The organism is Streptomyces sp. NPDC004435, from assembly GCF_042873895.1.
Taxonomy (GTDB): Bacteria; Actinomycetota; Actinomycetes; order Streptomycetales; family Streptomycetaceae; genus Streptomyces.
In genome coordinates this window covers 1-55,248 of the sequence record NZ_JBIAMB010000027.1, presented here as the reverse complement: position 1 = coordinate 55,248, position 55,248 = coordinate 1, and the positions used below count along the sequence as shown (strand labels likewise).

At 73.2% G+C, this 55,248-nt stretch carries 55 protein-coding genes (1 of these 55 only partly in view); 36 read left to right on the top strand and 19 right to left on the bottom strand.

The annotated features are described in order from the left end of the window. The 5 genes from ACFYT9_RS35085 to ACFYT9_RS35065 all read left to right on the top strand — a co-directional run. Nucleotides 1–830, top strand: the 3' portion of a protein-coding gene (locus ACFYT9_RS35085) for a helix-turn-helix domain-containing protein (protein WP_389170196.1). Its footprint begins 13 nt before the window's first position; the window shows 830 of its 843 coding nt (coding positions 14–843); the start codon falls outside the window, past its left edge; it ends in the stop codon at nucleotides 828–830. A 69-nt stretch (nucleotides 831–899) separates the two neighbouring features. Next, entirely contained in the window at nucleotides 900–1,370 is a 471-nt protein-coding gene (locus ACFYT9_RS35080; protein ID WP_389170193.1) for a cupin domain-containing protein, read from the top strand. Then, nucleotides 1,367–2,086 (top strand): SGNH/GDSL hydrolase family protein, encoded by a 720-nt coding sequence (locus ACFYT9_RS35075; protein WP_389170190.1) that lies wholly within the window; start codon nucleotides 1,367–1,369, stop codon nucleotides 2,084–2,086. Before ACFYT9_RS35080 ends, ACFYT9_RS35075 begins: the two co-directional genes overlap by 4 nt. A 219-nt stretch (nucleotides 2,087–2,305) precedes the next feature. Continuing rightward, nucleotides 2,306–3,172 (top strand): glycerophosphodiester phosphodiesterase, encoded by an 867-nt coding sequence (locus ACFYT9_RS35070; protein ID WP_389170187.1) that lies wholly within the window; start codon nucleotides 2,306–2,308, stop codon nucleotides 3,170–3,172. A 68-nt stretch (nucleotides 3,173–3,240) separates the two neighbouring features. Continuing rightward, a complete protein-coding gene (locus tag ACFYT9_RS35065) occupies nucleotides 3,241–3,642 on the top strand; it encodes a hypothetical protein (RefSeq protein WP_389170184.1) in 402 nt (133 codons plus the stop codon). Here the strand turns inward: ACFYT9_RS35065 and ACFYT9_RS35060 are convergent. Further along, on the bottom strand, nucleotides 3,639–4,652 hold the full coding sequence (locus tag ACFYT9_RS35060) for an ArsR family transcriptional regulator (RefSeq protein WP_389170182.1): 1,014 nt from the start codon (nucleotides 4,650–4,652) through the stop codon (nucleotides 3,639–3,641). The genes ACFYT9_RS35065 and ACFYT9_RS35060 overlap by 4 nt on opposite strands. Before the next feature lie 182 nt (nucleotides 4,653–4,834). Between ACFYT9_RS35060 and ACFYT9_RS35055 the strand changes: the two genes are divergently transcribed. Continuing rightward, a complete protein-coding gene (locus ACFYT9_RS35055) occupies nucleotides 4,835–6,070 on the top strand; it encodes an MFS transporter (RefSeq protein WP_389170180.1) in 1,236 nt (411 codons plus the stop codon). Here the strand turns inward: ACFYT9_RS35055 and ACFYT9_RS35050 are convergent. The 4 genes from ACFYT9_RS35050 to ACFYT9_RS35035 all read right to left on the bottom strand — a co-directional run bounded on the left by ACFYT9_RS35050 (nucleotide 6,006) and on the right by ACFYT9_RS35035 (nucleotide 10,563). Continuing rightward, complete coding sequence (locus tag ACFYT9_RS35050; RefSeq protein WP_389170177.1) at nucleotides 6,006–6,671, bottom strand: HNH endonuclease; 666 nt, start codon at nucleotides 6,669–6,671, stop codon at nucleotides 6,006–6,008. The two genes, ACFYT9_RS35055 and ACFYT9_RS35050, sit on opposite strands and share 65 nt — an antisense overlap. 470 nt (nucleotides 6,672–7,141) lie before the next feature. Continuing rightward, on the bottom strand, nucleotides 7,142–8,599 hold the full coding sequence (locus ACFYT9_RS35045) for a catalase (protein ID WP_389170175.1): 1,458 nt from the start codon (nucleotides 8,597–8,599) through the stop codon (nucleotides 7,142–7,144). Between the two features lie 192 nt (nucleotides 8,600–8,791). Further along, entirely contained in the window at nucleotides 8,792–9,685 is an 894-nt protein-coding gene (locus ACFYT9_RS35040) for a 2-hydroxy-3-oxopropionate reductase (RefSeq protein WP_355728217.1), read from the bottom strand. A 44-nt stretch (nucleotides 9,686–9,729) separates the two neighbouring features. Next, nucleotides 9,730–10,563: a TIM barrel protein gene (locus tag ACFYT9_RS35035; protein ID WP_389170172.1), complete on the bottom strand. Its 834-nt coding sequence runs from the start codon at nucleotides 10,561–10,563 to the stop codon at nucleotides 9,730–9,732. 140 nt (nucleotides 10,564–10,703) lie between these two features. Here ACFYT9_RS35035 and ACFYT9_RS35030 point away from each other — a divergent pair, with 140 nt between their 5' ends. From ACFYT9_RS35030 to ACFYT9_RS34995, 8 genes are all read left to right on the top strand, one after another. Continuing rightward, nucleotides 10,704–10,964, top strand: a complete 261-nt coding sequence (locus ACFYT9_RS35030) for a hypothetical protein (protein ID WP_037881565.1) — start codon at nucleotides 10,704–10,706, stop codon at nucleotides 10,962–10,964. A 44-nt stretch (nucleotides 10,965–11,008) separates the two neighbouring features. Continuing rightward, entirely contained in the window at nucleotides 11,009–11,347 is a 339-nt protein-coding gene (locus ACFYT9_RS35025; RefSeq protein ID WP_389170284.1) for a helix-turn-helix domain-containing protein, read from the top strand. A gap of 155 nt (nucleotides 11,348–11,502) precedes the next feature. Further along, the gene (uraD, locus tag ACFYT9_RS35020) at nucleotides 11,503–12,018 is read left to right on the top strand and encodes a 2-oxo-4-hydroxy-4-carboxy-5-ureidoimidazoline decarboxylase (protein ID WP_376602253.1); all 516 of its coding nucleotides are present in this window, start codon (nucleotides 11,503–11,505) and stop codon (nucleotides 12,016–12,018) included. Continuing rightward, the gene (uraH, locus tag ACFYT9_RS35015) at nucleotides 12,015–12,422 is read left to right on the top strand and encodes a hydroxyisourate hydrolase (RefSeq protein WP_376602252.1); all 408 of its coding nucleotides are present in this window, start codon (nucleotides 12,015–12,017) and stop codon (nucleotides 12,420–12,422) included. Before uraD ends, uraH begins: the two co-directional genes overlap by 4 nt. Nucleotides 12,423–12,427: 5 nt before the next feature. Beyond that, nucleotides 12,428–13,351 carry a factor-independent urate hydroxylase gene (pucL, locus tag ACFYT9_RS35010; RefSeq protein WP_387279953.1) on the top strand — a complete coding sequence of 308 codons (924 nt, stop codon included), beginning with the start codon at nucleotides 12,428–12,430 and terminating at the stop codon, nucleotides 13,349–13,351. A 92-nt stretch (nucleotides 13,352–13,443) separates the two neighbouring features. Next, a complete protein-coding gene (locus ACFYT9_RS35005) occupies nucleotides 13,444–14,862 on the top strand; it encodes a nucleobase:cation symporter-2 family protein (protein WP_389170168.1) in 1,419 nt (472 codons plus the stop codon). Between the two features lie 75 nt (nucleotides 14,863–14,937). Further along, entirely contained in the window at nucleotides 14,938–16,329 is a 1,392-nt protein-coding gene (locus ACFYT9_RS35000) for an 8-oxoguanine deaminase (protein WP_389170165.1), read from the top strand. A gap of 393 nt (nucleotides 16,330–16,722) precedes the next feature. Beyond that, the gene (locus ACFYT9_RS34995) at nucleotides 16,723–18,063 is read left to right on the top strand and encodes a nucleobase:cation symporter-2 family protein (RefSeq protein ID WP_387279550.1); all 1,341 of its coding nucleotides are present in this window, start codon (nucleotides 16,723–16,725) and stop codon (nucleotides 18,061–18,063) included. 119 nt (nucleotides 18,064–18,182) lie between these two features. Here ACFYT9_RS34995 and ACFYT9_RS34990 read toward each other — a convergent pair whose 3' ends face one another. Next, nucleotides 18,183–18,794, bottom strand: a complete 612-nt coding sequence (locus tag ACFYT9_RS34990) for a hypothetical protein (RefSeq protein ID WP_389170162.1) — start codon at nucleotides 18,792–18,794, stop codon at nucleotides 18,183–18,185. Nucleotides 18,795–18,976: 182 nt separating this feature from the next. Between ACFYT9_RS34990 and ACFYT9_RS34985 the strand changes: the two genes are divergently transcribed. Both ACFYT9_RS34985 and ACFYT9_RS34980 read left to right on the top strand, forming a co-directional pair. Next, nucleotides 18,977–19,891 (top strand): fibronectin type III domain-containing protein, encoded by a 915-nt coding sequence (locus ACFYT9_RS34985; RefSeq protein ID WP_389170159.1) that lies wholly within the window; start codon nucleotides 18,977–18,979, stop codon nucleotides 19,889–19,891. 59 nt (nucleotides 19,892–19,950) lie between these two features. Continuing rightward, complete coding sequence (locus tag ACFYT9_RS34980) at nucleotides 19,951–21,753, top strand: hypothetical protein (RefSeq protein ID WP_389170157.1); 1,803 nt, start codon at nucleotides 19,951–19,953, stop codon at nucleotides 21,751–21,753. A 31-nt stretch (nucleotides 21,754–21,784) separates the two neighbouring features. On the opposite strand, the gene ACFYT9_RS34975 is transcribed toward ACFYT9_RS34980, so the two are convergent. The 3 genes from ACFYT9_RS34975 to ACFYT9_RS34965 all read right to left on the bottom strand — a co-directional run bounded on the left by ACFYT9_RS34975 (nucleotide 21,785) and on the right by ACFYT9_RS34965 (nucleotide 25,659). Continuing rightward, the gene (locus tag ACFYT9_RS34975; protein ID WP_389170154.1) at nucleotides 21,785–22,930 is read right to left on the bottom strand and encodes a GDSL-type esterase/lipase family protein; all 1,146 of its coding nucleotides are present in this window, start codon (nucleotides 22,928–22,930) and stop codon (nucleotides 21,785–21,787) included. Nucleotides 22,931–23,152: 222 nt separating this feature from the next. After that, on the bottom strand, nucleotides 23,153–24,775 hold the full coding sequence (gene aceB / locus ACFYT9_RS34970; RefSeq protein WP_387279536.1) for a malate synthase A: 1,623 nt from the start codon (nucleotides 24,773–24,775) through the stop codon (nucleotides 23,153–23,155). A gap of 254 nt (nucleotides 24,776–25,029) precedes the next feature. Then, complete coding sequence (locus ACFYT9_RS34965) at nucleotides 25,030–25,659, bottom strand: NTP transferase domain-containing protein (protein ID WP_387279534.1); 630 nt, start codon at nucleotides 25,657–25,659, stop codon at nucleotides 25,030–25,032. A 157-nt stretch (nucleotides 25,660–25,816) separates the two neighbouring features. Between ACFYT9_RS34965 and ACFYT9_RS34960 the strand changes: the two genes are divergently transcribed. Then, nucleotides 25,817–26,146, top strand: a complete 330-nt coding sequence (locus tag ACFYT9_RS34960; RefSeq protein WP_376603385.1) for a DUF5955 family protein — start codon at nucleotides 25,817–25,819, stop codon at nucleotides 26,144–26,146. Nucleotides 26,147–26,151: 5 nt separating this feature from the next. Here ACFYT9_RS34960 and ACFYT9_RS34955 read toward each other — a convergent pair whose 3' ends face one another. Both ACFYT9_RS34955 and ACFYT9_RS34950 read right to left on the bottom strand, forming a co-directional pair. Then, a complete protein-coding gene (locus tag ACFYT9_RS34955) occupies nucleotides 26,152–26,790 on the bottom strand; it encodes a response regulator (protein ID WP_387279532.1) in 639 nt (212 codons plus the stop codon). After that, the gene (locus tag ACFYT9_RS34950) at nucleotides 26,787–27,974 is read right to left on the bottom strand and encodes a sensor histidine kinase (RefSeq protein WP_389170149.1); all 1,188 of its coding nucleotides are present in this window, start codon (nucleotides 27,972–27,974) and stop codon (nucleotides 26,787–26,789) included. Before ACFYT9_RS34950 ends, ACFYT9_RS34955 begins: the two co-directional genes overlap by 4 nt. Before the next feature lie 112 nt (nucleotides 27,975–28,086). On the opposite strand from ACFYT9_RS34950, the gene ACFYT9_RS34945 reads away from it, so the two are divergent. Then, nucleotides 28,087–29,160 carry an ABC transporter permease gene (locus tag ACFYT9_RS34945; protein ID WP_389170146.1) on the top strand — a complete coding sequence of 358 codons (1,074 nt, stop codon included), beginning with the start codon at nucleotides 28,087–28,089 and terminating at the stop codon, nucleotides 29,158–29,160. After that, on the top strand, nucleotides 29,157–29,858 hold the full coding sequence (locus ACFYT9_RS34940) for an ABC transporter ATP-binding protein (protein ID WP_389170143.1): 702 nt from the start codon (nucleotides 29,157–29,159) through the stop codon (nucleotides 29,856–29,858). The genes ACFYT9_RS34945 and ACFYT9_RS34940 overlap by 4 nt, the downstream gene beginning before the upstream one ends. 181 nt (nucleotides 29,859–30,039) lie before the next feature. On the opposite strand, the gene ACFYT9_RS34935 is transcribed toward ACFYT9_RS34940, so the two are convergent. Further along, on the bottom strand, nucleotides 30,040–30,846 hold the full coding sequence (locus ACFYT9_RS34935) for an IclR family transcriptional regulator (RefSeq protein WP_389170140.1): 807 nt from the start codon (nucleotides 30,844–30,846) through the stop codon (nucleotides 30,040–30,042). Between the two features lie 329 nt (nucleotides 30,847–31,175). Here ACFYT9_RS34935 and allB point away from each other — a divergent pair, with 329 nt between their 5' ends. Further along, nucleotides 31,176–32,510, top strand: coding sequence for an allantoinase AllB (gene allB, locus ACFYT9_RS34930; protein WP_376602650.1), 1,335 nt, complete (start codon nucleotides 31,176–31,178; stop codon nucleotides 32,508–32,510). Between the two features lie 3 nt (nucleotides 32,511–32,513). After that, nucleotides 32,514–33,629: an allantoicase gene (alc, locus tag ACFYT9_RS34925; protein ID WP_389170137.1), complete on the top strand. Its 1,116-nt coding sequence runs from the start codon at nucleotides 32,514–32,516 to the stop codon at nucleotides 33,627–33,629. A 242-nt stretch (nucleotides 33,630–33,871) separates the two neighbouring features. Here the strand turns inward: alc and ACFYT9_RS34920 are convergent, their stop codons facing one another. Continuing rightward, nucleotides 33,872–34,612, bottom strand: a complete 741-nt coding sequence (locus tag ACFYT9_RS34920) for an SDR family NAD(P)-dependent oxidoreductase (RefSeq protein WP_389170134.1) — start codon at nucleotides 34,610–34,612, stop codon at nucleotides 33,872–33,874. Between the two features lie 176 nt (nucleotides 34,613–34,788). On the opposite strand from ACFYT9_RS34920, the gene ACFYT9_RS34915 reads away from it, so the two are divergent. After that, entirely contained in the window at nucleotides 34,789–35,400 is a 612-nt protein-coding gene (locus tag ACFYT9_RS34915) for a dihydrofolate reductase family protein (protein WP_389170131.1), read from the top strand. Nucleotides 35,401–35,502: 102 nt separating this feature from the next. Beyond that, entirely contained in the window at nucleotides 35,503–36,447 is a 945-nt protein-coding gene (locus ACFYT9_RS34910; RefSeq protein ID WP_387275909.1) for a DMT family transporter, read from the top strand. A 2-nt stretch (nucleotides 36,448–36,449) separates the two neighbouring features. Here the strand turns inward: ACFYT9_RS34910 and ACFYT9_RS34905 are convergent, their stop codons facing one another. After that, entirely contained in the window at nucleotides 36,450–36,674 is a 225-nt protein-coding gene (locus ACFYT9_RS34905) for a hypothetical protein (RefSeq protein ID WP_376602655.1), read from the bottom strand. A gap of 144 nt (nucleotides 36,675–36,818) precedes the next feature. Here ACFYT9_RS34905 and ACFYT9_RS34900 point away from each other — a divergent pair, with 144 nt between their 5' ends. Both ACFYT9_RS34900 and ACFYT9_RS34895 read left to right on the top strand, forming a co-directional pair. Beyond that, entirely contained in the window at nucleotides 36,819–38,033 is a 1,215-nt protein-coding gene (locus tag ACFYT9_RS34900) for a sensor histidine kinase (RefSeq protein WP_389170127.1), read from the top strand. Next, on the top strand, nucleotides 38,030–38,716 hold the full coding sequence (locus tag ACFYT9_RS34895; RefSeq protein ID WP_389170124.1) for a response regulator: 687 nt from the start codon (nucleotides 38,030–38,032) through the stop codon (nucleotides 38,714–38,716). Before ACFYT9_RS34900 ends, ACFYT9_RS34895 begins: the two co-directional genes overlap by 4 nt. A gap of 45 nt (nucleotides 38,717–38,761) precedes the next feature. Here ACFYT9_RS34895 and ACFYT9_RS34890 read toward each other — a convergent pair whose 3' ends face one another. Next, entirely contained in the window at nucleotides 38,762–39,766 is a 1,005-nt protein-coding gene (locus tag ACFYT9_RS34890; RefSeq protein WP_387275917.1) for a Gfo/Idh/MocA family oxidoreductase, read from the bottom strand. 161 nt (nucleotides 39,767–39,927) lie between these two features. On the opposite strand from ACFYT9_RS34890, the gene ACFYT9_RS34885 reads away from it, so the two are divergent. From ACFYT9_RS34885 to ACFYT9_RS34850, 8 genes are all read left to right on the top strand, one after another. Further along, nucleotides 39,928–40,641, top strand: a complete 714-nt coding sequence (locus ACFYT9_RS34885) for a GntR family transcriptional regulator (protein WP_387275976.1) — start codon at nucleotides 39,928–39,930, stop codon at nucleotides 40,639–40,641. 98 nt (nucleotides 40,642–40,739) lie between these two features. Then, entirely contained in the window at nucleotides 40,740–41,771 is a 1,032-nt protein-coding gene (locus tag ACFYT9_RS34880; protein ID WP_389170121.1) for a sugar ABC transporter substrate-binding protein, read from the top strand. Next, nucleotides 41,768–42,832 carry an ABC transporter permease gene (locus ACFYT9_RS34875; protein ID WP_376600836.1) on the top strand — a complete coding sequence of 355 codons (1,065 nt, stop codon included), beginning with the start codon at nucleotides 41,768–41,770 and terminating at the stop codon, nucleotides 42,830–42,832. Before ACFYT9_RS34880 ends, ACFYT9_RS34875 begins: the two co-directional genes overlap by 4 nt. Beyond that, entirely contained in the window at nucleotides 42,829–43,623 is a 795-nt protein-coding gene (locus ACFYT9_RS34870; protein ID WP_376600834.1) for an ATP-binding cassette domain-containing protein, read from the top strand. The genes ACFYT9_RS34875 and ACFYT9_RS34870 overlap by 4 nt, the downstream gene beginning before the upstream one ends. 56 nt (nucleotides 43,624–43,679) lie before the next feature. After that, the gene (locus tag ACFYT9_RS34865) at nucleotides 43,680–44,843 is read left to right on the top strand and encodes an ROK family glucokinase (protein ID WP_376600832.1); all 1,164 of its coding nucleotides are present in this window, start codon (nucleotides 43,680–43,682) and stop codon (nucleotides 44,841–44,843) included. Further along, entirely contained in the window at nucleotides 44,840–45,439 is a 600-nt protein-coding gene (locus ACFYT9_RS34860) for a hypothetical protein (protein ID WP_376600830.1), read from the top strand. Before ACFYT9_RS34865 ends, ACFYT9_RS34860 begins: the two co-directional genes overlap by 4 nt. Before the next feature lie 111 nt (nucleotides 45,440–45,550). Further along, nucleotides 45,551–46,987: a DEAD/DEAH box helicase gene (locus ACFYT9_RS34855; protein WP_389170116.1), complete on the top strand. Its 1,437-nt coding sequence runs from the start codon at nucleotides 45,551–45,553 to the stop codon at nucleotides 46,985–46,987. 176 nt (nucleotides 46,988–47,163) lie between these two features. Then, nucleotides 47,164–48,072 (top strand): zinc-binding alcohol dehydrogenase family protein, encoded by a 909-nt coding sequence (locus ACFYT9_RS34850; RefSeq protein ID WP_389170113.1) that lies wholly within the window; start codon nucleotides 47,164–47,166, stop codon nucleotides 48,070–48,072. A gap of 33 nt (nucleotides 48,073–48,105) precedes the next feature. Here ACFYT9_RS34850 and ACFYT9_RS34845 read toward each other — a convergent pair whose 3' ends face one another. Next, on the bottom strand, nucleotides 48,106–48,777 hold the full coding sequence (locus ACFYT9_RS34845) for a ScbR family autoregulator-binding transcription factor (RefSeq protein WP_387275931.1): 672 nt from the start codon (nucleotides 48,775–48,777) through the stop codon (nucleotides 48,106–48,108). 151 nt (nucleotides 48,778–48,928) lie between these two features. Between ACFYT9_RS34845 and ACFYT9_RS34840 the strand changes: the two genes are divergently transcribed. Then, nucleotides 48,929–49,906 (top strand): ScbA/BarX family gamma-butyrolactone biosynthesis protein, encoded by a 978-nt coding sequence (locus tag ACFYT9_RS34840; RefSeq protein WP_389170109.1) that lies wholly within the window; start codon nucleotides 48,929–48,931, stop codon nucleotides 49,904–49,906. Here ACFYT9_RS34840 and ACFYT9_RS34835 read toward each other — a convergent pair. The 3 genes from ACFYT9_RS34835 to ACFYT9_RS34825 form a co-directional block, all read right to left on the bottom strand. Further along, entirely contained in the window at nucleotides 49,883–51,064 is a 1,182-nt protein-coding gene (locus tag ACFYT9_RS34835) for a cytochrome P450 (RefSeq protein ID WP_389170106.1), read from the bottom strand. The genes ACFYT9_RS34840 and ACFYT9_RS34835 overlap by 24 nt on opposite strands. Before the next feature lie 524 nt (nucleotides 51,065–51,588). Further along, complete coding sequence (locus ACFYT9_RS34830; protein ID WP_389170103.1) at nucleotides 51,589–52,779, bottom strand: sensor histidine kinase; 1,191 nt, start codon at nucleotides 52,777–52,779, stop codon at nucleotides 51,589–51,591. A 473-nt stretch (nucleotides 52,780–53,252) separates the two neighbouring features. Then, nucleotides 53,253–53,954: a ScbR family autoregulator-binding transcription factor gene (locus ACFYT9_RS34825; RefSeq protein WP_387280627.1), complete on the bottom strand. Its 702-nt coding sequence runs from the start codon at nucleotides 53,952–53,954 to the stop codon at nucleotides 53,253–53,255. Nucleotides 53,955–54,250: 296 nt separating this feature from the next. Between ACFYT9_RS34825 and ACFYT9_RS34820 the strand changes: the two genes are divergently transcribed. Together ACFYT9_RS34820 and ACFYT9_RS34815 are read left to right on the top strand one after the other, a co-directional pair. Next, entirely contained in the window at nucleotides 54,251–55,027 is a 777-nt protein-coding gene (locus ACFYT9_RS34820; protein WP_376606123.1) for a response regulator transcription factor, read from the top strand. 128 nt (nucleotides 55,028–55,155) lie between these two features. Beyond that, the coding region (locus ACFYT9_RS34815) for a biotin carboxylase N-terminal domain-containing protein (RefSeq protein ID WP_280842533.1) at nucleotides 55,156–55,248 on the top strand (93 nt) is incomplete at its 3' end.

The following is a 55,248-nucleotide window of genomic DNA, read 5'->3' as shown; positions in this document are numbered from 1 at the left end:
CGTCCGTCGGGATCTGCGCGCGACCGGCGCCCGCCCTGCGGGAGTACGTCGAGTCGTACGTCGGCTTCGACCTCCGCCGGCTCCCGACGGGGGTGCACTGCGGACCGCCGAGCCGCGCGCTCACCGCGGTGATCAGCCTGGCGGATCCCCTGGAGGTGGCGCCCGGCGTCGACGACGGGTCACCGGTCACCCGATTCGACAGCGTGGCCGGCGGACTGATGTGCCGGTCCGTCGCGATCCACCACGACGGACGCCAGCACGGTGTCCAGGTGTCGCTGACACCCCTCGGGGCCCGGGCCGTCTACGGCATGCCCGCCGCCGAACTCGCCCACCGGCTGGTCCCCCTCGACGCGCTGCTCGGCCCGCTCGCCGTCGAACTGGTCGACCGGCTCCGATCGGCGCCGACATGGGCGGCGCGGTTCGCCGCGCTGGACGACTCGCTCCTCCGGGCGGTCGGCCGCGGCGCCCGCGGCGCCGATGCGCGCGGGGTACGGCCCGAGGTGGCCGAGGCATGGCGTCGTCTCGTCGCCGCGCGGGGGCGCGTCCAGGTCGCCGCGGTCGCCGCGGAACTCGGCTGGAGCCGCCGCCACCTCACCGAGCGGTTCCGCGGTGAGGTGGGCCTGTCGCCGAAGACCCTCGCACGGGTCCTGCGCTTCGAGCACGCGCACGCACTGGCGACGGCGCGGGACCCGCTTCCGTGGGGCGAGGCGGCAGCCGTCTGCGGTTACGCCGACCAGGCCCATCTCGTACGGGACTGGCGCGAGTTCACGGGCCGGACGCCGACGGCCTGGCGTCGCGGGGAACTCCTCCTCGGAGCCGGACAGCCGTAGCGGAAGCCCTCCGGCCCCTCTTCCCTTTTCTTCAAGACCGCCCGATCGCCGTCGTGGACGATCGTCGGCATGAGACTCGTTCAGCACGCACACGATGCCCTGGACCTGCGGACCACCCCCGTGCACCTCGGACGGGGATCGACGGCGAAGGCCGTCGTGGGCTTCGCCTGGGACCCGGAGGTGCTCCGGGCCTACAGCGCCGCGGTCGCGGCGGACGGCGCCGACGGCCGGATGGTGATGATCTTCGACGGCGACGGGCCCGGCGACCACTGGGAGAGCCACCCCGCGGGCGACGAACTGGTCGTCTGCCTCAGCGGGTCCGTGACGGTCACCAGGGACGTGGACGGCCGGCTCGACCGCGTCCGGCTCGGGCCGGGCGAGGCCACCGTCAACCCGGCCGGGGTGTGGCACGCGGTCGACATGGAGGGGCCGGCGTCGATCCTGTCCGTCACCGCGGCCCTCGGCACCGACCACCGTCCCCGGACCGGCACCAGCCCGACCGAACGCGCGGGCGCGCCCGGCCCGGAGGAGTCGCCGTGACGACCCGCGTCGCGTGCCTCGGCGACAGCCTCACCCGCGCCCAGTTCAGCGTCGACTACCTGGACCTCCTCGAACGCCGCCGCCCTCCCGGTGACCTGCGGCTCGCCCGCTTCGGCGTCAACGGAGACTTCGCCCACAACCTCCTCCAGCGCCTCGACGCGGTCGTCACCGACCCACCCGACGTGATCACCGTCCTGATCGGGACCAACGACGCCCGGGCGAGCCTCGCCGGCTACCCCGTCGAGCAGGCGATGAAGCGCAAACGGCTCCCGGACCGCCCGTCGCCCGGCTGGTTCCAGCAGTGCCTGGGAGCCGTCGTCGCCCGGCTGAAGGCGGAGACCGACGCGACGGTCACCCTGCTGTCGCTCCCGGTCCTCGGCCAGCAACCCGACGGACCGGCGGCGCTGGCCTCGCGGGCGTACAGCCGGCTGATCGCCGAGGTCGCCGCCACCGACGGAGTGGCCTACCTGCCGCTCCACGAGCGCCAGGTCGAGGAACTGCGCCGAGCGGCCCCGCCGCCGACCCCGTACCGGGAGGCCACGCCCGCGGCGGTCATCGGCGTCCTCGCCCAGCGAGCGGTGCTGCGCCGCGGCCTCGACACGATCTCGCGGCGGCGCGGCCTCGTGCTCACGACCGACCACATCCACCAGAACAGCCGCGGCGCCTCTCTCGTCGCCGAGGTCATCGACGCCGGCCTGCCGCCCCGGAGCGGCTAGCCGGTTCCGGCGCCCGGCGGGTCGGATAGATCACGCTCCGCGACGGGGGCACCAGGTTCTGTCGTCACATGCGGTGGCGAAGGTCGCGGTCCGCTCCTGTGCTGGTGACCAGTAGGTTCGGAGCCGTCCGACCGTTCTCCTGGAGAGGATCACCCGAACCGGACAGGAACGGATCCGCGTGCCGGGGACGGGTCCAGGTCCGTGTTAGGGTCCGCCTCCGTGACTCCTGTACGAGGCCGGCGGCGGCGTGCCGCAGCCATATCCGCCACTGCGCTGACCGCCGCGCTGACCGCTGCCTTCCTGCTGGCTGACCGGGGCTCTGAACCCACTGCCGCTTCTTCGCAGACCTTGCCGGCGGTGATCGCGCACCGGGGTGCTTCCTCAGTGGCTCCGGAGAACACCCTGATCGCGGGTGAGGTGGCCCGTCGCGTCGGAGCGGACTGGATCGAGAACGACGTACGACCGAGCAAGGACGGCGTCCCCTACGTGTTCCACGATGCGTTCGTGGACCGGACCACCGACGGCACGGGACACATAGGGAAGCTGACCTCGGCGGAGATCGACGCCCTGGACGCGGGTTCCTATCTCGCCCCGGCCTACAAGGGCACGCGGATCCCGACACTCGCCGCCCAGCTGGCGGACCTGAGAGAGCGCGGCGGCCGGCTGCTGCTCGACATCACCGGGACTCGCGGCAAGGCCGACATCGAGCGGATCATCCAGCTCGTGCGAGAGCAGCGCATGATGGACCGCGTCCTGGTGCAGAGTTTCTTCCCGGATTCGCTGAGGCACGTCCGTACGCTGGCCCCGGAGGTTCCGATGGGGCTGCTGCGCGACAAGCTCGACGCGGACCCGGTGGCAGTGACCCGCGAGCTGGGCGTGACGGCTTACAACGTCTCCGACAAGGCACTGTCGACGCGGCCGGAGCTGGTGGCGGAAATGCACGCCGCAGGAGTGTCGGTGAACGTCTGGACGGTGAACGAGCCGGACCGCTGGCGAGCACTGGCCGACCTGGGTGTCGACGGCATCATCACCGACCGCGCGACGGAGATGACAGGCTGGAAGGCTGCTCGCGCCGCAGGCCGTTAGGCAGTGCCTTCAAAAGATCTTGGCCGGCCTTACCTGGGCTGGGCGCGAGCCGAGGAGAGGAGACCGTCATGCCGGCCGTGACGCGCCTGGTCACCCACGTCGAGCTGGACGCGGTGCACACCACCGACCGGCAGCTGAGCGTGTCGGCGAGGCTGGAGGCCGAACTCTCCGACGGGCGCGCCCTGGTCCTCCTCGACGACCGGGGCTGGAGCGTGAGCGGGCCGGCGGACCTCCGCGCCTTCCTGACGCGCTCCTCCGTCGAGGACGACGCCCGGACCGTCGTCGGCCCCGACGAACCCTTCGGCGACCAGACGCCGGAGCAGGCCGCCGCCGACCACTGGGGCGCGCTCGCCGCCCGCCTCGCCCGCCAGGGCGTCCCCGCCGACACGGCCGTCCTCGCCTCCCTCCCGCACGCCGTCGTCCTCGGCGAACACCTGCGCGCCTGGGCGGGGTTCGACGACAGGCCCTAGCCGGACCCTTCGTGTCGAGTCCGGTCCGCCTGCGCCCTTACGAGCACCGCGCCGGCCTCCGTCCAGTCGTAGAGGACCGAGCGGCCGGACCTGCGGCGGCGTATCAGGCCGGCGTCGTGCAGCACCTTCAGGTGGCGTCCGACCGAGCCGAGGCCCTGCCCCGTCAGCGCCACCAACTGGCTGGTCGACAAGGGCGCTTCGAGGCGGAGCAGCACGCCCGCCCGGGCCGGTCCGAGAAGCGCGCCCAAGGCCTCCGGGACGACCGGGCCCGAGCGGTCGGCGAGCACGCCCGCGCAGGCGTAGACGATCGCGCACCGCTCGACCGTCCCCCCGGCCGCCGCCTCCCACGACACCCAGCCCGACACCGGCGTCACCGGCACCAGCAGCAGCCGGCCGCCGACGACCGAACGCGGGGGATAGTCGCGGGGGTTGACCTGGAGCCGGCCGTCCCCGAGCCAGCGCATCCGCCCCGGGTGCAGCTCGTCCAGCGCCGCCGCCCAGCCGCCCCGCGCGAGCCGCGCGGTCCTGGCCGTCACGTCGGCCTCCAGCACCCGCCGCCGCCGGGGCCACTCGGGCAGCACCGTCTCCCGCCACACCCAGTCGAGCAGCGCCGCCAGCCTTTCCGGCAGATCGCGCGCCGAGCGCAGCGGCTCCGGGAGCCGACCGCCCGCCGACACCGCCAGGTCGGCGAGCGCGGCCTCCGGGGCGGTCGCCCGTACCGCCTCGACCTCCTCCTCGAAGCACCGCTCGTGGTCGCCCCTCGGGGTGGGCGTGAGGAAGTCCGCGTGCCAGGTGGGGCTGATCGCGGCCCGGACGAGCAGCGCGTCCAGCGGTTCGGCGGCCAGCCGTGCCCGGTACGCGGGCAGCCGGTCCGCGAGCCACTGCCGCTCGCCCGGATGGCCCGCGCGGCCCGCGTGCAGGGTGTGCAGCGACGCGACGGTCTCGGCGAGCGGCGAGATCACGAACCGGCCTCCCGCGAGCGTGTCCGCGCCCAGCCGCCACCACCCCATGCCGCTCCCTCCGACTTTCCTCCGACTTTCCTCCGACGCGATGACCGGCACCGGAGAAGGGCCTCCTGCCCGGAACCGGCATCTGCGGAACGATCCTCCCCATCCCCGCCCCCCGCCCCCCCCTGTTTCGCGGTCCCGCGAAACAGTACCGACGCCGCCCCCGCCTCCCCAGAATCCCCGGTATGCCCCTCTCCGTTCCCGAGGCGCCCGCCGCCGGGCCCCGCTACCGCGATCTGTTCCGCACCCCCGAGTTCACCCCCCTCTTCCTCGCCGGCTCCGCGCAGACCGCCGCCCAGACCGTGGCGGGGCTGGGGCTCGCGACGCTCGTGTTCCGGGCCACCGGTTCGCCGCTGCTGACCGCGCTCGCCATGTTCGGTCCCTCGCTCGCGCAGCTGCTCGGTGCCACGACCCTGCTCTCCGCCGCCGACCGGCTGCCGCCCCGGACCGCGCTGACGGTCGTCGCCGTCGTCTTCGCGGTGGGCACCGGGGTGCAGGCCGTGCCCGGGATGCCGCTCGGCGCCGCCTTCGGGCTCCTCGCCGTGCTCGGGGTCGTGGGGTCGCTCGGCGGGGGAGTGCGGTACGGGCTCCTCGGCGAGATCCTGCCGCGCGAGCGCTACCTGCTGGGCCGCTCGGTGCTCAACATGGCGGTCGGTCTCTGCCAGATCGCCGGCTTCGCCACCGGCGGCGTCCTCCTCGCCGTGCTCTCCCCGCGCGGCACCCTCCTCACCGCCGCCGCCCTCTACCTCCTCGCGGGGCTCCTCCACCGGTGCGGGCTCACCGCCCGCCCGCCCCGCGCCACCGGCCGGGTCTCGGCCGCCGCGACCTGGCGGACCAACACCGTGCTGCTCTCCGACCGCCCCCGCCGACTGCTCTATCTGGCGCTGTGGGTGCCCAACGGGCTGATCGTCGGCTGCGAGGCGCTCTTCGTGTCGTACGCCCCCGACCGCGCGGGCCTGCTCTTCGCCTGCGCCGCCGCCGGCATGCTCGCCGGGGACACCGTCGTCGGACGGTTCGTCCCGGCCCGGCTGCGCGTCCGGCTCGCCGCTCCCCTCCAGGCGCTGCTGGCGGCCCCGTACCTGCTCTTCGCGGTCGGCACGGGGCTGCCCGTGCCGGTGGCGGCGGCGGCCGTCGCGGTGTCCGCGGTCGGCTACGGCGCGAGCCTGCTCTACCAGGAGCGGCTGCTCGCACGCGTCCCCGAGGAGTCGAGCGGGCACGCGCTCGGCCTGCACGGCTCCGGGATGCTCGCCTGCCAGGGCCTGGCCGCGGTCCTGGCGGGCGGTCTCGCGCAGCTCACCTCGCCGGCGACGGCGATGGCCCTCCTCGCGGCGGGCTCGCTCGCCGTCACCGCCGCCCTCACCGCGGGGCTGTCGAGCGCTGCACCACGGTCTCCTCGCACGGGCCGTCGGCGAACAGCTTGAGCGCCTCCATCTCGTCCTTGTCGACCGTGAGGCCCCAGCGGAGCTTGGTGCCGACCCACTCGCCGACGTAGCGGCAGTAGGCGGCGTTCCCGTCCGGCACCCACTCGGCCGGGTCCTGGCCCCCCTTGGCCTTCTGGCTGCGGGCGGTGACAGCGACCAGGGTGGCCGAGGCCCCCTGGTCGTTGGCGAAGAGCGCCCGCCGCGCGGGCGTCCAGCCGGAGGCGCCCGAGGCCCACGCCTCCGCGAGCGGGACGAGGTGGTCGACGCGGAGCAGCGCGGGGTCGGTGACGCTCTGGCCGTCGTAGTACGAGGTCCACCTGCCGCCGGTCAGCGCGCAGGCGGCGCCGGTGGCGGGTGCCTCGACGGCCTCCGCGAGCAGCACCTCGGCGCGGGTGTCGCAGTCGTCGGTGGTGTCGAGGCCCTTGTCCCAGTGGGCGAAGGCGGACTCCGCGTACCCCTGGGAGTCCTCGGTGGCCTCGGTCAGTTCGGCGACCGCGTCCGGGAAGAGCTGGACGCCGGCGGAGGCGGCGGGCGCGGGGGCGGCGAGCGGGGACAGGACGAGGGCGAGCGGGACGAGCCCGCGCATCAGGTTCTTGATCACGTACTGCTGGATAGCGCCGTGACCGGGGCGCGCGGGAGGCGAATCGCGGTGCGCTCCCCCGAGCGGGTGCGGATCTTCACCGCAGAAACGATGCGCTGGTCCCGGCGTACGGGACGACGAAAGAGCGCGGAACCAGGGACCGTAAACCTGGTTCCGCGCTCTCGTCTGGTGACCGCCCGACGGCACGAGGCTGGCGCGACAGGACGTTCGCACCGCCGGGCGGAGTCTGTGTGCTCCCCTGCGAGGGGAGGGCGTTGGGACCGCGGCGGCTCCGGCGGACGCTTCGGCCGTCCCTTCCTTCAGGTCTGGAAGGGGGGCCTGGCGTCCTGGCCACCGCACTGGCTCGGAGCCACCGCGGTCCTCACGCTGTCCATGAACACCGACCACCCCTCATCCGGGCCGGTGTTCCGGACGGCGTACGACATTGACCTCCCGTCAGATGTCGTACGCGGTCTGGGAATTCGAGAAGATCAGTCCTCGCGCAGGGCGTTGACGGCCTCTTCGACGCGCTTGCCGTATTCGGCGTCGGCGGCGGCGAAGTGGGCGAGGTTCTTCTCGATGACGTCCTCGCGGGACACCTGGGAGAGACCGCCGGCGATGTTGGCGATCAGACGGCTCTTCTCGTCCTCCGACATCAGGCGGTAGAGCTCGCCGGCCTGGAAGAAGTCGTCGTCCTTGGTGTGCTGCGGGGCGGCGTGGGTGCCGGTCCAGCCGTGGATCGCGAGCGGCGCGGAGAGCGGCGTGTCGGTCTGGGCCGGTCCCTGGTACGAGTTGGGCTCGTAGTTCTTGTCGTACCGCGAGCCGTTGCGGGTGGCCATGGCGCCGTCCCGGCCGTAGTTCTCGGCGACGGTCGCCTTGGGGGCGTTCACCGGGAGCTGGGTGTGGTTGACACCGAGGCGGTAGCGGTGGGCGTCCGCGTAGGCGAAGAGGCGGCCCTGGAGCATCTTGTCCGGCGACGGGCCGATGCCCGGGACGAAGTTGTTCGGGGAGAACGCGGACTGCTCGACCTCGGCGAAGACATTGTCCGGGTTGCGGTCGAGGACCATCCGGCCGACGCGCTGGAGCGGGTAGTCGGCGTGCGGCCACACCTTGGTGAGGTCGAACGGGTTGAAGCGGTACTCGGCGGCCTCGGCGGCCGGCATGACCTGCACGTACAGGGTCCAGGACGGGTTCACACCGCGCTCGATGGCCTGGAGCAGGTCCGTCTGGTGCGAGTTGGCGTCCTTGCCGACGAGCTCGGCGCCCTGGTCGGCGGAGAGGGAGCGGATGCCCTGGTTCGTCTTGAAGTGGTACTTGACGAAGAAGGCCTCGCCCGCCTCGTTGGTCCACTGGTAGGTGTGCGAGCCGTAGCCGTTCATGTGACGGTACGAGGCCGGGATGCCGCGGTCGCCCATGAGCCAGGTGATCTGGTGGGTGGCCTCGGGGGCGTGGGCCCAGAAGTCCCAGACGTTGTCCGCCTCCTGCTTGCCCGTGAAGGGGTCGCGCTTCTGGGAGTGGATGAAGTCGGGGAACTTGATCGGGTCCTTGATGAAGAACACCGGGGTGTTGTTGCCGACGAGGTCGTAGTTGCCCTCTTCGGTGTAGAACTTCACCGCGAAGCCGCGCGGGTCGCGGACCGCGTCCGCGCCGCCGAGCGAGTCGGCCACGGTGGAGAAGCGGATGAACAGCTCCGTCTTCCGGCCCACCTCGGAGAGGAAGTCGGCCTTGGTGAAGCCGGTGACGTCGTCGGTCACCTCGAAGTAGCCGTACGCGCCGGAGCCGCGGGCGTGCACCACGCGCTCCGGGATGCGCTCACGGTTGAAGCGCGCGAGCTTCTCCAGCAGGTGCTGGTCCTGGAGGAGGATGGGGCCACCGACGCCGGCGGTGGCGGAGTTCTGGTTGTCGGCGACGGGGGCGCCGGACTCGGTCGTAAGCACGCGCTTCGACATGGTGGCCTTTCCGTACAGGAACCTGCTGATGACGATGCCGTGGAGCGTAAGTTCGCTCGAAACACGACGTCAACAGTTTGTTGAAAATGAAGTGTGGTGTTCCGGTCGGCGGCGGCGCCTGGGCGCGACAGGACAGGTGTCAGCGCCGCCGCCGACCGGAAATCTGGGGCCCCGGGGATCCGGGGCGGTGGATCAGACCTGGGCGCCGGAGAGGCGCTCGACGGCGCGGAGCAGGGCCGAGTGGTCCAGGCCGCCGTCACCCTGCGCGCGCAGCGAGGCGACGAGCTGGGCGACCACGGCGCCGACCGGGAGGGCCGCGCCGACGTTGCGGGCGGCGTCGGTCACGATGCCCATGTCCTTGTGGTGCAGGTCGATCCGGAAGCCGGGCTTGAAGTCCCGGTTCAGGAAGTTGTCCTTCTTGCGGGTCAGCACGGTCGAGCCGGCCAGACCGCCGTTGAGGACGTCGAGGGCGGCCTGGAGGTTCACGCCGGACTTCTCCAGGAAGACCACGGCCTCGGCGCACGCCTGGATGTTCACGGCGACGATGAGCTGGTTGGCCGCCTTGACCGTCTGGCCGGAGCCGTGCGGGCCGCAGAGGACGATGACCTTGCCGAGGGCCTCCAGGATCGGGAGGGCCTCGTCGAAGTCGGCCTGCTCGCCGCCGACCATGATGGAGAGCACGGCCTCGATGGCGCCGGCCTCGCCGCCGGAGACGGGGGCGTCGATGACGCGGATGCCCTTCTCCTTGGCGTTCTTCGCCAGGTCGACGGAGGTCTGCGGGGTGATCGACGACATGTCGATGATCAGCGCGCCCTGCTTGGCGTTCTCCAGGATGCCCTCGGGGCCGTAGGAGATGGCCTCGACCTGCGGGGACGCGGGCACCATCGTGATGACGACGTCGGCGTCCTTGACGGCCTCGGCGATGGAGCCGGCCGAGGTGCCGCCGGCCTTGGACAGGCGGTCCAGCTTGTCCTGCTCCAGGGTGAAGCCGGTGACCGAGTAGCCGGCCTTGATCAGGTTCTCGGACATGGGGGAGCCCATGATGCCGAGGCCGATCCACGCGATCTTGGGAAGGTTGCTGCTCATGAGGGTGCCTCTCAAAACAAGGTCGTACGGGGAGGGGGCCTGCGTCAGCGGGCCGGGCGGGCCTCTGCGGGCAGCCACTCGAAGGAGGCGGCGGCGTCGGCCGCCTTGTACTCCAGGCCGATCCAGCCGTCGTAACCGGCCTTCTTCAGCTCGTCGAGCAGCTGCTCGAGCGGCAGCTCGCCGGTGCCCGGGGCGCCGCGGCCCGGCATGTCCGCGATCTGGACGTGACCGGCCTTGTCCGCGTACGCGGCGATGACCTGGGAGACGTCCTCGCCGTTCATGGCCAGGTGGTAGATGTCGAGGAGGAACTTGGCGTTGCCGAGTCCCGTGGCCTCGTTCACCTTGTCGACGACCTCGATCGCGGAGGGGGCGCTCACCAGCGGGTAGAGCGGCGACTCCGGCTTGTTCAGGGCCTCGATGAGCAGGATCGCACCGACGCGGTCGGCGGCGCGGGCGGCCAGGACCAGGTTCTCCAGGGCGTGGGCGTCCTGGACCTCCGGGTCGACGCCCTCGACGCGGTTGCCGTAGAGCGCGTTGAGCGCCTTGCAGCCGACCGCGGCGGCGAAGTCCGCGGCGATGTCGATGTTGGCCTTGAAGCGGTCGGACTCCTCGCCCGGGACCGAGACCGCGCCGCGGTCCGGGCCGGGAAGCTGTCCGGCGTAGAAGTTCAGGCCCACCAGCTGGGTGCCGGCGTCCTCAAGGGCCTTCTTGAGGGCGTCGAGCTCGCTCTGCTCGGGGGTGGCGGTGTCGATCCAGGGCCACCACAGCTCGACCGCGGTGAAGCCCGCCGCGGCGGCGGCCGCGGGGCGCTCCAGGAGCGGGAGTTCCGTGAAGAGGATCGACAGGTTCACATCGAAGCGCTGGTCCGTGTATCCCATGAGGGGCGGCGCTCCTTCCGTATTGCGGAAGTCGTTTTCTGTCTGACGGAATGTTGCAAGTCCGTGGCGGTGCTTGTCAAGGGCCGCCGCCGACTCCGGGGCTCCCCAGCTGCCCGAACGGCCCGTAGCGTGGGGGCATGGTGCGTTTGAGAGTGGAGTTCACGACCGAGCCGTTCGACCTCGACGAGGCGCCGGCCCACGCGGTCGTGGCCCGTGAGGTCATCCAGTCCGCAGAACTGGACGCCGTCGATGTCGGCCCCTTCGGCAACACCGCGGAAGGTGGCGCCGACGCCGTCCTCACCGCCGTCGACGAGCTGCTGCGCAAGGCGCTCGGTGCCGGTGCCACCCGGGTCTCGCTCCAGGTCAATGTGATCGGTGAGGGCGGGGAGGACGCGAAGTGACCGAGCATCCCTTGGCGGCGGCGGTGAAGCCGCTGGTCGACGCGATGGGCGCGCAGGTGCTGGAGCCCGCGCAGGCGGCGGCCGACGACGTCCTGCTGTCCTGGGAGGGCGAGGACGTCCTCGCCGTCCGGCTGCCGCAGCTGTCGGACTCCCTGGACCACATCCTGGCGGCGATGGAGCGGCGGCACGGGATGCCGCTGTCGGAACTCGACCGCAAGGCCAAGCAGGAGGTGGTCCGGGTGCTGGAGGCGCGCGGGGCCTTCTCCGTGCGGCACGGGGTGGAGACGGTGGCAGGGGCACTGGGTGTCAGCCGCTTCACCGTCTACAACTACCTGAACCGGGAGACCGCCCTGAACAGGGAAAAAGGCGCTGAGAGCGTCTAGTTGATCAAGGTTGGCCATCAGCCGTCGTCCGCATGTCGGGACGACGGCTTTTGTGTCACCGAGTTTTCAACAAAGTGTTGACGTCGTGTTGCCGAGGGCGTTAGCTATCCGCAGCCCGTCCGACGCACAGCGAAAAACAGCCACGGAGGCTTCCCGTGACTTCAGGTACGACACCGGGTCTCACCCGGTTCAACACCTCGGCGGACAGCGAGGCTCTCGCCGCGCTCCACGAGGTGTGCTCCAGTTCGGCGTGGGGGAGCAAGCTTCTCGCCCAGCGCCCGTACACCACCGCCGAAGCCCTCTTCCTCGCCAGCGACGCCGCCATGGCCGAGCTGACCGCCGAGGACCTGGCCGAGGCGATGGCGGGCCACCCGCCGATCGGTCGTCCGAAGGAAGGGGATGCCACCTCCACCCGCGAGCAGAGCGGGATGGCCGGCTCCTCCGCCGAGCTCAAGGCCGAGATGCTCGAACTGAACCTGGCCTACCAGGACCGTTTCGGCCACGTCTTCCTCATCTGCGCCACCGGCAGGACCGGCGAGCAGATGCGCGACGCGGTCAAGGACCGGATCGGCAACTCGCCCGAGCAGGAGCGCGAGATCGTCCGCGCCGAACTGGGCAAGATCAACCGCATCCGGCTCACCCGTCTCGTAGAGGAAGAGAGCGCCGCATGAGCACCGACACCACGGCCTCGGTGTCCACCCACATCCTGGACACCAGCATCGGACGCCCCGCGGAGGGCGTGGCGATCACCCTCGCCGCCCGCGCCGGCTCCGACGCCGCCTGGGTCGCGCTCGGCGGCTCGGCCACCGACGCCGACGGACGGTGCAAGGACCTGCCGGCCCTGCCGGTCGGCACCACCCACGTACGCCTCGACTTCGAGACCGAGGCGTACTTCCTGAGCAAGCACAACCAGCAAGCCGAGGCGCAGCAGGACGCCCCCGCGAATCGGGACAGCGGTCCGGAGGGTGCTTTCTTCCCGGAGGTGGCGATCACGTTCGCCGTCAAGCCGGGCGAGCACTACCACGTACCGCTGCTGCTCAACCCGTTCGGCTACTCCGTTTACCGAGGGAGCTAGCAGACATGCCCACGATTCTCGGCCAGAACCAGTACGGCAAAGCAGAGAACCGCGTCGTCAAGATCACGCGGGACGGCGCCACCCACCACATCAAGGACCTCAACGTCTCCGTCGCCCTCTCCGGCGACCTGAGCGACGTCCACCTCACCGGCTCCAACGCCAACTGCCTCCCCACCGACACGACGAAGAACACCGTCTTCGCGTTCGCCAAGGAGTACGGCATCGAGTCCGCCGAGCAGTTCGGCATCCACCTCGCCCGTCACTTCGTGACGAGCCAGGAGCCGATCAAGCGGGCCCGGATCCGGATCGAGGAGTACTCCTGGGAGCGCATCGCCTCCTCGGACGCCAACTCCAAGTTCATCGGCTCCGACGAGGTCAACCACTCCTTCGCCCGCAAGGGCCAGGAGACCCGCGTCACCCAGATCACCTACGACGGCGAGAAGTGGGAGGTCATCTCCGGCCTCAAGGACCTCGTCGTCATGAACTCCACCAACTCGGAGTTCTGGGGCTACATCAAGGACCAGTACACCACCCTCAAGGAGGCGTACGACCGGATCCTCGCGACCCAGGTGTCCGGCCGCTGGCGGTTCAACTGGACCGACGACGACCAGCGCATGCCCAACTGGGAGCGGTCCTACGAGCAGACCAAGAAGCACATGCTCGAGGCCTTCGCGGAGACCTACTCGTACTCCCTCCAGCAGACGCTGTACCAGATGGCCACGCGGATCATCAACCACCGCGCGGAGATCGACGAGGTGCGCTTCTCGCTCCCCAACAAGCACCACTTCCTGGTGGACCTGGAGCCCTTCGGGCTCAAGAACGACAACGAGGTCTACTACGCCGCGGACCGCATGTACGGCCTCATCGAGGCCACGGTCCTGCGTGACGGCGCCGAGGCGCTGATCCCGGTCGACATGACCAATCTCTGAGTGGCACCACATCTCTGAGCGGCACTGAGTGAACCGGTCCCCACCCGCCCGCAGTCGGGCGGGGACCGGCACCAGACCGGAGGGAACCCAGCATGGCACTGCCCGCAAAGGGGCCGGCGTCCGCCGAAGGCCCGTGTTCCGCCCCCTCGACCACCGAGGCCCCTTCCCAGGCCGCCTGTCATCCGGTCGACGAGAAGCTCCCCGCCTCGCGGCTCGTCCCCGCGGCACTCCAGCACATCGCCGCCATGTACGCCGGCGTCGTCACCCCTCCGCTCATCATCGGCCAGGCCGTCGGCCTGGACGCGGCCGGGATGACCCGGCTCATCGCCGCCAGCCTCCTGATCGCCGGATGCGCCACGATCCTCCAGACGCTCGGCGTCCGGAACTTCGCCGGCAACCGGCTCCCCTTCGTCAACGCGGCCTCCTCCGCGGGCATCGCCCCCATGCTGGCCATCGCCGAGACGAGCGCCCCAGGGCACCAGCTCCCCGCCATCTACGGCGCGGTCATGGTCGCCGGCGTGTTCTGCCTCGCCGTCGGCCCCTTCTTCGGCCGCCTGCTCCGCTTCTTCCCGCCGCTGGTCACCGGCGTCGTCATCACCCTGATCGGCGTCACCCTGATGCCGGTGCCCGTCAGCTGGGCCCAGGGCGGCGACAAGACCGCCGCCGACTTCGGCGCCATGAAGTACCTCGCGCTCGCCGGCTTCACCCTGGTCGTCGTCCTGATGTTCCAGCGCTTCGGCCGCGGTTTCCTCAAGCAGATCGCGCTGCTCCTCGGGCTCCTCATCGGCACCCTCGCCGCGATCCCCTTGGGGATGGCCGACTTCACCGCGCTGCGCGAGGCGCCCGTCGCCGCCCTGCCCACGCCCTTCGCCTTCGGCGCCCCCGAGTTCCAGCCCGCCGCGATCCTCTCCCTGTGCATCGTGATGCTGGTCCTGATGACCGAGTCCAGCGCCGGCATGCTCGCCCTCGGCGAGATCTGCGACCGGCCCAGCGACGGGAAGACCATCACCCGGGGCCTGCGCACCGACGGCATCGCCACCCTGCTCGGCCCCGTCTTCGGCGGCTTCCCGACCTCCGCCTTCGCGCAGAACGTCGGCGTCGTCTCGCTCACCCGGGTCCGCTCGCGCTACGTGGTCGCCGTCGCCGGCGGCGCCCTCCTGGTGCTCGGTGCCTTCCCGGTCCTCGGCGCGGTCGTCTCCATGGTCCCGATGCCCGTCCTCGGCGGCGCCGGCATCGTCCTCTTCGGCTCCATCGCGGTCAGCGGCATCCGGACCCTCTCCGAGGCCGGACTCGACGACAGCTCCAACATCATCCTGGTGGCCGTCGCGCTCGGAGCGGGCATCATCCCGCTCGCCGCACCCACCTTCTACGCCGGATTCCCCGCCTGGGCGCAGACCGTGCTCGGCTCCGGCATCAGCGCGGGCGCGCTCGTCGCCGTCCTGCTGAATCTGTTCTTCCACCATCTCGGCACCCGGAGCCGCCACACGGCCCCGGCACTCAAATCCTCCTAGGGTCCTGCCGTGCCCTCCCCCCGCGAACCCGTCGCGGAGGGATCCCCAACCCCCTGGAATGAAGGAAGCACCGCCATGGCAGCACCTTCGGCAGCCCCCCAGCGCATCGTCATCGAGAACGCGGCCATCGCCACCGTCGACGCGCAGGACACCGAGTACGCCTCCGGCTACCTCGTCGTGGCCGACAACCGGATCGAGTCCCTCGGTGCCGGCAAGGCCCCCGAGAACCTGGAGAACGTGGTCCGGCGGATCGACGCCACCGGTCACCTGATCACGCCGGGCCTGGTCAACACCCACCACCACTTCTACCAGTGGATCACCCGGGGCCTCGCGACCGACCACAACCTCTTCAACTGGCTGGTCGCGCTCTACCCGACCTGGGCCCGCATCGACGAGCAGATGGTGCGCGTCGCCGCCCAGGGTTCGCTGGCCATGATGGCCCGCGGCGGTGTCACCACCGCCATGGACCACCACTACGTCTTCCCGCAGGGCTCCGGCGACCTCTCCGGCGCCATCATCGGCGCCGCCTCCGAGATGGGCGTCCGCTTCACCCTGGCCCGCGGTTCCATGGACCGCAGCGAGAAGGACGGCGGCCTGCCGCCGGACTTCGCCGTCGAGACCACCGAGGGCGCGCTCGCCGCGACCGAGGAGACCGTCAAGAAGTTCCACGACGCCTCCTTCGACTCGATGACCCAGGTCGCCGTCGCCCCCTGCTCCCCCTTCTCCATCTCCACCGAGCTGCTCCGCGAGGGCGCCGCGCTCGGCCGCCGGCTCGGCGTACGCATGCACACCCACGGCTCGGAGACCGTGGAGGAGGAGAAGTTCTGCCACGAGCTCTTCGGCATGGGCCCGACCGACTACTTCGAGTCGACCGGCTTCCTCGGCGAGGACGTGTGGATGGCGCACTGCGTCCACATGAACGACTCCGACATCGCCGCCTTCGCCCGCACCAAGACCGGCGTCGCCCACTGCCCGTCGTCCAACGCGCGCCTCGCCGCCGGCATCGCCCGCGTCCCCGACATGCTGAAGGCGGGCGTCCCGGTCGGCCTCGGCGTCGACGGCACCGCCTCCAACGAGTCCGGCGAGCTCCACACCGAGCTGCGCAACGCACTGCTCATCAACCGCCTCGGCGCCCACCGCGAGTCCGCGCTCAACGCCCGCCAGGCCCTGCGCCTCGGCACCTACGGCGGTGCGCAGGTCCTCGGCCGCGCCGACAACATCGGCTCCCTGGAGGCGGGCAAGCTCGCCGACTTCGTCCTCTGGAAGATCGACGGCCTCGGCCACTCGTCGATCGCCGACCCGGTCACCGCCATCGTCTTCGGTGCGGCGGCCCCGGTCACGGCCTCCTTCGTCAACGGCAAGCAGATCGTGGAGAACAACCGACTGCTCACCGTCGACGAGGACACCATCGCGCGTGACGCCCGCACGGAGGCCCAGCGCCTGGCCCGCATCGCGGCCCAGGCCTGATCCTCCCCCCGGAGTCCGGTCGGGGGGGACGGCCCTCGACCGGTCGCCGCGGACCCGAGCGGGGTCCGTGGCAGCCAGACCGGGGGGCGGCGTACGCAGAAGTCGTACTCCGCCCCCCGGGACGGTGAACCGCGCCCACACCCCCATCGGGCCCTCCGTCCCAGCGCCGCACCCCTTCCTCCGGCGCGCCGCACCACCTCGCACCGAGCCGCACCTCCTGCACCTCGCACCGCTTCTCTCCGACTCCCTGACACCCGCGTCACCGCCGACGTGTAACCGACCGGAGGAACCGCCGTGGCCGACGAGCCCCAGGTTCGCAACGCACAAGACGCAGGCACCGCCCCGGAAGACCGGACCAAGCATCCGGTCGACGAGATCCTGCCCCCCCTGAAGATGTTCACCAGCGGCCTCCAGCACGTGGCCGCCATGTACGCGGGCGTGGTGGCCCCGCCCCTGATCGTCGGAGCGGCCGTCGGCCTCTCCGGCACCGAGCTCACCTTCCTCACCGGAGCCAGCCTCTTCACGGCCGGCCTCGCCACCTTCCTCCAGACGCTCGGCTTCTGGAAGATCGGTGCCAAGCTCCCCTTCGTCAACGGCGTCACCTTCGCCGGTGTCGCGCCCATGCTGGCGATCGTCGACACGACGGAGGACAAGGCCGACGCGCTGCCCATCATCTTCGGCGCGATCATCGTCGCCGGTGTGCTGGGCTTCCTCGCCGCACCGTGGTTCTCCAGACTGGTGCGGTTCTTCCCGCCGGTCGTCACCGGCACCGTCATCACCCTCATCGGCGTCTCGCTGCTGCCGGTCGCCTTCGGCTGGGCCCAGGGGCCCAATCCCGCGGCCGAGGACTACGGTTCGGTGAAGTTCCTCGCCCTGGCCGGCATCACGCTCCTCGTGGTCCTGCTGCTGCGCCGCTTCACCCGCGGCTTCCTGAAGCAGATCGCCGTCCTCGTGGGCCTGGTCCTCGGCACGCTGATCGCCATACCCTTCGGCGTCACCGACTTCAGCGCGGTGGCGGAGGCGGACCTCGTCGGCTTCCCGACGCCCTTCCACTTCGGTGCCCCGCAGTTCGCCCTCGCCGCGATCATCTCGATGTGCGTGGTCATGCTGGTCTCGATGACCGAGTCGACCGCCGACATGCTGGCGCTCGGCGAGATCGTCGAGAAGCCCGCCGACGAGAAGACGATCGCCGGCGGTCTGCGCGCCGACACCCTCGGCTCCGCGCTCAGCCCGCTGTTCAACGGCTTCATGTGCAGCGCCTTCGCCCAGAACGTCGGCCTGGTCGCCATGACCAAGATCCGCAGCCGCTACGTCGTCGCCTGCGGCGGCGGTCTGCTGGTCCTGATGGGCCTCTCGCCCGTCATGGCCTCGCTGATCTCGGTCGTGCCCCGGCCGGTCCTCGGCGGCGCGGGCGTCGTCCTCTTCGGCTCGGTCGCCGCCAGCGGCATCCAGACCCTGGTCAAGGCCGGCCTGGAGAAGGACAACAACGTCCTCATCGTGGCCGTCTCCCTCGCCGTCGGCATCATCCCGATCACGGCGCCGGAGTTCTACCACGCCTTCCCGGAGACCGCGAAGATCATCCTGGACTCCGGCATCTCCACCGGCTGCGTCGCCGCCGTCCTGCTCAACGTGGTCTTCAACCACTTCGGCGGCCGCAAGGACGACGACGAGGTGACGGCGCCGATGGAGCCGGGCGAGGAGATCCGCACCGCCAAGACGGCCCACGTCCACTAGATCCACGGCCCGGTGGAGCGAGCCCGCCAGGGCACGCACCGCCACGCACCACAGCCGTCCCGCCCGCCCCGGGCCCCGCGCACCCCGCGGGGCCCGGGGCGGCGGCGTGCCCGGCGCCCTCACGCCGACCCCAGCGCGATCCGCCGCGCGCACTCCCCGGCCAGCGCCGGATACGCGGCGGCGATCGCCTCGTACAGCCTGCGCCGCAGCAGCCGCTCGGCCTCGTGCCGTCCGGTGTCGCCGTACAGCCCGTCGAGCAGCGTCCCGTACCGGGCCAGGGCCTGCCGCAGATAACCCACCTGCCACCGGACGAGCGAGCCTCCCGGCGCCGGGACCCCCTTCCGGCCCGGGGCCGCGCCAGGGCCGCGCGCGGTCATCAGGTGCCGGTGCCGGACCGCCCGCCGCTCCAGCTCGGCCGCCGGCAGCCGGGGCACCTCGATCGGCGCCGCCCGGATCGCCGCGAGCACGGCCGCCCGCCGGTTCACGGCGAGCACCCCCACGGCCGCGCCCCGGGGCGCCTCCACCAGGGCCGCGGACGCCGCGGCGAACTCCGGCGTCCGCTCCACCGCCTCCACCCGCGCCAGCAGATACAGCCGCACCGGCGCCGGTGCGTACCGGCGCGGGTCGCGCCCCTGCACGTCCGGCAGCCCGAGCAGCTCCCGCACCATCGCGTCGGTCCAGCCGCGCCGCCGCACCCCGGCCGACGACACGTACAGCGAACGGTCCGTCATGATCCCCCCAAGAATCGACTACGGAGAGTAATGATTCCAGTGAAGCGCACCCCACTGACAACGCCCCCGCTCCGCCCCCTTGCGAATCCCTCCCTCCGCATGCGATATAGGTCTGGACCTTTCCGACGGACGGAGGCCACCCCGTGCAACGCCCGCTCGCCGCAAGCCTGTTGACAAGCGCGATGCTCATCTCGCTGGCCGCCTGCACGACCCCGCCGCCGAAGGACACCACTCCGCCGGGCGCCCCCACCGGACTCACCGCCACCTCCGGCAGCGCCACCACCGTCCACGTCATGTGGGAGGCCGCGGGCGACGACCGGGCCGTCACCGCCTACCAGGTCCTCCAGGACGGCCGACAGGTCAGGGAACTCCCCGCCACCACCCTCATGACCGACGTCACCGGCCTCGCCCCCGGCACCCGCCACACCTTCGCCGTCCGCGCCCGCGACGCCGCCGGCAACACCTCGCCCGCCACCCCCGCCGTCGCCGCGACCACCCTCCGGGCCACCGCCGAGGACCGCCGGCCGCCCACCACCCCCGGCACCCTGCGCGCCACCCCCGACGGCTCCGACGCCGCCGTCCTCACCTGGACCGCCTCCCGCGACGACACCCGTGTCACCGCCTACGACGTCCACCAGGCCGGCGTCCGGATCCACACCGCCCCCGGCACCGCCACCACCGCCCGCGTCACCGGACTGCGCCCCGGCACCGCCTACTCCTTCACCCTCCGGGCCCGCGACGCCGCCGAGAACTCCTCCCCGGACAGCCCCTCCGCCGACCTCACCACCGCCCCCGCCCCCGGCGCACCCCCCAACACCTCCCCGCTCGACCTCACCGCCACCTCCGCCCGCGGCGAGATCACCCTCACCTGGACCCCGCCGAAGACCGGAGCCCCCGTCACCCACCACGAACTCCACATCGACGGCCGCTTCGCCACCACCGTCGTCTGGGGCACCACCCCGCCGCCCGGCCGCGCGGGCTACACCTTCCCGGCCCAGGCGAGCCCCGGCACCACCCTCACCCTGACCCTGCGCGCCCGCCTCCCCGACGGCACCTGGGGCGACTTCTCCGCGCCCCGCACGGTCACCGTCCGCTGAGCCCTCCGCCGGGGGTGTCCCTCAGGCCGTTCCCGGCACCCCCGAACTACCCTGGAACCGTGGCCGAGACCGTTCTCACCAATACCGGGCTGGACCAGTTCCTGGCGCTCCTCGACGGCAGGCCGGAGCACCGCGACCCCGCCTTCCTGCGAGCCGCCGAAGCCGTGCTCGGGCTGCTCGCCCTTCGCGGCGCCGACCGGACCGGCGGCATGCCCGAGCCGGCGCCCGAGCTGGTGCGGCAGCTGCTCGTCGAGGACCTGCCGGCCTTCGTCTACGCCCCGCCGGGCGACCTCGCCGCCTACCCGGCCGTCCTCGGCGCCCTCGCCGGCTGCTTCGACGGCGAGCTGCGCCGTCGCGTCGCCGCCGTCGTCGGCGAGGCCGCACCCGACTTCGAACGCGCCATGAACGACCCCGGCAACCTCACCTGGCACCGGTGGTACGCCTCGCTGCTGCGGACCGTCGGGGCCGACCTCGGCGACGCCGAGGACGTGCGGCGGCGGATCGGCGCCCTCGAAGGCGCACCGCTCCCCGACGGCGTGCTCCGCGCCGACCTCATGGGACGCACCGCGCTCGCCGACACCGTGCTCGCCGAGGCCGTCGCCCGCGCCTACGTCCGCGACGCCGAGGAGCCGCCCGCCGCCGGACCGGTCCTCACCGACCACGCCGTCGCCGCGGGCGTCGGCCGGGTCACCGCGGCGCTCCTCGACCGCTGGACCGCCGCCGGCCTCGCCGACCAGCTCACCGGCGCCTACGCGAGCTTCGCTCCCGGGCCCGACGACTTCCCCCATCTCGTCCTCGCCGACGCCCTCCTCGACGAGCACATGGACTACTACGGCGACCCCTCGATCCCGGTACCGCCGCCCGCCGCCGTCGCGGGCGCCACCGGCGACGTCGAGCGGCACGCCGACGCGCTGCTCGCCGCCGTCGAGGAACTCGCCGAGGAGGAGTACGAGCCCTACGGCGGCGAGGCTCCCCACCTGCTGTACGCGCTCTACCAGCGCGGCTGCGCCGCCGACTCGGTCGCCCGCCGCGCCGCCGAGTACGAGGACTGGACCGTCGACCCCGCCCTTGAGGACGTCCCCGTCACCGTCCCGGAGGGCGTCACCGGCGGGTACGTCACCCCGCCCGTGCCCGAACTCGTCCGGCTGCTCGGCTCGGCCGGCATCGGCGAGGAGGACCGGGCCCGGCTGGAGGGCCCCGCCCGCGAACTCGCCGTCGTCGCCGACCGGCTCGCCGCCACCGGCCTCGTCCTGCGCTCCGGGGACGCGTTCGGGCTCACCCCGCGCGGCGCCGCCACCGTCCGCTACCTCCTGCGGGTCCGCCGGATCGCCGCGCCCACCGCCACCGAGGCCGCCGCCTGGCCCGCGCGGGACCTGCTCGTCGCGGCCGCCCAGTGGCCCCACGCGCCCGCCGCGCGCGTGCTCGCCGACTGGCTGCACGCGCGCGGGGACACCGCCGAAGCCTGGTCGGAGCTGCTGGCCGCGTTCGGCCCGGCCCACGCCCACGCCGCCGAAGGGGCCGACGTACGCGCCCTGTTCGGGCTCCTCGACACGGCCGCCGCCCCGCCCGGAGCGCTGCGCGGCGCCCTGCGCGACCCGGTGATCGGCGCCTGGGCGCTCGATGCGCTCCGGGCGCGCGGAGAGGAGGCCGACGCCGTCCAGGTGCCGGTGTCGGCCCGCGCCCTGCGCGTCCTGGACCGGCTGCCCGGGAAGCGGGGACCCCTGGAGTCCCGGCGGGCCGCCTTCGACGCGGCCGCCGCCGACTGGCCGGGCGGCTCGGCCGCCCTCGTCCGGGAGATGGCCGCGGCCGACCGGCGCGGCACCGGACGCGTCCTCGGCCCGCTCGGCATCAGCCTGCCGTGAGCTGCCGTGAGGGACCCGGGCCCCACCAGGGTCAGCCCGCCGTGAGGTACATGCCCGACGGACCCGAGCCGGCCGTGTTCCGGCAGGCGCGGTGGCCCGAAGGGACGGCGTGGATCAGCGCCAGGCACCGCCCGAGCGCCTGCTGGCCGTAGGCGTTGGGGTGCATGGACTCCTGGACCAGGCCCTGGGTGGAGCGGCTGTCGATCCACCGCGCCCACTCGTTCGCCGCGCCCGAGGCCGGCGCCGACGCGCTCACCTGGCGGCTCGCCTTCGCGCACACCTCGCGGCCCTGGAGCGCGTCCCGCAGGTCGAGGAACTGCGCGCCCTTCGCCACCGCCACCTCCCGCAGCCGGTTGGCGAGCTGCGGGACGAGGGAGTCCCGCGCCCAGTCGGCGTCCTTGTTCCAGAACGGGCAGCCGCCGGTGTTCGTCCGCGACCAGCCGCTCTCGGCATAGCGGTTCTCCGCGGCGCGCGGGATCGGCGAGGGGTACGACTGGAGCACGATCCGGTAGTCGGAGGTCGCGTAGCCCGCGCCGGTCATCACGGCCCGCACCTCGTCGACCGCCTTGCCGACGGAAGCCATGGCGGCGTCGATCCGGGCGTCCACCTCGGGCTGCTGGTCGTCGTGGCAGTAGGAGTACCAGACGATGTAGTCGGTGGCGCAGGAGGTGATGATGTCGGCGAAACCGAGGTCGTTCCCGCCGATGGAGAGGGTGATGAGCTCCACGTCGTGCGAGGCGGCGACCGCGGCCAGCCGGTCGGCCTGCGGGGCCTCGCCCTTGAACGCCTTGCCGCCCTGGGCGGCGCGGAAGACGTGCTCCGTGGTGGCGCCGGAGCAGGCGAGATTGACCAGGGCGGCGGCGATCGGGCCCGCGCTGCGCACCTCGGAGGTGTCGGAGCGGTGGCAGCCGCCGGCGGTGGAGCCGTACACCCGGGCCGGGTCGTAGCCGCTGCCCGTCCAGGCGCGGTCGGTGCCGTCGCGGCTGCCGGAGTTCGTCAGGCTGTTGCCGAGCCAGCGGCCCGCCTCGCCGGAGATGTAGCTGTCGCCCATGGCGACGACGGCGGTCGGGCCGGTGCCGGGGGCCGCCTGGGCGGGCGGGGCGGCGACGGAGGCGAGACCGGCGGCGGTACACAGTGCCAGGAACGCGCGCAGCGCGCGGTGGGGGGTGGAGGGCATGGCTGTGCTCCTGCGGGACGCAGTGGTGTGGGGGACAGCCGCCGGCCGGTGGCATGGCGGAATCTCGCACGGCGCGTCTTGTTACCGCTAGGTAGCTGCATATCTCGGTTGCGTCACGTCACCTGTGAGGTGCCAGACACGGCACAGGGCCCGGGCCCCGGATCTGTGCGTTCTCCGGGGGCCGGGCCCTGATGCGCTGGTGCGCTCGCGAGCGCGGGGGTGTCAGCCGACGAGCTGCTCGTACGCGGGGAGGGTGAGGAAGTCCGCGTAGTCCGCGTCGAGGGAGACGTGGAGGAGGAGGTCGTGGGCCTGCTGCCACTTGCCGGCGGCGAACGCCTCCTCGCCGATCTCGGCGCGGATGGCGGCCAGCTCCTCGGCGGCGACCTTGCGGGCCAGCTCCGGGGTGGCGGTCTCACCGTTCTCGAAGACGACACCGGCGTTGATCCACTGCCAGATCTGGGAGCGGGAGATCTCGGCGGTGGCCGCGTCCTCCATCAGGTTGAAGATGGCGACGGCGCCGAGGCCGCGCAGCCACGCCTCGATGTAGCGGATGCCGACCTGGGCCGCGTTGCGCAGGCCGTCGTAGGTGGGCCGGGCGTCGAGCGAGTCGATCGCGATCAGGTCGCCGGGCGCCACGGAGACGTCCTCGCGCAGCCGGTCCTTCTGGTTGGGCTTCTCGCCGAGGACGGCGTCGAAGGAGGCCATGGCGATCGGGACGAGGTCGGGGTGGGCGACCCAGGAGCCGTCGAAGCCGTCGCCGGCCTCGCGGTCCTTGTCGGCCTTGACCTTCTCGAAGGCGACCTTGTTGACCTCGGCGTCCTTGCGGGAGGGGATGAAGGCCGCCATGCCGCCGATGGCGTGCGCGCCGCGCTTGTGGCAGGTGCGGACGAGGAGTTCGGTGTACGCGCGCATGAACGGGGCCGTCATCGTGACCGCGTTGCGGTCCGGGAGGACGAACTTCTGCCCGCCGTCACGGAAGTTCTTCACGATGGAGAAGAGGTAGTCCCAGCGGCCCGCGTTGAGGCCGGCGGCGTGGTCGCGGAGCTCGTAGAGGATCTCCTCCATCTCGTACGCGGCCGTGATGGTCTCGATGAGGACCGTGGCGCGGACGGTGCCCTGCGGGATGCCGACGTACTCCTGGGCGAAGACGAAGATGTCGTTCCAGAGGCGGGCCTCCAGGTGCGACTCGGTCTTCGGCAGGTAGAAGTACGGGCCCTTGCCGAGGTCGATCAGGCGCTGCGCGTTGTGGAAGAAGTACAGGCCGAAGTCGACGAGCGCGCCGGGCACCGCGCGTCCCTCGAAGGCGAGGTGACGCTCCTCCAGGTGCCAGCCGCGGGGGCGCATGACGACCGTCGCCAGCTCCTCGGCGGGCTTGAGGGCGTACGACTTGCCGGTGCGGGCGTCGGTGAAGTCGATGTTCCGGGTGTACGCGTCGATCAGGTTGACCTGACCGAGGACGACGTTCTCCCAGGTCGGGGCGGAGGCGTCCTCGAAGTCGGCGAGCCACACCTTCGCACCGGAGTTGAGCGCGTTGATCGTCATCTTGCGGTCGGTCGGACCGGTGATCTCGACGCGGCGGTCGTTCAGGGCCGCCGGGGCCGGCGCGACCTTCCAGGAGTCGTCGGCGCGGATCGCGGCGGTCTCCGGCAGGAAGTCGAGCGTCGAGGTACGGGCGATCTCTGCGCGGCGCTCGGCGCGGCGGGCCAGGAGCTCGTCCCGGCGCGGGGTGAACCGGCGGTGGAGCTCGGCGACGAAGGCGAGGGCCGCCTCCGTCAGCACCTCCTCCTGGCGCGGCAGGGGCTCGGCGTCGACGACGACCAGGGGGGACGGCGCTGGTGCGGACATGACCTGTCACTTCCTTCAGCGAACTACGCGGGCGTTGCCTGGCGGCCGCCGGGCGTCACGGACGGCACGGAGTGCCGCGGTTGCCGAGATACGGCCGCGAGCGCCGTCACAGGGGATCAGGCGCTTTACGCAGTGGATATTAGTTTCCTCATGGTGGAAGTTCAATCGTTTGTTGATATCGAGATTCTTCGGGTCGACAGAAGATGGCTCCGGGTGCCAGCTCCTTCACTCCAGGTGCCCGCACCCGGCACGCCTCATCCCTCCAGCCGGTACAGGTCCGCCTCGGTGTCGATGTCGAAGGGCTCGGCCACGTCCGCGCACTCCACCAGCGCGATCGCGTCCCGGTGCGCCGCCAGGTAGTCCCGTGCCCCCCGGTCGCCCTCCGCGCCCGCAGCGATCCCCGCCCACCGGTCCGCGCCGAACAGCACCGGATGCCCCCGCTTCCCGTCGTACGAGGCGGCCACCAGCGCGTTCCGCGCCCCGTACGCCGCCCGCACCCGGCCCACCGCGGCCGCCCCGATCCCCGGCTGGTCCACCAGCGAGACCAGGGCCGCGTCCACCCCGCGCGGATCCGCCGCCAGCGAGGCCAGCCCCACCCGCAGCGACGAGCCCATGCCGTCGGCCCACCCCGGGTTCTCCACCACCACGCACCCCGGCAGCTCGGCCCGCTCCCGTACGAGCTCCGCCGACGCGCCGAGCACCACGTGCACCACAGGGCAGCCGCCCTCGCGCAGCACCCGCACCGCGTGCTCCACCAGCGGCCGGCCCCGGTACGGCAGCAGCGCCTTCGGGCGCCCGCCGAGCCGGCGCCCGCCGCCGGCGGCGAGCAGCAGCCCGGCGACGAGCGGAGGGGAGGAAGGGGAGGGAGAGGCTGTCTTCGTCATGGGACCTGCTTACCGCATGACACGGAATGACACGGTCGCATGAATGCGCCGCACGGCCTCTTCCCCGCCGGGCGGCCGGGGTGTTGACTGACCCCCACTCAGGGCGCCCGACCACCGCCCGGAGCCGGCGGGAACGGACGTCTCGGAGCGGGGGACCGTGTTGCGGAGCGTGGGGCAGAGGCGAGTGACCGGCGAGGCAGTGGACCCCAGGGTGACCGGACTGCGGTCCGCCGTGGCCCGGCTCCGGCGGGAACTGGCCGGCCACCGGGTCGAGTTCGCCGACCGGGAGATCGCCGAGGACGAACTGGCCGCGCTCGACGCCATGGCCGTCAGCGGCGCCCCCGAGGTGTGGCGGCTGCGCCGCAGCCTCCTCCTCGTGGCCGGCTCCCTCGGCTCCGTCAGCGTCCTCGCCGAAGCCCTGGCGGGCGTCCGGCACGCCGTCGAGCTGTTCGGCCCTCCCGCCCCGCCCCGTCAGCCCGGGCCCTGAGCCGGTCAGCGCCTGATCAGCCGCCGCTCCCGGGCGGCCGCCACGGCCGCCGTGCGCGAGTCCACGCCCAGCTTGGCGAAGACGTGGACCAGATGGGACTTGACCGTGGCCTGGCTGAGGAAGAGGACCTTGCTGATCTGCTGGTTCGACAGGCCCTCGCCGACCAGCTGGAGCACCTCCAGCTCCCGCTTGGTCAGCGCCTCCGCCGGTGTCCGCATCCGGTCCATCAGCCGGTACGCCACCGCGGGCGCCAGCGCCGACTGGCCGGCCGCCGCCGTCCGCACCGCCGCCGCCAGCTCCTCCGGCGGCGCGTCCTTCAGCAGATAGCCCGACGCCCCGGCCTCCACCGCCGCCAGGATGTCCGCGTCCGTGTCGTACGTCGTCAGCACCAGCACCCGCGGCCCGCCCGGTACGCCGGTGATCGCCGCCGTCGCCTCCGCTCCGTGCATCCCCGCGCCGAACTGAAGGTCCATCAGCACCACGTCGACGCCCCCGGCCGCCGCCAGCTCCACCGCGCGCTCCGCCGTCGCCGCCTCGCCGACCACGGTGAAGCCGGGCTCGGTGTCCAGGACCGCGCGCAGCCCCGCCCGCACCACCGGATGGTCGTCGGCCAGCAGCAGCCGGATCGTGCCGGAAGCCGTCACCGGGCACCTCCCGCGGGCAGCGGGAGGGTGACCGCGACGGCCGTGCCCTGCCCGGGCGCCGACTCGACGGTGAAGGTGCCGCCCAGCGACTCGGCCCGCGAGCGCATCGCCGGCAGCCCGAACCCGCCGCCCTCGGCGGACGCCCGTACCGCCTCCGGCACGAAGCCCTTCCCGTCGTCCACCACGTCCAGCGCCACCGCGTCCTCCATGAACGACAGGGTGATCTCCGCCCGCTCCGCCCCCGCGTGCCGCACCGTGTTCCCCAGCGCCGACTGCGCGATCCGCAGCAGCGCCACCTCGTACGGCGTCGGCAGCTCCACCGGCGTACCGCTCACCGAGAAGCGGACCCGCGGTCCCGCGCCCGGCTCGCACAGCCGCTCCAGCGCCGCCGCCAGCGAACCGTGCTCCAGATCCGGCGGCGTCAGCGCCCGCACGAACCGGCGGGCCTCCGCGAGGTTGTCCTGCGCCGCCCGGCGCGCCCGGTCGATGTGCCCGGCCGTCGGCGAACCCGCCGGCAGCGCCCGCTCGGCCGCCCGCAGCAGCAGCTGGATCGACGACAGCCCCTGGGCGAGCGTGTCGTGGATCTCCCGGGCCAGCCGCTCCCGCTCGGAGAGCGTCCCCGCGTGCCGCTCGGCCGCCGCCAGCTCGGCCCGGGTGGTGATCAGCTCCTCGATCAGCCGCTGCCGCCGCTCGCTCTCCCGGTACAGCGCCTGGTAGCCGAGGACGGTCGCCACGGCCACCGCGCCGCCGAGCGGCGGGCCGATGAAGACCCCCGGGTTCGGCGCGGCGCCGTGGCCCACGTACGAGAGGATCGCCGCGCCCGCCGTCAGCGCGACCGCCGGCAGCGACCAGCGCGCCGGCAGCAGGTGGAGCTGGAGGAAGTACAGCGGGAAGGCGATCCACAGCGCCTCCGGCGTCGCCCACAGCAGCGCCAGCCAGGAGAGCGCGAGGAGCGCCAGCCAGCAGGCCGCGGCCCGCTGCGACCGCCGCACGACGGGGAGCAGGGCCCCGGCCGTGTAGACCGCGCCGGTCACGCCCGCGAGGACGGTGCCGGCGGGTGAGCCGGCGCGGACCGCCGCGAGGACGAGCAGCCCCGCCATGAGGAGGTGGAGGCAGACGCGCAGGGCGCGGCGGACGGGAGTGAGGACGCGCGGGGCGGGCGGATGGGAGGCGACGGGATCCATGACCCCACCAGCGTAGACAGCGGGCGGCCCGGCCGGGTCAATCGAAAGTTTGAATACGGAGCCATCCGTGGCGCGATGTCCGGCGCCGGGTCGCGGCAGCAGGCTGGGACCCATGTTCGTGGCATGGAGAGACCTGAGATTCGCCAAGGGGCGGTTCGCTCTCATGGGCACGGTGATCGTGCTGATCACCCTGCTCGTGGGGCTCCTTTCCGGGCTGACGGCCGGACTCGCGCGGGAGAACATCTCCGCGGTCACCGGCCTGCCCGCCGACCGGATCGCCTTCGCCGCCCCGCCGGACGGGCAGTCGGTCTCGTTCACCAACTCGACGGTGACGGAGAAGCAGTGGACCGCGTGGGCGGAGCGGCCCGGGGTGACCGGGGCGGCGCCGCTCGGCATCCGCACCCTGAACGGGGTCGCCGGCGACCGGACCGCCGCCGTCTCCGCCTTCGGTACGGAGCCGGGCGACGGCCTCGCCCCGGCGGCCGTCGCGCCGGGCCGGGCCGTCCTGTCCGAGTCGGCGGCGAAGGAGCTGGACGCGCGTCCCGGGGACGCGGTCCGGCTCGGCCCGCTGGAGGTCACCGTCGCCGCGATCGCCGGGGACGCCTCGTACAGCCACACGCCCGTCGTGTGGACCTCGCTCGACGACTGGCAGCGGCTCGGGCACACCGGCACCACCACGGAGGAGCAGGCGACGGTGATCGCGCTGCGCGGCGACGCCGACTGGGCGGCGGGCGACGCGGCCGCCGGCACGGAGGCGCGGACGGTGGACGGCGCCCTCACCGCCATAGGCTCCTACCAGGCGGAGAACGGCTCGCTCCAGCTCATGCGGGGCTTCCTCTTCGTGATCTCCGCGCTCGTCATAGGGGCCTTCTTCACCGTCTGGACCATCCAGCGCAGCGGTGACGTCGCCGTCCTCAAGGCGCTCGGCGCCTCCACGCCCTCCCTGCTGCGCGACGCGCTGGGGCAGGCGGTGCTGATGCTGGTGGCGGGGACGCTGCTGGGCACGGGACTCGCCCTCGGCATCGGCGCGCTGGTCGGCGGCGGCGACGTGCCCTTCGTGCTCGCGCCGCTGACCGTGCTCGGCCCGGCCGGCGTGATCATCCTGCTCGGCGCCGTCGGCTCCGCGCTCTCCATCCGGCGGATCACCGCCGTCGACCCCCTCACCGCGCTCGGGAGCGTCCGATGAGCCTCGCACTCGATGCCGTGACCCTCACCTACCCGGACGGCGACGGACGCCTCACCGCGCTCGACGCGGTCTCCCTCACCGTCCCGCCGGGCCGCATGACGGCCGTCGTCGGCCCCTCCGGCTCCGGCAAGTCCAGCCTGCTCGCCGTCGCCGCGACCCTCGTGACGCCCGACCGGGGGCGGGTCGTCGTCGCCGGCACGGACACGGCGGGGCTCGACGCGGCGGGGCGGGCGGCGCTGCGGCGGACGTCGATCGGGATCGTCTTCCAGCAGCCGAACCTGCTGCCCTCGCTGACGGCGGCCGAGCAGCTCCAGGTCATGGCGCACCTGTCGGGCCGTCCGCCGAAGTCGGTACGGGACCGGGCCATGGAGCTGCTCGACGCGGTCGGCCTCGCGGACCGGGCCGGCCGCCGGCCGCACCAGCTCTCCGGCGGGCAGCGGCAGCGGGTCAACATCGCGCGGGCGCTGATGAACGAGCCCGCGGTGCTGCTGGTCGACGAGCCCACGAGCGCGCTCGACCACGAGCGGGGGGCGGCGGTGGTCGGGCTGCTCGCCGGCCTGACCCGCGACCGGGGGACGGCGACGGTCCTGGTCACCCACGACCGCTCCCACCTGGCGGTGGCGGACCGGGTGGCGACGGTCGAGGACGGCCGCCTGACGGGCGAGCCCGCGGCGGCTCTGCCGGAGGGGCGCCGCTGAGCAGCCGCCGGAAGGCGGGCTGCCGAGGGCGCCGCCGGCGGGTCGCCGTCGGGAACACGGTGGGTCTGTCGGAGGGGCGCTTCCGAGAAGCCGCCGCGCCGGCGGTCGAGAAAAGCCGCCGAAACGCCGCCGCGCCGGTCCACCCGCATGTGCGGTGGACCGGCGCGGCGGCGTTTCCGGGTCAGGCCTGGCCGTTGCCGGTGGTGTTGGCGAGGGCCGTGGAGAGCTCGCGGGCGACCTCCTGGAGGATCGGGACGATCCTCTCCGTCGCCGCCTCCGTGACCCGGCCCGCCGGGCCCGAGATGGAGATGGCCGCGGCGGTGGGGGAGTCGGGGACGGAGACCGCGAGGCAGCGGACGCCTATCTCCTGCTCGTTGTCGTCGACGGCGTACCCCGTGTCGCGGACCGCCGCGAGCGCCGCGAGGAAGCCGTCCGCGGTGGTGATGGTCTTCTCGGTGGCGGCCGGCATCCCGGTGCGGGAGAGCAGCGCGCGTACCTCGTCGTCCGGGGTGTGGGCGAGGAGGGCCTTGCCGACGCCGGTGGAGTGCGGCAGCACCCGGCGGCCGACCTCGGTGAACATGCGCATGGAGTGCTTGGACGGCACCTGCGCGACGTAGACGATCTCGTCGCCGTCGAGGAGCGCCATGTTCGCCGTCTCGCCGGTCTCCTCGACGAGCCGCGCCAGGTAGGGGCGGGCCCAGGTGCCGAGGAGGCGGGCGGCGGACTCGCCGAGGCGGATCAGGCGGGGGCCGAGCGCGTACCGCCGGTTGGGCTGCTGGCGGACGTAGCCGCAGGCCACGAGGGTGCGCATGAGGCGGTGGATGGTGGGCAGCGGCAGCCCGCTGCTGGCGGAGAGCTCGCTGAGCCCGACCTCGCCCCCCGCGTCGGCCATCCGTTCGAGGAGGTCGAAGGCGCGCTCAAGGGACTGGACGCCACCGCTCGCGGCGGGCTTGGCGGCGTCGGTGGTGCTGGCGCTGGACGTCGGCACGTCAACGGTCCTTTCGGGGCAGGCGGGCAAGGCAGCAGCCTACCGGGCCGTCGGGCCGGGCACAGTGTGCGGGGCTCGGCGTCCGGGCCGGTCAGCGGGGTGTTTGTCCGTTGTCGGCGGCTGCGCGGCGGGGGTCGGGTCCGCCCCTCCTGTACGGAGCTACCTTCTACTGTACGAAATTCCTATTCCACTTTGTGGAAACCTCTAGGTAGACTCCCTCGCGGGTCGCGACGCCGGGCCCGCCCTTGACGACATCTCGTCCCGGCCGCAGACTCCTTCAACAGTTCGTTGAAATTCTGCTTCGCGGAAGCGGAACGGGAAGGGGCAAGGTGGACGTCAACCTGGTACTGCGCTCGACGCGGGTCATCACCCCGGAGGGCACGCGGCCGGCGGCCATCGCCGTCTCCGACGGCACGATCGCGGCGGTCCTGCCGTACGACGCGGAGGTACCCGCCGGAGCCGTCCTGGAGGACGTCGGCGACGACGTGATCCTGCCCGGACTCGTCGACTCCCACGTCCACGTGAACGACCCCGGCCGCACCGAGTGGGAGGGCTTCTGGACCGCCACCCGCGCGGCCGCCGCCGGCGGCATCACCACGATCGTCGACATGCCGCTCAACTCCCTGCCGCCCACCACCACCGTGGAGAACCTGCGCACCAAGCAGGACGTGGCCCGGGCCAAGGCCCACGTCGACGTCGGCTTCTGGGGCGGCGCCCTGCCCGACAACGTCAAGGACCTGCGCCCCCTGCACGACGCGGGCGTCTACGGCTTCAAGTGCTTCCTCTCGCCCTCCGGCGTCGACGAGTTCCCCGAGCTGGACCAGGAGCAGCTGGCCCGCTCCCTCGCCGAGATCGCCGGCTTCGACGGGCTGATGATCGTCCACGCCGAGGACCCCCACCACCTCGCCGCCGCCCCGCAGAAGCCGTCCGAGCAGTACGCCGACTTCCTCGCCTCCCGGCCCCGCGACGCCGAGAACACCGCCATCGAGAACCTGATCAACCAGGCCCGGCGGCTCGACGCCCGCGTCCACGTCCTCCACCTCTCCTCCTCCGACGCGCTGCCGCTCATCGCCGCCGCCAGGGCCGAGGGCGTCAAGGTCACCGTCGAGTCCTGTCCGCACTTCCTCACCCTCACGGCCGAGGAGATCCCGGACGGCGCCACCGAGTTCAAGTGCTGCCCGCCGATCCGTGAGGCCGTCAACCAGGACGCGCTGTGGCAGGGGCTCGCCGACGGGGTCATCGACTGCATCGTCTCCGACCACTCCCCGTCGACCGCCGACCTCAAGACCCCGGACTTCTCCACCGCCTGGGGCGGCATCTCCTCCCTCCAGCTCGGCCTGCCCGCGATCTGGACCGAGGCCCGCCGCCGCGGCCACAGCCTGGAGGACGTCGTCCGCTGGATGTCCGAAGGCCCCGCCCGCCTCGCCGGACTCGACCGCAAGGGCGCCATCGAGGCCGGCCGTGACGCGGACTTCGCCGTCATCGACCCCGAGGCCACCTTCACCGTCGACCCGGTCGAGCTCCAGCACCGCAACCGCATCACCGCCTACGCGGGCAAGACCCTCCACGGCGTGGTCAGCTCCACCTGGCTGCGCGGCGAGCGGATCAACGACCGCGGCACCCTGGCCGAGCCCTCCGGCCGCCTCCTCGAAAGGAACAACTGACCCGTGACCGGCATACCTTCCTTCACCGGCGACGCCAGCCCCTACGGCGGCGGTGACCCGTACGCCGACTACCGCACGGCCGAGTTCCCCTTCACCCAGTACGCCGACCTCGCCGACCGCCGCCTCGGCGCCGGCGTCATCGCCGCCAACGACGAGTTCTTCGCCGAGCGCGAGAACATGCTCAAGCCCGAGGCCGCCGAGTTCGACCCCGAGCACTTCGGCCACAAGGGCAAGATCATGGACGGCTGGGAGACCCGCCGCCGCCGCGGCGTCTCCGCCGCCGAGCCGCACCCGACCGCCGAGGACCACGACTGGGCCCTCGTCCGGCTCGGCGCCCCCGGCGTCATCCGCGGCATCGTCGTCGACACCGCCCACTTCCGCGGCAACTACCCGCAGGCCGTCTCCGTCGAGGCCGCCTCCGTCGCCGGCTCGCCCTCGCCGGAGGACCTGCTCGCCGACGACGTGAAGTGGACGACCCTCGTCCCGCGCACCGCCATCGGCGGCCACGCCGCCAACGGCTTCGCCGTCGACGTCGAGCAGCGCTTCACCCACCTCCGCGTCAACCAGCACCCGGACGGCGGCATCGCCCGCCTCCGCGTGTACGGCGAGGTCGCCCCCGACCCGGCCTGGCTCGGCGTCCTCGGCACCTTCGACCTCGCCGCCCTCGAGAACGGCGGCCAGGTCGAGGACGCCTCCGACCGCTTCTACTCCCCGGCCACCAACACCATCCAGCCCGGCCGCTCGCGCAAGATGGACGACGGCTGGGAGACCCGCCGCCGCCGCGACAAGGGCAACGACTGGATCCGCTACTCCCTCGTGGCCGAGTCCGCCATCCGCGCCGTCGAGATCGACACCGCGTACCTCAAGGGCAACAGCGCCGGCTGGGCCGCGCTCTCCGTCGCCGCCGAGGGCTCCGAGGAGTGGACCGAGATCCTTCCCCGGACCCGGCTCCAGCCCGACACCAACCACCGGTTCGTCCTCGACGCCCCGGCCGTCGGCTCCCGCGTACGCATCGACATCTACCCGGACGGCGGCATCTCCCGCCTCCGCCTCTTCGGCTCCCTGACCGAAGCGGGCGCGGCCCGCCTCACCGCCCGCCACCAGGAGCTCGGCGGCTGACCGAGCCCGTACGACCCCGGGGCCCGGTCGGCCGACACCGGCCGGCCCCCGGCAACACCCCGGACCACGGTCCGGGCCCCCTACTGGGCGGGCACGACACCCCGCCCGGCCAGAGGGCGCACCGACCCGACAGCACCGGTGCGCCCTCTGCTCTCACCCCATTTCTTGGGGCTCGGTTCGCCTCCCCTGCGGGCCGCGTCCGGACAGACGCGACCCGCCGTACGGGAACGAGTCCTCGCCCCCTACGCCGCGTGGCCGCCGTCCACCGAGAGTTCGGCGCCCGTCACGTAGCGGCCCTCCGGGCCCGCCAGGTAGGCGACGGCCGCCGCCACCTCGTCCGGGGTGCCGAAGCGGCCCAGGGCCGTCAGCCCGATCTGCCCCTCCGCCATCGGCCCGTCCGCCGGGTTGAGGTCCGTGTCGACGGGGCCCGGGTGGACGATGTTGGCGGTGATCCGCCGGCCGCCCAGCTCCCTGGCCAGCGCCCGGTTCAGGCCCACCAGCGCCGCCTTGCTGAGCGCGTACAGCGTGCCGCCGGGGCCCGGCACCCGCTGGGTCATGCAGGTGCCGATCGTGACGATCCGGCCGCCGTTGGGCAGGCGCTCCGCCGCCGCCTGCGAGGCGAGGAAGGCCGCCCGGACGTTCACCGCGAGCACCCGGTCCACATCGGCGAGGGTCAGCTCGCCCAGCGGGCCGAGGACCCCGATCCCGACGTTGTTCACCAGGACGTCGAGCCGCCCCAGGTCGTCCGCCGCCCGGTGCACCGCGCCTGTCGCGTCCCCGGCGTCCGCCGCGTCCGCGCGCAGCGGCAGCGCCCGCCGGCCCTCCGCCTCGATGCGGGCCGCGACCTCCTTGGCCGCCGCCTCGTCCCGTACGTAGGTGAAGGCCACGTCGGCGCCCTCCCGGGCGAGCCTGACCGCCGTCGCCGCGCCGATGCCCCGGCTGCCGCCCGTCACCAGCACCGCCGTCCCGTTCATCACGGACATCGCTCCCTGCCTCCTCGAATCACACAAGTGGTTGCGGGTTCAAGGAAACTCGGCGCGGGGAGCGGGCGCTGGCGGCCTTCGGACGCCGAGTTCCGCGCGCACCGATGAGTTGCGGCGCCCGGCGGGGTCGATACGGATGGGAGCAGACATCCCCGTCCAGTGAAAGGCACTCCGTCATGGCCACCCTCAGCCTCACCCAGTTCCTCACCCTCGACGGCGTCCACCAGGCGCCCGGCGGGCCCGACGAGGACCGCAGCGGCGGCTTCGAGCACGGCGGCTGGTCCGTGCCCTTCGGCGACGAGGACTTCCTGCGCTGCGTCGAGGAGATCTTCGCCCGGCCCACCGCCTTCCTCCTCGGACGGCGCACCTACGAGATCTTCGCCGGGTACTGGCCCCACCACGACGACCCCGCCGACCCCGTCGCGAGCAAGCTCAACGCCCTCCCCAAGTACGTCGCCACCACCACCCTCGACTCCGCCGACTGGGCGCACACGACCCTGCTCCGCGGGGACGCCGTCCAGGAGGTGACCGCGCTCAAGGAACGCCTCGACGGCGAGATCCAGATCCACGGCAGCGGCGGACTCGCCCGCACCCTCCTCGCCCACGACCTCATCGACACGCTGCACCTGCACGTCTTCCCGGTCGTCCTCGGCACCGGCCGGCGGTTCTTCGGCGAGGGCGACCTGCCGACCGCCTTCCGGCTCACCCGGTCGGCCGTCACGAGCACCGGCGTCGCCCTCCACACGTACGAGCGAGCCGGGCGCCCCACGTACGGCAGCTACGCCTGAGAAAAGGGTGTAGTCACCACCGGGATCCGCCGGTACGGTGATCGTTCCGTGTGAGAGCCGCCGTAGTCTCCACCCCGCCCGCAGAGTTGGAGACGCTCACCGATGGCCGCTTCGTCCGCCTCGCCGTACCCCGGAACCGTCCCGCTCGGCGCCCGGCGCCGCGCCTGGCTCACCGATCTGCCGCTGCTCCTCGTCGCCGTCTTCTGGGGCGGCAGCTACCTCGCGGCCAAGGGCATCACCACCAGCCACACCGTCGTCGCCGTCCTCGTGCTGCGCTTCGCGCTGGTGGTGCCCGTCCTGGTCGCCGCCGGCTGGAAGGGGCTGCGGGCGCTGACCGGCGCGCAGTGGCGGGGCGCCGCCCTGCTCGGCGGCATCCTCGCCGGGATCTTCCTCCTGGAGACCTACGGAGTCGTCCACACCTCCGCCACCAACGCGGGCCTGATCATCAGCCTCACCATGATCTTCACCCCGCTCGCCGAGGCCGCCGTCACCCGCACCAGACCGTCGCGCGGCTTCCTCGGCGCCGCCGCCCTCTCCGTCACCGGCGTCGTCCTGCTCACCCAGGGAGCGGGCTTCACCACCCCCTCCCTCGGCGACCTGCTGATCCTCCTCGCGGCGGTGGCCAGGACCGTCCACGTCCTCGCCATGGCCCGGATCAAGGCCGTCCGGTCGGCCGACTCGCTCTCGCTGACCACCGTCCAGCTCGGCACCGCCGTCCTGGTCTTCGCCGTCCTCGCCGCCGCCGGCGGCGGCGCGACCCCCTGGGCGACCGCGCTCGACTTCGGCCCCCGCGAGTGGGCCGGGCTGATCTTCCTCTCCGTCTTCTGCACGCTCTTCGCCTTCTTCGTGCAGATGTGGGCCGTCCGCCGCACCTCGCCCTCCCGGGTCAGCCTGCTGCTCGGCACCGAGCCGCTGTGGGCCGCCCTCGCCGGCATCGCCCTGGCCGGTGACCGCCCCGGCGTCCTCGGCCTCGCGGGCGCCGCCCTGGTGCTCGCCGGAACGGCCTGGGGACGACGGAACGCCGACGCGGACGCGGACGCCCGATAGGTTCACGCCCGCTTCTCGACCCGCTCCGACACGATCATCAGGACCATGCCGAGCACGGCGATCACGATGTTCGCGAAGACCTCGCGGCCTTCGAGGAACCACACGCCCTCGGTCAGGAAGCGGGTCACACCCATGAACGAGAACCAGTCGCCCGTGAGCTCCCGGACCACACCGCAGACCCCGAACACGGTGAGCAGGAAGCCGGTCACCTCAAGAAATCTCCTCATGCGGCGATCATGGGCCCGCCGCCCGGCCGGCCGCTTCGGCCGTCGGTCGACCGCCCCGCGACCGAAGTATCGATGTGCGCGACTTCGGTCGCGGCCGGGCGCCGCGGACCGGTGCGGCGGCCCCCGGCTGCGTACATTGCCGATATGACGCGAACCGACCGGCAGCGCTGGCTGCTCCCCTCCCACCTGGTCGAACCGGGCGGGAACGGGGCCGCACGGCCGCGCCGCACGGTACGCGACTGGGTCGTCGACACGCTGGCCTTCCTGCTCGCCGCGCTCTTCGGGCTCGTCGCCGCCGACACCAGCCGCCGCTACAACAGCGAAGCCGTCAACCTGATCGACCAGATCGTCGGCGCCCTCGCCTGCTGCGCGCTCTGGCTGCGCCGCAGGTGGCCGGTCGGCCTCGCCGCCGCGCTCGCCGTCGTCGGCGCCCTCGTCCCCGTCGCCGCCGGGGCCATGCTCGCGAGCCTCTTCAGCGTCGCCGTCCGCCGTCCCTTCCGCGAGATCGTCTGGGTCCTCGGCATCGCCCTCGCCGGCGCCTTCGCCACCGTCTTCGTCCGCCCCGATCCCGAGACCGGCGTCGTCCTCGGGATCGTCCTCGGCGTCGCCCTCACCCTCCTCGTCACCGCCTGGGGCATGCTCGTGCGGGCCCGCCGCCAGCTCGTCGAGGCGCTGCGCGAGCGGGCCGAGCGGGCCGAGGCGGAGGCCGAGCTGCGCGCCGCCCAGGCCCAGCGCCTCGCCCGCGAGGCCATCGCCCGCGAGATGCACGACGTCCTCGCCCACCGGCTCACCCTGCTCAGCGTCCACGCCGGCGCCCTGGAGTTCCGGCCCGACGCCCCGCCCGAGCAGATCGCCCGCGCCGCCGGGGTCATCCGCGACAGCGCCCACGACGCCCTCCAGGACCTGCGCGAGATCATCGGCGTGCTGCGCGCCCCGGGGGAGGAGAGCGGCGGCGGCGACCGGCCGCAGCCGACCCTCGCCACCCTCGGCGCGCTCGTCGACGAGTCCCGCGAGGCCGGGATGAGCGTCCTCCTCGACTCCACGGTCGACGAGCCCGGCTCCGTGCCCGCCGCCACCGGCCGCACCGTCTACCGCATCGCCCAGGAGGGCCTCACCAACGCCCGCAAGCACGCCCCGGGCGCCCGGGTCACCGTCACCCTGCGCGGCCGGCCCGGCGAAGGACTCACCGTCGAGGTACGCAACCCGGCGCCCGCCGGGCCCGTCCCGCACGTCCCCGGCTCCGGCCAGGGCCTCATCGGGCTCTCCGAACGGGCCGCCCTCGCCGGCGGGCGACTCGACCACGGCCCGGCCCCCGGCGGCGGCTTCGCCCTCACCGCCTGGCTACCGTGGCCCCCATGACCATCCGGCTGCTCCTCGTCGACGACGACCCCCTGGTCCGCGCGGGCCTCACCCTGATGCTCGGCGGCGACGCGTCCGTCGAGATCGTCGGCGAGGGCTCCGACGGGAGCGAGGTCCCCGACCTCGTCGCCCGCCTCGCCCCCGACGTCGTCCTCATGGACATCCGCATGCCGCACGTCGACGGGCTCACCGCCACCGAACTGCTGCGCGCCCGGCCCGGCGCGCCCGAGGTGATCGTCCTGACCACCTTCCACGCCGACGAGCAGGTGCTGCGCGCCCTGCGGGCCGGTGCCGCCGGCTTCGTCCTCAAGGACACCCCGCCCGCCGAGATCGTCGCCGCCGTCCACAGGGTCGCCGCCGGCGACCCCGTCCTCTCCCCGGCCGTCACCCGCCAGCTGATGAGCCACGTCGCCGGCCTGCCCGAGGCGCGCCCCCGCCGGAACACCGCCGCCGAACGCCTCGCCGGGCTCGCCGGGCGCGAGCGGGAGGTGGCCGTCGCCGTCGGGCGCGGCGCCTCCAACGCCGAGATCGCCGAGCAGCTGTTCATGAGCGTGCCGACGGTGAAGACGTACGTCTCCCGGCTGCTGGCCAAGCTCGACCTGAACAACCGGGTCCAGATCGCCCTCCTCGTCCACGACGCCGGTCTCCTCGACGAAGGGACCGACAGCCCTGCCGGTGAGTAGGGTGACGCGGACGGTCCGCGCGGCCGGCCGGGCCGTCCCTCCGGATCAGGAAGAGCCGGCCCGGTCCACCCGCACCGGCCGGTGCTCGCGTCGGGAGCGCTCGCAGGCGTCCGCGACCCGGAGCGCGGTCAGGGCCTCACGGCCGTCGCACGGGTTGGGCCCCTCGCCGCGCACCAGGCGCACGAAGGCGTCCAGCTCCGCCTCGTACGCCGGGGCGAAGCGCTCCAGGAAGCCGGGCCACGGCTTCGGCGGGGGCGCGGGGGAGTGGGGCTCCAGCGAGGTGAGCGGGGTGCGCTCGTCCAGGCCCACCGCGAGCTGGTCGCGGTCGCCGGCCAGCTCCATCCGCACGTCGTAGCCGGCGCCGTTGCAGCGGGTCGCCGTCGCCGACACCAGGGTGCCGTCGTCCAGGGTGAGCAGCGCCGCCGCCGTGTCCACGTCACCGGCCTCGCGGAACATCGCCGGGCCCGCGTCCGAGCCGCGCGCGTACACCTCCACGACCTCCCGGCCGGTCACCCACCGCACGATGTCGACGTCGTGCACCATGCAGTCCCGGAAGAGACCACCGGAGAGCGGCAGATAGGCGGCGGGCGGCGGCTCCGGGTCCGAGGTCGCCGTCCGGACCGTGTGCAGCCTGCCGAGACGCCCGGCGCGGACCGCCTCCCTGGCCGCCCGGTACCCCGCGTCGAAGCGCCGCATGAAGCCCAGCTGGAGCTCGGTGCCCGCCTCCGCCACCGCCGCCAGGGCGGCCAGCGTGCCCGGCACGTCCAGCGCGATCGGCTTCTCGCAGAAGACCGGCAGCCCCGCCCGCGCCGCCCGGGCGATCAGCTCCGCGTGCGCGGCCGTCGCCGAGGCGATCACCACCGCGTCCAGGCCCCGGCCCAGCAGCTCCGGCACGTCCGGCGCCGCCTCGGCGCCCACCGCCAGGGCCACCGCCCCGGCCCGCGCCGGATCGGCGTCGGCGACGACCAGCGCGCCGACCCCCGGATGCCGGGCGAGGACCCCCGCGTGAAAACTCCCGATCCGGCCCGTACCGATGAGTCCGATGCGCATGGCCCCACCGTGGGGCGCTCGCGGGACGGTGTCAAGGTTTGTCAGGACAAGCACCGGTGGAGTCCCGGTGGAGCCGACGTGACGCCTTCCCGGCATCCCGGGGCGGGGCTACGCTCCCACCCGTGGCCCAGCAGTCCGGATCCCCCCTGCCGCCGTTCTCCGTGGACCGTACGAGCCCGGTCCCGCTCCACCTCCAGTTGGCCCGGCAGCTGGAGGAGGCCGTCACCGACGGCACGCTGGCCCCCGGCACCCTCCTCGGCAACGAGATCGACCTCGCCGCCCGCCTCGGCCTCTCCCGGCCCACCGTCCGCCAGGCCCTCCGCACCCTCGTCGACCAGGGACTCCTCGTCCGCCGCCGGGGCGTCGGCACCCAGGTCGTCCACTCCCGCGTCCGCCGCTCCCCGGAGCTCAGCAGCCTCTACGACGACCTGGAGGCGGCCGGCCACCGGCCCGCCACCCGCGTCCTCGCCGACCGGCTCGAACCCGCCGGCCCCGCCGTCGCCGCCGCCCTCGGCGTCCCCGAGGGCACCGAGGTCCAGTACCTGGAGCGGCTGCGCACCGCCCACGGCGAGCCCCTGGCCTACCTCCGCAACCACCTCCCCGCCGGGCTCGTCGACACCGCCGCCCTGGAGACCACCGGCCTCTACCGGCTCCTCCGCTCGGCCGCGCTCACCCTGCACACCGCCCGCCAGTCCATCGGCGCCCGCGCCGCCGCGCCCGAGGAGGCCGCCCTCCTGGCGGAGGAGCCCGGCGCGCCGCTGCTCACCATGGAGCGCGTCACCTTCGACGCCACCGGCCGGCCCGTCGAGTCCGGCTCCCACCTCTACCGCCCCGGACGCTACTCCTTCGAGTTCCGGCTGATGGTCCGTCCGTAGGGCCGCCGGAGCGCGGGAAGGGCCCCGCGGCGAGCCCCGCCACCCGCATGACCGATACTGCAATGCACGCAGAAGGACACAAAGGAGGGCACGGCCTCGTGACCAGGCTTCGGACAGGGCTTCGGACAGGAGGGGTACGCGCCGCTTTCGGCGCCGTGCTCGCCGTCGCGCTCACAGTGTCGCTCGCCGGGTGCAGCAGCACCGGCGGCAAGCGGGCGGAGGACGCCCGCAAGGCCGCGGCGGCCCAGGGCCGGGCGGCCGTCGACACCCCCCGCTGGACCTTCGCCATGGTGACCCACTCGGGCGACGGGGACACCTTCTGGGACATCGTCCAGAACGGCGCCGAGCAGGCCGCCGCCAAGGACAACATCAACTTCCTCTACGCCCACAGCGACGAGTCCCAGCAGCAGGCGCAGCTGATCGACTCGTACGTCGCCAAGGGCGTCGACGGGCTCATCGTCACCCTCGCCAAGCCCGACGCCATGAAGGCCGCCGTCGAGAAGGCCGTGAAGGCCGGCATCCCGGTGATCACCGTGAACTCCGGCGCCGAGCAGTCCAAGGCCTTCGGCGCCCTCACCCACATCGGCCAGGACGAGACCGTCGCCGGCCAGGCCGTCGGCGAGGAGCTGACGAAGCGCGGCAGGAAGAAGGCCCTCTGCGTCCTGCACGAGCAGGGCAACGTCGGCCACGAGCAGCGCTGCGCCGGCACGAAGGAGACCTTCGGCGGCGAACTGGTCAACCTCTACGTCGACGGCACCAACATGCCCGACGTGAAGGCGTCCATCGAGGCCAAGCTCCAGTCCGACAAGGACGTCGACGCCGTCCTCACCCTCGGCGCCCCCTTCGCCGACGCCGCCGTGCAGGCCGCGAAGAGCGCCGGCAGCAAGGCCGAGATCGACACCTTCGACCTCAACGCCAAGGTCGCCGCCGCCCTGGAGGCCGGCACCCTCGGCTTCGCCGTCGACCAGCAGCCGTACCTCCAGGGGTACGAGGCCGTCGACCTGCTCTGGCTCTACCGCTACAACGCCGACGTCCTCGGCGGCGGCAAGCCCGTCCTCACCGGACCGCAGATCATCACCAAGGACCAGGCCGGAGCCCTGAAGCGGTACACGGAGCGGGGGACCCGATGAGCGCCGCCGCACCCCCGTCCGCGCCGGGCGACGGTGTCGACCACGTCGACGAACGGCTGCTGCGCACCACCCCGCTGAAGAAGCTCCTCGCCCGCCCCGAACTGGGCTCGATCGTCGGAGCGATCGCCGTCTTCGTCTTCTTCGCGGTCGCCGCCGACAGCTTCCTGCGCCCCTCCAGCCTCGGCACCGTCCTCTACGCGGCCTCCACCCTCGGCATCATGGCCGTCCCGGTCGCGCTGCTGATGATCGGCGGCGAGTTCGACCTCTCGGCCGGCGTCCTGGTCACCAGCTCCGCGCTGGTGTCCTCGATGTTCAGCTACCAGATGACCGCGAACGTCTGGGTCGGCGTCGGCGTCTCGCTCCTGGTCACCCTGGCCGTCGGCGCCTTCAACGGCTTCATGCTGACCCGTACGAAACTGCCCAGCTTCATCATCACGCTCGGCACCTTCCTCATGCTGACCGGCCTGAACCTGGGCCTCACCAAACTGATCGCCGGCACCGTCTCCACCAAGTCGATCGCCGACATGGAGGGCTTCCCCTCCGCCCACTCCGTCTTCGCCTCGACCCTCACGGTCGGGAGCGTGGAGTTCAAGGTCACCATCCTGTGGTGGCTCGGCCTGGTCGCGGTGGCCACCTGGATCCTGCTCCGCACCCGCTTCGGGAACTGGATCTTCGCCGTCGGCGGCGGCGCCGACGCGGCCCGCGCGGTCGGCGTCCCGGTCCACCGGACCAAGATCGGCCTCTACATGGGCGTCGCCTTCTGCGCCTGGATCGCCGGCCAGCACCTGCTCTTCTCCTTCGACGTCGTCCAGTCCGGCGAAGGCGTCGGCAACGAGCTGATCTACATCATCGCGGCCGTCATCGGCGGCTGCCTGATCACCGGCGGCTACGGCTCCGCCATCGGCTCCGCCGTCGGCGCCCTCATCTTCGGCATGACCAGCAAGGGCATCGTCTACGCCGAGTGGAACCCCGACTGGTTCAAGTTCTTCCTCGGCGCGATGCTGCTGCTCGCCACGCTCCTGAACGCCTGGATCCGCAAGCGCGTGGAGGCCACCAAGTGACGACCGACACCGCCCCCCTGGTGCAGCTCGACGACGTCTCCAAGTACTACGGCAACATCCGCGCCCTCGAAGGGGTCTCCCTGGAGGTCCGGGCCGGCGAGATCACCTGCGTCCTCGGCGACAACGGCGCCGGCAAGTCCACCCTCATCAAGATCGTCGCGGGCCTCCACCGGCACGACGCCGGCACCTTCCGCATCGAGGGCGAGGAGGTCGGCCTCGCCAACCCGCGCGACGCCCTCGACCGCGGCATCGCCACCGTCTACCAGGACCTCGCCGTCGTCCCGCTGATGCCCGTCTGGCGGAACTTCTTCCTCGGCTCCGAGCCCACGCGCGGCAAGGGCCCCTTCAAGCGGCTCGACGTCGAACGGATGCGGACCACCACCCGCGAGGCGCTGCTCCGCATGGGCATCGACCTCCGCGACGTCGACCAGCCCATCGGCACCCTCTCCGGCGGCGAACGCCAGTGCGTGGCCATCGCCCGCGCGGTCCACTTCGGCGCCAAGGTCCTCGTCCTCGACGAGCCCACGGCCGCCCTCGGCGTCAAGCAGTCCGGCGTCGTCCTCAAGTACGTGGCCGCCGCCCGTGACGAGGGTCTCGGGGTGGTCCTCATCACCCACAACCCCCACCACGCCTATCTCGTCGGCGACCGGTTCGTGCTGCTCAAGCGCGGGGTGATGGCCGCGAGCCACACCAAGGCGTCGGTGACGCTCGACGAGTTGACCCGCCAGATGGCGGGCGGCAGCGAGCTGGACGACCTCCGCCACGAGCTGGAGCGCCCCTCAGGCCCGTGACCCGCCCCGAGGTTTCATCACGCGGACCCGACCTCCCGCCTGGCAGAATCGAGCCGGTGAACACCTACCGTGACTCCGCGGCCCGGGGCGGTGTCCTGCGGACCGTCGGGACCCGCGAGCGGCGCTCCCACCTCTCGGCGCCCCGGGTGCCGACGGTGGGCATCGACATCGGCGGGACCAAGGTGATGGCGGGCGTCGTCGACGCCGACGGCACCATCCTGGAGAAGATCCGCACCGAGACCCCGGACAAGTCCAAGAGCCCCAAGGTCGTCGAGGACACCATCGTCGAACTGGTCCTGGACCTCTCCGACCGCCACGACGTGCACGCCGTCGGCATCGGCGCGGCCGGCTGGGTCGACGCCGACCGGGCCCGCGTCCTCTTCGCCCCCCACCTCGCCTGGCGCAACGAACCCCTCCGCGACGCCCTCCAGGACCGGCTGGCCGTCCCCGTCATGGTGGACAACGACGCCAACACGGCCGCCTGGGCCGAGTGGCGCTTCGGCGCCGGACGCGGCGAGGACCACCTCGTCATGATCACCCTCGGCACGGGCATCGGCGGCGCCATCCTGGAGGACGGCCGGGTCAAGCGGGGCAAGTACGGCGTCGCCGGCGAGTTCGGGCACATGCAGGTCGTGCCCGGCGGCCACCGCTGCCCCTGCGGCAACCGCGGCTGCTGGGAGCAGTACAGCTCCGGAAACGCCCTGGTCCGCGAGGCCCGTGAGCTCGCCGCGGCCGACTCCCCGGTGGCGTACAACATCATCGACCGGGTGAAGGGGAACGTCCCCGAGATCACCGGCCCGCTCATCACCGAGCTGGCCCGCGAGGGCGACGCCATGTGCGTCGAACTGCTCCAGGACATCGGGCAGTGGCTCGGCGTCGGCATCGCCAACCTCGCCGCCGCCCTCGACCCCTCCTGCTTCGTCATCGGCGGCGGCGTCTCCGCCGCCGACGACCTGCTCATCGGCCCGGCCCGGGACGCCTTCCGCCGCCACCTCACCGGCCGCGGCTACCGCCCCGAGGCCCGGATCACCCGCGCGCAGCTCGGCCCCGAGGCCGGCATGGTCGGCGCCGCCGACCTGGCCCGGCTCGTCGCCCGCCGCTTCCGCCGCGCCAACCGGCGCCGGGTGGAGCGGTACGAGAGGTACGAGCGGTACGCGCAGGCGTTCCGCCCGGGCACGCACGGCCGCTCCTCCCGCACCCCCGAGGACCCCGGCTCATGACCGTGCACCGTCCGTCCCCGCGGCCGGAGGAGCGGCTGCCCGAGCAGCGGACGCCGCGGGAGCGAATGCCGGAGGACCGGGGGCGGATGATCCGCCGCCGCTGGCTGACGGCGGTCATCATCGTCCTCCTCGTCGGCATCCCGGCCGGCTATCTGGTGATCTCCGCCGGGCAGAGCCGGGAGAGTGGCATCGACAAGGAGCGCGAGTCCTCCGTCGCCGGCCTCCAGGACAACTGGCCCTCGCTGATGAAGCGCCGGGTCTTCGAGGTCCCCGTCCCGGCGGGCGCGTCCGGGGTGGCCTACTACGAGACCAGCAACTGGCGGACCAGCCGGCTGTACGTGCAGTTCACCACCACGGCGACCGGCCTCGACACCTTCCTCGCCGAGTCGGGCACCAGCCGGTCCGCGCTCACCCCGGGCCTGATCAGCGTCTCCGACCGGGACGCGGACATCGTCGGCTGGACCTTCGACGACGGCCTGACCTGGGCGGGCACCACGGTCACCCGCGAGGAACCGCGCCCCGCCACCAACCTCACCGTGGACCTCACGGACCCGGCCTTCCCCCGGGTCTTCGCGGTCTCCACCACCAGCCCCTGACCGCCCCCGCCCCACCTCCTCCCCGTCGAACGGCATCTACCGCCCCGCCGCCGGGCCGACCGGTCCGTTCGCCGGGCGTGGTGACCCCGCGGGTGACCCACAATGGAACCCATGAACAGTTCCCCCCGCCCGGACCGCGGCCCCCGTCCCTCCGCCTCCAAGGACGACTTCGCGCAGCCGGTCAGCCACACGCCGGCCCTGCCCGCCGTCGGCTCCTTCGACGAGCTCGGGCTGCCCGCCGAGGTGCGGGAACTGCTCAGCGCGCGGGGCGTCACCACCCCGTTCCCGATCCAGGCCGCCACCCTGCCGGACGCCCTCGCCGGGCGGGACGTGCTGGGGCGGGCGCGGACCGGGTCCGGCAAGACCCTCGCCTTCGGGCTGCCGCTGCTCGCGCGCACCGCCGGGCTGCGGGCCGAGGCGCGCAAGCCGCGGGCCCTCGTCCTCGTCCCCACCCGCGAGCTGGCCCAGCAGGTCACCGACGCGCTCGCCCCCTACGCGGCGGCGCTGCGGCTGCGGATGACCACCGTGGTCGGCGGCATGTCGATGGGCCGGCAGGCCACCGCGCTCCGCGAGGGCGCCGAGGTCGTCGTCGCGACCCCCGGCCGGCTCATGGACCTCGTCGAGCGCAAGGACGTCCGCCTCGACCGGGTCGGCATCACCGTCCTCGACGAGGCCGACCAGATGGCCGACATGGGCTTCATGGACCAGGTCACCGGCCTGCTCGACCTCGTCCGCGAGGGGGGCCAGCGGCTGCTGTTCTCCGCCACCCTCGACCGGAACGTCGACCTCCTGGTCCAGCGTTACCTCCACGACCCGGTGGTCCACTCCGTGGACCCCTCGGCCGCCGCCGTCACCACCATGGAGCACCACGTCCTCCAGGTGCACGGCGCCGACAAGTTCGCCACCGCCACGGAGATCGCCGCCCGCGACGGGCGCGTGATCATGTTTCTGGCGACCAAGGCCGCCGTCGACCGCTTCACCGCGCACCTGCTCGGCAGCGGCGTACGGGCCGCCGCCCTGCACGGCGACAAGTCGCAGCCGCTGCGGACCCGCACGCTGGAGCGGTTCCGCACCGGCGAGGTGCCGGTCCTGGTCGCCACGAACGTCGCCGCGCGCGGCATCCACGTCGACGACATCGACCTCGTCGTCAACGTCGACCCGCCGGCCGATCACAAGGACTACCTGCACCGCGGCGGGCGCACCGCCCGGGCCGGCGGCTCCGGCACCGTGGTCACGCTGGTCGTGCCCGACCAGCGCAAGGACGTGCTCCGCCTCATGGCCGACGCGGGGCTGCGGCCCCGGGTCACCCAGGTCCGCTCCGGCGAGGCCGAGCTCAGCCGCATCACCGGCGCCAAGGCCCCGTCCGGCGTCCCCGTCGCCGGCAGCGCGCCCAGCGCCGAGCGCCCCAAGCGCGGCGGCGCGCAGTTCCGCGGCATGGGCACCGTCCCCGGCAAGCCCGGCCGTGCCAAGAACGAGTCCCGCCGCTCCGCCGAGGAGCGCAAGCTCGCCGAAGCCCGCAAGGCCGCCCGCGTCCGCCGCGGCCACTGACCCCGCGCTGCCTGCGGAACCGGGCCGCCGGGGGGTTGTGGACCACCATCGACGCGTACGGCACGGAGGCCGTCCCCGCGTTCCGCCGAGGCGTGCGGCACCTCGCCCGGCGATGGGACGGCGAGGCCGAGGGTTGTACCGCCGGGTCGTCGGAAAGCCGGGTAACGTTCCTGACCATGCTCGCGATACGGTTCGACCGTTTCGGCGGTCCCGAGGTCCTCACGCCCGTCGACGTCCCCGCCCCCGTGCCCGGGCCGGGCGAGACCCTGATCACCGTGGAGGCGGCCGGCGTCAACTTCGCCGACACCTTCCAGACGGACGGGTCCTACCTCTCCTCCGACCTGCTGCCGTACGTGCCGGGCAGCGAGGTGGTCGGCCGCACCGGCGACGGCCGCCGGGTCCTCGCCAAGGTCGTCCACGGTTACGCGGAACAGGCCGTCGCCCGGGAGTCGGCCCTGGTCGAGGTCCCCGAGGAACTGGACGCGGCACAGGCCCTCGCCCTCCTCACCCAAGGGCTCACCGCCTGGCACCTGCTGCGCTCCGCGGCCCGGCTCGTGCCCGGCGAGAGCGTCGTGGTCCACTCCGCCGCGGGCGGCGTGGGGAGCCTCGCGGTCCAGCTGGCCCGGGAGTTCGGCGCGGGTCGCGTCCTCGCGCAGGCGTCCACGCCGGAGAAGGAGCGACTCGCGCTGGAACTGGGCGCCGACGAGGCCGCCCGCTATCCGCTGCCGCTGCGCGCGGACGTCATCCTGGACGCGGCCGGCGGCGCGCTCTTCGACCACGCGCTCGGTTCGCTCGCCGACTTCGGACGGCTCGTCACCTACGGCAACGCCTCCCGGACCGCCTTCGCCGCGCTCGACCCGCAGCGGCTCAGCCGGCTCAACGCGGCCGTGGTCGGCTTCTGGCTGCGACCCACTCTGGCCCGCCCGGGGGCCCTTCACGAACCCCTGAAGGAACTCTTCGCCCTCACGCTCCAGGGCCGGCTCCGTCCGGTGACCGGCGTCGCGTACCCCCTCGCCGAGGCCCGCGCGGCCCACGCCGACCTGCGGGAGCGCCGCACGACCGGCAAGGTCGTCCTGCTGCCCTGACCGCGCGGGGCGCTCCCGGGGAGCGCGGCCCCGTCACGCGGACTGGGCCGCCTCTTCCGGGGCAGGCTCGGCCGCGTTCTGCGCGCGCGCCTGTTCGAGCAGCGCGTCGGAGCGGGCCGGGGAGGTGTCGACGCGCTGGAGGACGGCCGGCATCGTGATCCCCGGCAGGAGCAGCTCGTACAGCTTCGACGTCAGACGGACGAGTTCCTGCTCGGTGCCGGAGGCCAGGGCCATCAGCTGCATGCCGGTGAACGCGCCCACCAGCACCTCCGCCGTCCCCATGAGGTCGACGGATTCGTAGATCTCGCCCGCCTCCTTCGCCTCGGCGAGCTGCCGGGCGGTGAGGTCCGTCCACATGGGCCAGGGGCCGCCGAAGAAGGCGCCCGCCCCCTGGTCGGCCGCCAGCCGGGCGGCGCCCCGCAGGATCGGCTCGTTGGGCAGGCGGCGCGACAGGAGCAGTCCCGTGTCCACCAGCGCCTGCACCTTGACCGGGTGTTCGACCGTGCCGGTCACCGCGTGCTCCAGGACCCCGCGGGCGAGTTCCTCCTTGGAGGCGAAGTGGAAGTACAGGGCGCCCTTGGTCACCTGTGCCTGGGTGAGGATCTCGGCGATGTTCGCCGCCTCGTAACCACGGCGGGCGAACACCTCCGCAGCAGCCGTCAGTACCGCGTTGCGGGTTCGGATAGCGCGTGGTTGTCGTGCCACCGCATGGCCTCCTTGCCATCTGTTGTTTGACCAACCTATGTACTGGCCCGGGTTGAAAAGAAAACCGGCTCGTCCGTATCTTACCGAACAAGGGGGAGACCGGAACCTTTCCGGTCACCGATCCGAACACGGGGGAACCATGATCGACGTCATGTCGCGCGACACCGAGACCACCCGTCCCGGCAGCACGCCGTGCCTGTCCACCACCGGCGCGTCGCCGTCCGACGGGCTGCCGCTGCCGGCTCCGACGCCCTCGTTCACGCACCGCGTGGACGAGCGGGACGTCCTCGTCACCCGCTGGTGGCGCCGCAGCGAGACCGAGTTCGCCTTCGACGTCGACTGGTCGGGGGGCCACTGCTTCTTCGACGCCGCCCCCGGCGCCGCCCACTCCGAGATGCTCGTCGCGCAGACGATCCGGCAGACGGGCCTCCTCGTCGCCCACGCCGGACTGGGCATCACCCGCTCCCACGAGTTCCTGATGGACTCGATGCGGTACGAGACCCACCCGCACTACCCCACGGCGGGCCTGGCCCCCGGGCCGATGACCGCGACCGCCGTGTGCGTCCTGTCCGGCCGCCGCACCCTCGACATAGGGATCACCGTCCGGCACGCCGGCGGGGTCTTCCTCACCAGCTCCTCGCGCTTCGGCTGGGTGTCGAAGGACGTCTACCGCAGGCTGCGCGGCGCCTACGCGGCCGCCCGGCCCGGCACCGCCCCCGCCCCGGTGCCGCCCGCGCTGGTGGGACGCAGGACGGAGTCGGAGGTCGCCCTCGCCCCGACCGGCCGCCCCGGCCGCTGGCTGCTGCGGGGCGACACCGGGAACCCGGCGCTCTTCGACCACGCCGTCGACCACGTGCCGGGCCTCGTCCTCACCGAGGCCGCGCACCAGGCGGCCTACGCCTTCGTGGGAGACCCGGCGTTCTGCCCGGTCTCCACCGATGTGACGGCCCGGCAGTACGTCGAGTTCGACGCCCCCTGCTGGATCGAGGCCCGCGAGGTGCCCACCCGGCTGCGGGGGGCGCGGGCCGTCGAGGTCCTCGGCGTCCAGCGCGGCCGGACGGCGTTCAGCTGCGTCATCGAGGGCGTGCGCTCGCCGGCCTTCGGGTCAGGGCCGGTCTCCGGCGCGTGACGGACCGGCGGGGCCCCGGCGGGCCCCGCCGGTCACCAGGGGCAGCTCCCGGTGGCCGTTGGAGATGAACGAGGCCAGGGGCCGCAACTCCGTGCCGGGCGCGGCGAGCGCGAGGTGCGGGAACCGCTCGAAGAGCGCCGACAGGGCGATGACGGCTTCCATCCGGGCCAGCGGCGCGCCCAGGCAGTGGTGCGCGCCGTGCCCGAAGGAGAGGTGGGTGCGCCGGGTCGCCCGGGTGACGTCGAAGGCGTCCGCGTCGGGGCCGTGCGTCCCGGGGTCCCGCCCGGCGCCGGCCACGGAGATCACCACCGCGTCGCCCCGCGGTATCACGACGTCGCCGAGGTCGACGTCCTCCACCGCGTAACGGAGCAGGAGGTGGGCGGCGGGCGGCTGCCAGCGCAGCGTCTCCTCGACCGCGTCCTCCCACGAGGCCCCGCCCGCGCGGATCAGCGCGAGCTGGTCGGGATGGGTCAGCAGGGCGTGCACGGCGTGGTCGATGAGGTTCACGGACGTCTCGTAACCCGCCGACAGCAGATGGACGAGGGTGTCCAGGAGCTCCTGCTCGTCGCAGCGGCCCTCGGCCTGCCAGGCGTGGACGAGACCGCTGGTGAGGTCGTCGCCGGGCGCGCGGCGCTTCGCCGCCGCCAGATCGGTCAGCAGTCCGTACAGGACACCGGCGCAGTGCCGCACCTCCGCGATGTCCGTCGAGGTCTCGAAGAGGCGGTCGAAGAGCGCGCACAGCTCGCCCCGCGTCTCCTCGGGGACGCCGAACAGCTCGCAGATGATCCGGGCCGGCAGCGGGACGGCGAACTCGGCGCGCAGGTCGAAGGGGTGCCGGGGCGGGAGCGCCGCCAGCCGGTCGAGCAGTTCGGCGGTGACCTTCTCGACGGCGGGGCGCATGGCCTCGGTCCGGCGGGCGGTGAAGGAGGAGGCGACGAGGCCGCGCAGCCGGGCGTGCTCGGCGCCGTACGCGGTGAACATGCTGCGGATCGACACCCACATCGACAGGGACCAGTCCGCGGACACCTCGCCGCTGATCCAGGCGGGCCAGTGCCGCTCGGGGTCCTTGGAGAGGCGGGGGTCGGCGAGCAGGCGTCTGCCGGTGTCGTAGCCGGGGACCGACCAGGCCGGGACTCCGCCGGGGAGCTCGATCCGCACGGCGGATCCTCCCCGGTTCCGGATGGCCGCCGTCTCGGCGTGGATGTCACGCCCTTGCGGGTCGAGGACGAAAGGGCATGTCGCGGGCTCTGGCTGGAGGGCCACTTCTGTTCTCCCGTATCGGTGTGAAGAGGGTGTGCGGGGACGCTGCCGGGGCGGGTGCCGGGGCACCCCGTGCGGCGACCACCCGCGGGCCGGCGACCGGGATCAGGTCGCGGGGTACGGAGGGAGGGGCGCCGTCGCCCGGGGAGCGCGGCGCGGAGGGCCGCGCCGGTCGGGTGGAGACGGGCGGGCAGGGCGGGGCGGGGTGGGTGGACCCCCCAGGGCGCGTCGGTGCCCCCGCCCGGTCGGGCGGGGGCACCGGACGACCGGGCGACCGGACGGATGGCGGTCTGGGGGTCGGGCGGTGGTGCGGCGGCCGACCCCGGGACCTGCCCCCGGCACCATAAGAACCGCTCGGCCGGTATGGTGCCGGTCTTCCCGTGTGGGGCTGCCGGTACGGAGAGTGCCGGGGCGACGGCGGCTCAGGGCCGTGGGCGCAGCGGCACGTGGATGTCGACGGTGGTGCCCTCGCCGACCACGCTCTCGATCGAGAGCCGGCCTCCGATGTGCTCGACGCGGTCCTTGACGGACCGCAGGCCGTGGCCGCGCGCGCCGGGGCCGTCGAGGTCGGGCAGGAAGCCGACGCCGTCGTCCTTGACCCGGACGTGGCACCAGCGGCGGGTGACGCGACTGGTGACCGTGATCCGGCCGGCCTCGGCGTGGACGAGGCCGTTGCGCAGGCACTCCCGCACGGCGAGCAGCAGTTCGCGCCGCCAGGCGGTGGGCATCAGGCGCTCGTCGCCGGTGCACACGACGGTCACGGGCGGCGCCGCCTCGGGCGCCGTCCGGTCGGCGAGTTCCTCGACCGCCTGGCGGAGGGTGGGGAGCGCGGTGTCGTTGCGCAGCCCCGTGATGAGGTCGCCGGCCTGGCCGACGGCCGCGCGCAACGAGTCCGCGGCGGCGTCGAGGTGACCGTGGCGGTCCTCGGTGCGCCGCGCGCACTCCAGCAGGCGCAGGGCCTCCGACAGCCGGGTACCGAGCTCGTCGTGCAACTCGCGGGCGAGGCGGCGCCGTTCGTGCCAGAGGGCCCCTTCGGCGGCGAGCGGGTCGCCGTCCCCGCCGCCCGGTGCGGACGAGGGGGCCCGCAAGGCCGCCGTGTGGTGCTCGCGGATCGCCTGGCTCAGCGGCTTGACCAGGGCGGTCGCGCGGGAGACGGCGTGGGCGGCCGGGGTGCTCGCCAGGACGTGGCGCAGGGCGCACTCGGTCAGCAGGGCGCCGGCCGCGGAGGCGAGCGCGGGAGCCAGGGCGGGGACGGCCGGGCCGTGGGGCACGATCCGGGGCGCGGCACCGGTGGCGATGCCCTGGGCGTCTTCCAGCACGCGCCGGGCGTAGACGTTCAGGACGATCCGTACGGCGCCGTCCTCGGAGTCCGGGGAGGGGGCGAGCCCGAGGACGGCGGGCAGCCGCTCGTCGAACCGGCGCAGGACGGCGACCGCCTCGGTGGGGCGCAGCACCCCGTCCGCCGGTCCGTCCTCGGCCCGGCGCGGGGCGGGGACCGCCCCGCGGGTCCGGGGCGCCGTCCGGCTCGTCACCGTGTGGGCGACCCCGTGTGTGTAGGCCGGGGCGGAACGTCGCAGCCCGTCCTGGAGGGCCGCGGCGAATCCGCGTCCCACGAATGCTTCCAGCAGGCCGATGCCCGCGTGATCGGAGGGAGAACCCGTCTCCACCATGAGCCCCCGTGCTCTAGGCCGGTGGGCGGGCCACCGGACTCGTCCGCCGTCGCGGGGACGGGCAGACCCTCCCGCTCCGGCGCTTACGGAGAAAATAACAAACCGGATGGACTGTTTGTCAAGGAAGGGTGAGGGGGTCAGGGATGGGGTGGGTGAGAGATCGGGGGGAGATGAGGGGAGAGGGGAGGGGGAGGGGAGGGCATCGACCGGGCACGGCGGGGGAGTTGCCGGTCGATGCCCTCCGGGCCGCCCCCGGTCGCCAGGGGTGACCCGGCGGTCCGGCGTCCTCGGGCCGCGGACGGGGCGGTGGCGTCGCGGCACGGACGGTTCTGTGACGCCGGGTCGGCGTCGCGGCCGGGCCCGAGGGTCAGGCAGTGGGGGGCGGGGCGGGGTGGGGCGGGGGCGGGGCCGGGCCCTCAGGGTTCCGCGGGTTTCCGCGGGGGCGTCTGCGCCGGTAGCGGCACGGGGGCCCGCGGGGTCGCCCTTTCGAGCGCCACGATGACGGAGTCCCCGCCGCGGGGGTCCACCGCGCGGAGCGCGGCGACGGTGGCGATCCGGGGCAGCAGCAGCCGCCACAGCACGGTCAGCGAGGCGCGCGACAGCCATTCGGTCTCGTCCCCGGCCAGGACCTCGAGTCCGGTGGTCGCCGCGACCACGACGGTGGCCACCTCGCGGTGCGACACCCCGTCGGCGAGCGCGCCCTCGTCGGCGGCCTGGGAGAGGAGCGACTGTACGCAGCTCTGCCACTCCTGGCGCAGATTCAGCTCCGGACGCCCGACGGCGTCGCAGTTGAGCCGGTAGCCGGCGCGTACCACCACGTCCTGCTGCAGCAGGCGCGCCAGGGCGTGCGAGGTGTCCGTCAGTGTCTGCAGCGCCGCGGCGTTCCGTTCCTGCGCCGCGCGCGCGGCGCGGCGCAGGGACCGGGACGCCTCGTTCTCGACGGCCTGTGCCACCGCCGCCTTGTTCTCGAAGTGGAAGTGCAGTGCTCCGGAGCTGACTCCGGCGCCGGCGCTGATCTCGGCCAGGCGTGCCTGCGCGTACCCACGTTGCTCGAACAGTTCGGCCGCAGAGCGAATCAGTGCGTAGCGGGTGCGGGCGGCCCGTTCTTGTTTGCTCACTCGTGGCTCCCGAAGGGCACCGCGCGGGGCGGCGGTGACTGTACTCGGGAATATACCAAACCAACTGCGTGGTTTGCATACAGTCGGGCCGCGCTCCTTGGGGAGCGGGTGGTGACGCGAGAGGGTGACATTGAGACCCAAAAGGGCAGTTTCCGGCCCTTCTTGCGACCGGCATGCCGGAGCTGACGCTCCGTCATCGCTGGTCAGGTCTTTGACAAACCGGATCAGCGGTTTGTAATCTCCTGGTTGAAGGAACAACGGGGATGCGCCAATGCGCGGATGTGCAGGAGCGGCAGATGAAGCGGCAGTCCACAGACCTACTCGAAGCACGCGTACCGCGAGAACACGGGGAGGGGAGGGACGTGCCCGCTTCGCGCGTACCGGCAGCGCCGTCCGCCCCGGGCAAGGAAGCCCTGCGGGTGCTCGTCGTGGAGAGCGAGCCGCGCGCCGCCGACTCCCTGGTGCAGGGCCTGCGTCGGCACGGGTACCGGGCGCAGAGCGTGGCCACCGGGAGCGCGGCCCTCCGGGAGTACCGGAACGCCGACCTCATCCTGCTCGACCTCGACCTGCCGGACCTGGACGGCCTGGAGGTCTGCCGGGGCGTCCGCGCCGACGCGGACACCCCGGTCATCGCGGTCACCGCCCGGGACACCGAACTGGACCGGGTCCTCGGCCTGCAGGCGGGCGCGGACGACTACATGGTCAAGCCGTACGGATTCCGCGAACTGATGGCGCGGATCGAGGCTGTGATGCGCCGGGTCCGCATGCAGCCGGCGCTCGCCCAGGTCATCACCCGGGGCCCGCTGCGCATCGACGCGGGAACCCGCGAGGTCCGGCTCCACGGGGAGCCGGTCGACGTGACGCGCAAGGAATTCGACCTGCTGCACCTGCTCGCCTCCCAGCCCGACAGCGTCGTCTCCCGGAAACAGCTGATGACCCAGGTCTGGGAGGATTCCTGGTCGCGTCCAGGACGCACCATCGACACCCATGTCAGCAGTCTGCGCAACAAACTCGGCTCCAGCCGGTGGATCCTCACCGTCAGGGGAGTCGGGTTCCGTCTCGGAAATCTGTGAATTCTCCTCGTGGAGCCCCCGCATTTCACCGAACCCTGTACTGGCGGAGGTTGATTCCTGAAGGAGTGCTGGTCAAGGTGGAGGAAGTCATGTATTCCGTACCCGGACATCAGGAGAAGTGAATCGTCGTGCGCAAGGTGCTCATCGCCAACCGTGGCGAAATCGCTGTTCGTGTCGCCCGTGCCTGCCGGGATGCCGGGATCGCGAGCGTAGCTGTCTAC

Bases quoted from the DNA above. Each gene is read 5' to 3' on its own strand.
- ACFYT9_RS34855 (WP_389170116.1), top strand. From the start codon at position 45,551: ATGAACAGTTCCCCCCGCCCGGACCGCGGCCCCCGTCCCTCCGCCTCC.
- ACFYT9_RS35035 (WP_389170172.1), bottom strand. From the start codon at position 10,563: ATGGGATACACGGACCAGCGCTTCGATGTGAACCTGTCGATCCTCTTC.
- ACFYT9_RS34860 (WP_376600830.1), top strand. From the start codon at position 44,840: ATGACCGTGCACCGTCCGTCCCCGCGGCCGGAGGAGCGGCTGCCCGAG.
- ACFYT9_RS35040 (WP_355728217.1), bottom strand. From the start codon at position 9,685: ATGAGCAGCAACCTTCCCAAGATCGCGTGGATCGGCCTCGGCATCATG.
- ACFYT9_RS35055 (WP_389170180.1), top strand. From the start codon at position 4,835: ATGCCCCTCTCCGTTCCCGAGGCGCCCGCCGCCGGGCCCCGCTACCGC.
- ACFYT9_RS34905 (WP_376602655.1), bottom strand. From the start codon at position 36,674: ATGAGGAGATTTCTTGAGGTGACCGGCTTCCTGCTCACCGTGTTCGGG.
- ACFYT9_RS35005 (WP_389170168.1), top strand. From the start codon at position 13,444: ATGGCACTGCCCGCAAAGGGGCCGGCGTCCGCCGAAGGCCCGTGTTCC.
- ACFYT9_RS34850 (WP_389170113.1), top strand. From the start codon at position 47,164: ATGCTCGCGATACGGTTCGACCGTTTCGGCGGTCCCGAGGTCCTCACG.
- aceB (WP_387279536.1), bottom strand. From the start codon at position 24,775: ATGTCCGCACCAGCGCCGTCCCCCCTGGTCGTCGTCGACGCCGAGCCC.
- ACFYT9_RS34940 (WP_389170143.1), top strand. From the start codon at position 29,157: ATGAGCCTCGCACTCGATGCCGTGACCCTCACCTACCCGGACGGCGAC.
- ACFYT9_RS34920 (WP_389170134.1), bottom strand. From the start codon at position 34,612: ATGTCCGTGATGAACGGGACGGCGGTGCTGGTGACGGGCGGCAGCCGG.
- ACFYT9_RS34985 (WP_389170159.1), top strand. From the start codon at position 18,977: ATGCTCATCTCGCTGGCCGCCTGCACGACCCCGCCGCCGAAGGACACC.
- ACFYT9_RS34975 (WP_389170154.1), bottom strand. From the start codon at position 22,930: ATGCCCTCCACCCCCCACCGCGCGCTGCGCGCGTTCCTGGCACTGTGT.
- ACFYT9_RS35065 (WP_389170184.1), top strand. From the start codon at position 3,241: ATGCCGGCCGTGACGCGCCTGGTCACCCACGTCGAGCTGGACGCGGTG.
- ACFYT9_RS35000 (WP_389170165.1), top strand. From the start codon at position 14,938: ATGGCAGCACCTTCGGCAGCCCCCCAGCGCATCGTCATCGAGAACGCG.
- ACFYT9_RS34945 (WP_389170146.1), top strand. From the start codon at position 28,087: ATGTTCGTGGCATGGAGAGACCTGAGATTCGCCAAGGGGCGGTTCGCT.
- ACFYT9_RS35025 (WP_389170284.1), top strand. From the start codon at position 11,009: ATGGGCGCGCAGGTGCTGGAGCCCGCGCAGGCGGCGGCCGACGACGTC.
- ACFYT9_RS34895 (WP_389170124.1), top strand. From the start codon at position 38,030: ATGACCATCCGGCTGCTCCTCGTCGACGACGACCCCCTGGTCCGCGCG.
- ACFYT9_RS34840 (WP_389170109.1), top strand. From the start codon at position 48,929: ATGTCGCGCGACACCGAGACCACCCGTCCCGGCAGCACGCCGTGCCTG.
- ACFYT9_RS34900 (WP_389170127.1), top strand. From the start codon at position 36,819: ATGACGCGAACCGACCGGCAGCGCTGGCTGCTCCCCTCCCACCTGGTC.
- ACFYT9_RS34820 (WP_376606123.1), top strand. From the start codon at position 54,251: ATGAAGCGGCAGTCCACAGACCTACTCGAAGCACGCGTACCGCGAGAA.
- ACFYT9_RS34950 (WP_389170149.1), bottom strand. From the start codon at position 27,974: ATGGATCCCGTCGCCTCCCATCCGCCCGCCCCGCGCGTCCTCACTCCC.
- pucL (WP_387279953.1), top strand. From the start codon at position 12,428: ATGCCCACGATTCTCGGCCAGAACCAGTACGGCAAAGCAGAGAACCGC.
- ACFYT9_RS34910 (WP_387275909.1), top strand. From the start codon at position 35,503: ATGGCCGCTTCGTCCGCCTCGCCGTACCCCGGAACCGTCCCGCTCGGC.
- ACFYT9_RS35080 (WP_389170193.1), top strand. From the start codon at position 900: ATGAGACTCGTTCAGCACGCACACGATGCCCTGGACCTGCGGACCACC.
- ACFYT9_RS34965 (WP_387279534.1), bottom strand. From the start codon at position 25,659: ATGACGAAGACAGCCTCTCCCTCCCCTTCCTCCCCTCCGCTCGTCGCC.
- uraH (WP_376602252.1), top strand. From the start codon at position 12,015: ATGAGCACCGACACCACGGCCTCGGTGTCCACCCACATCCTGGACACC.
- ACFYT9_RS35060 (WP_389170182.1), bottom strand. From the start codon at position 4,652: ATGGGGTGGTGGCGGCTGGGCGCGGACACGCTCGCGGGAGGCCGGTTC.
- ACFYT9_RS34915 (WP_389170131.1), top strand. From the start codon at position 34,789: ATGGCCACCCTCAGCCTCACCCAGTTCCTCACCCTCGACGGCGTCCAC.
- ACFYT9_RS34875 (WP_376600836.1), top strand. From the start codon at position 41,768: ATGAGCGCCGCCGCACCCCCGTCCGCGCCGGGCGACGGTGTCGACCAC.
- ACFYT9_RS34890 (WP_387275917.1), bottom strand. From the start codon at position 39,766: ATGCGCATCGGACTCATCGGTACGGGCCGGATCGGGAGTTTTCACGCG.
- ACFYT9_RS35045 (WP_389170175.1), bottom strand. From the start codon at position 8,599: ATGTCGAAGCGCGTGCTTACGACCGAGTCCGGCGCCCCCGTCGCCGAC.
- ACFYT9_RS34995 (WP_387279550.1), top strand. From the start codon at position 16,723: ATGTTCACCAGCGGCCTCCAGCACGTGGCCGCCATGTACGCGGGCGTG.
- ACFYT9_RS34990 (WP_389170162.1), bottom strand. From the start codon at position 18,794: ATGACGGACCGTTCGCTGTACGTGTCGTCGGCCGGGGTGCGGCGGCGC.